Consider the following 56,423-nt stretch of genomic DNA (forward strand, 5'->3'; position numbering starts at 1 on the left):
GGGTCGGGACCACCGGTAATGGTCCCGACCCGCCCACCTCCGATCATCCCCGATCACAGGGAGGCGCCGCCCATGACCACCACCCGCACCGGCCGGGCCCGCACCACGGCCGACGACCCGGAGTTCACCGCCCTGATCGCCACCGTGGAGACCGTGCTTGCCGAGTGGACCGGCCCGGGGCCGGTTCGCCCGCACGGCGTGGCCCACCAGGACCCACGTACCGGGCTGCTGACCTGGCACCTGCGCGGCCTGCCCGCCCAGCTCAACCACCTCCACGCCGCGCTGCGTGCCGCCGAGCCGGCCGAGGTCCGCCTCGCCCGCACCCTGGCCGCGATCGCCGCGCTCGACCCGTCCCGGCACGGCCACACCGGCCCGGACACCCCGGAGATCACCGCCGCCTACGCGCGGCGCAACGCCCTGATCTGGACCGCCCTCGCGCTCGCCCACGAGGCCGGCGTCCCGGCCGGCGTCGGCCATGACCCGACCGACCCCCGCCCGGTCGTGGTCTACATCGAGCTGCCCACCGGCCAGGTGTCCTGGCACCTGCCCGCCCACCCGACCGGCTGGGACGGGCACAGCACCGGCGAGAAGTACCAGCGGGTGGCCGCCTTCGCCGAGGCGATCGGCGCCCCGTCGTGAGCGCGGTCGACACCGACGACTGGGTCGGGCAGTTGGAGCGCGAGCTGAAGGGCTCGCTGCCCGGGATGGTGCTGCTCGCCCTAGACACCACCGACGACGGGGCACTGGCCATCGGTGTGCTGCGGGTGCCGTTCGACGCCCGGGGCGGCTGGCACGGGCCGCGGATGCTGCTGGCCATCCTGGCCGCCGCCGACGCTCGCGGCCTTGACGTGGTGTGCACCCCAACCGACTCGTACGGCGCCGACAGACGCCTCCTGATGCGGGCGCTGAGCCGGGCCGGGTTCGCGCCCGTGCTCGACGACCCGTCCGGGCACACCATGCGCCGCCCGTCACCCTGCCCCCACCTGCGGAAGGACACGAGCTGGTGAGCGAGAACGACGTGGCGGCCAGGCCCGCCGCTGTGCCGACGGCCCGCAAGAAGAAGGAGCCGAAGGCCAAGCCGCCGGTCGACCTTGGCCCGATCCAGGTGCTGCGGCACACCGGCCTGGCCGAGTGGCAGTGGAACGCCGGGACCACGGCCGGGCTGATCCCGGCCCCCGACGTCGGCGCCCGGTGGTCGGTCGCGGTGGCAGACCAGGTCGCCGCGCGACGCGACGAAATCGTGGCGGCCGTGGGCGATGAGGCCCCGATCGGCGGGCGCCGGGCCGCCGAGCGGCTGACCGACCGCACCGGCCTGAGCGTGGAGAAGGAGGACGTGGAGGCCCTGGCCGACGCCGGCGCGCTGCGGGTGGTCGGCTGGTACAAGCAGTGGCCGCTATGGGACTGCCGGGCCCTGGACGCGGTCGACGTCGACCAGCTCGGCGCGGTGGTGGCAGAGCGGCAGGCGTGGATCGCCGCCAGCGTCAGCAAGTGGGACGCGCCCGCCTACCTCGGGTGGCGGCGTGACGAGTTCGAGCGGGTCGCCAAGGAACGCGGCCTGTCCCCGGGTCGACAGGACCGGTACGCCACGGCCGACCTGGACGCGCTCGCCGGCGATGACGACCTGGTCGAGCAGGTGCGCGTCGACCGGCTGCTGATGAGCCACCAGGCCGCGCAGCACCTGGAGATCCGCCCGACCGACTTCAAGTACCTGCTCGCCGCGGACCTGATCGCCCCGCGCCGGCACACCTCGGTGGAGGTCAGCCGCTACCGAGACGTCTCCGTGCCCCTGTACCGGGTGGGTGACCTGGAGGCGCTGCGCGAGCACCCGGGCATCGACTGGGAAGCCGTGCACGCGGTCAAGGCCGGGGAGCCGTCCCCGCTGCGGGAGCTGGCCCGCCGGCCGGTCGACCGGGCCGCCGTGGTCCGCCGGTGGGTGGCCGAGCTGGGCGACCGGCACGGCATCGAGGTCTGGGCCTGGTTCCACCCCGGCGCCGGCCGGTGGGAGGTCGACTGGGAACGCGTCGACGGCGCCCCGAGCGAGCAGGAGGTCCGCGAGGCGATCACCGCGCACCCGCACTTACGTGAGCACCGGCGGGACATCGCGGTGGCCACCGACGCCGGCGCCGCGATCCGCTGGGCCCGCGCCATGCGCGAGCCCAGCGCCGCGGTCATCCTCGACACCGAGACCACCGGCCTGGCCGGCTACCTCGTGGAGGTCGCCGTGATCGACGCCTGCACCGGGGACACGCTGCTGGACACCCTCGTCGCCCCCGGCTGCGAGGTGGAGCCGGCAGCCCGGTGGGTGCACGGCATCACCGACGCCGAGCTGACCGACGCGCCGACCCTGGCCGACGTCCTGCCCCGGCTGCTGGAAGCCACCGCCGGCAAGACGGTGCTGGCCTACAACGCCGAGTTCGACCACGCCACCATCGCCCGGCACGCCGGCCGCGACGGACTCGACCCGGCCCACCTCGACAACTCCGGCACTTGGTCATGCCTGATGGGCCGCCGCTCCGACTGGCAACTCGTACGCCGCTGGCTGCCCCTCGGCGGCGGCCACCGAGCCCTCGGCGACTGCCAGACCGCCTACGAGCTGCTGTGCGCCATGACCGCACCCTCGCGCACCCCGAAGGCCCGCCGATGAGCGGCATCCAGGTCCGGATCGTCGCCGGCGACGTCGACCAGGCCGACGCCGCCGCGCTGGCCATCGGCCGCGTCCTCACCGTCACGCGGGAAAGCCCGCCCCGGCCGCGCCGATCCGGTGACGGCGTCACCGTCTACCTCGACGTTGAACTGCCGCCGGTCGACGTCGACGCCGCGGACCGGGCCGACCCGGCCAACCGGTGCGGCCGGGCCGGCTGCGGCCAGTACGTGCCTCTCGACGATGCGCTGCCGGTGCCGACCGTCGGCGACGGCGGCGTCTGGTACGCCCGCTGGCACCCGGCGTGCCTGCGCGCCGAGCAACGTGATCGGGGGCTGCGCCGGTGATCCACCTCTGCGGTCGAGCCGCACACCGTCGGCGGGCCACCACCCGCCCACGCCAACCGAAGGGAACCCGCCACCCATGAACCCCGCGACCGACAACGGGCGTGCCCGCTACGACGCCACCGACGTGCCGGCCCTGCGCCGAGGGCTGGCTGACTGGTACGGCAGTGGGCAGGGCGTGAACTTCTACCTGCAGGCCATCCAGCTCGGTCGGCAGCCGATCCGGCCGCCGGGCCCGGCGGAAAGGGTCGCGCACCTGCTCGCCGCCGCGGAGACGACCCGGCTGCGCGACGGGGACCTGTGGTACGTCGACGAGGACCTGTGCGCGCTGCTCAACGCCGCGCACCCGTCCATGCCGGCGTTCGCACCCCGCCCGCAGGACCTGCCGTCGAAGGTCGGCTTCGCGGTGTTCGCCGACCCGATCGCCGTCTACGCCGCCCAGGAGGCCCGCGACGATCAGGTCGTTGAGCTGCTGGCCCGAAGCGGCGGGGAGAAGATGCGGCAGGCAAGCGAGCAACTTTACGCCGGTCAGGCCCCGATCGTCGCGGTGTCATGGTCACCGGTGACCAACCCGCACTGGCCGGCCGGCGGGCTGTGGATGTCCTTCTACGCCGCGTCCGGACTGCACGAGCAGGACGTGTTCACCGACCCGAAGGTGCTGGCCCGGGCCCGGGGGTTGCTGCCGCCGCTGACCGTCGACAACGAGGCGTGCCTGGCCTGGCGGCCCGACGGCTACCCCGTCGACGAGTTCCAGCTCCCCGGACCGGACGCGCCGATGACGACGTTGAGCTGGGCACGGCTGGTGTTCGCCGCGTTCCAGCTCGCCGCGCAGGCCAACCTCGCCGAGTCCGAGCAGTTGACCACGGCCCGACCGGAGCGTCGCAGGACCGAACGCGCCGGCCTGCCGCCCCGCGACGTGCGGGTGGCGCGGCTGCGCCGCGCCCTGGGCGCCGACCGAGACTCCGAGGCCGACCGGGGCGGCCGGGAGTGGCGGCACCGGTGGGTCGTGCGCGGGCACTGGCGCAAGCACTGGTACCCCAGCCTCAACGACCACCGGCCGCTGTGGATCGCGCCGTACCTCAAGGGGCCGGCCGATGCGCCCCTCATCGGCGGCGACAAGGTCACCATCATCAACACCCCGCCCGCCCAGCGGGAGGGGCAGTGAGCATCGCCCTGTCCGGCGAGGTGCTGCCCGCCGTCCCGGCCCCCCACGGTGGGGCCCCCACCGTGGGGGGTGTCGCCGGCGACGGCCTGGAGGAGCTGCTGCGGGAGTGGCTGGTCTCCTACGCCTCGCCGCACACCCGGGACGCCTACCAGCGGGACCTGCGGCACTGGCTGACCTTCCTCGCCGTCTCCGGCGTCGACCCGCTCACCGAGGCCCGCCGGGTGCACACCCACGCCTGGCTCCGCGCCCAGGAAGCCACCGGCCGCGCCTCCGCGGCGACCCGGGCCCGCCGCCTCGCCGCCGTGTCGGCGTTCTACTCCTGGCTGATCGCCGAGGACCGCACCGACCGGGCCAACCCCGCCGCCATCAACCCCAAGCAGAAGCCGAAGACCGACCCGATGAGGCCGAGCACTCCCGGGCTGTCCCGCGCCCAGGCCGAGGCGCTGCTCGCCGCCGCCGACGCCGACACCGGCCCCCAGGCCGCCCGCACCGCTGCGATCGTCGCCCTGCTGCTCTATGGCGGGCTGCGCGTGGGAGAGCTCGTCGGCGCCGACGTCGAGCAGCTCGGCTACAACCGCAACCACCGCGTCCTGCGGTTCACCGCCAAGGGCGGCGGCCCGCACCTGGTCGCCCTGCCTGCCCCGGTCACCCGCCGCCTGGACGCCTACCTCGCCGCCCGACCCGACCTGACCGAGGCCCGGATGCCGGTGCTCCCCGGGCAGGCCGGGGCCCGGCCACGCCGGCCCCTGGTGGCCACGGCCAGCGGCGCCCGCGTCGATCGGGGCGCGGTGTGGCGGCTACTGCGCCGCCTCGCTACCACCGCGAAGATCCCGGTGAAGATGAGCCCGCACGTGCTGCGCCACACCTGCGCCACCCTCGCCCGCGACGCCGGCGCCCGCCTGGAAGACGTCCAGGAGCAGCTCGGGCACGCCGACGCCCGCACCACCCGTCGCTACGACCACGGCGGTCAGCGCCTCGACCGGGCGCCGGCCTACACCCTCGCCGCCTACCTCACCGCCGCTGGCGACGAGCATTCCCCAGAATCAGCGGACGAGGGAGCGGCATGACCGCCACGGCGCGCACCCCCGCGTCCGTGGACGCCCACCTGGACAGCGTTTCCCCGGCGGCAAGGCGGTCGCCATCGAGTGACCCGGCACCGGATGGTCGCCCTCGACCTCACTGACGCCAGCGCGCAGGTTCCGCTCAGGCCAGACTGGCTACTCTACTGATGGGTAGCGGTGTGTCAGGGAACGCACCGGTCGCCGCGCTACTGTTACAAACGGGTGTTTGGGCACTTCAAGGGGTCGGGACGGTAGCGCAACAAACTTGGGTTTGAAAGTTAGGGAGGCGAGTTCCCTACTTGCATACCGCTCGTTATGACACACTGCGGAGGCTGCGACACGTCGCAGGAAAATGGAAGAACGCCCCGCCCTCTGGCCGCGAACCTTCGAGCGGAGCGTCCTTCGACCGGTCATGTAGCCCCGTTATGCGGGGCTACATCCCTTTCCAGGCCCGGTAGATGGTCACCGCCTTGACCGTGACCTCCACCAGGAGGCGCACCGCAGTGGCGACCGTCTCCCACTGCCACCGTCGGGTGGAGCGGGGAGCCCTCGGAGCGCACCGGCAGGGCTGCCGGCGAACTCGGGACGATCGGTTCGACATGACGTGCCTTCCCTCTCCCGGGGGTCTCGGAGTCGTACCCGGGATCCCGCACTAGGGGGTGCGACCCGGAGTCCGGCCCGAGGATCTGGGAGTGGACGTCACATCGGAGGCTCACTCTACTGGTCGCCTCCTCCAAAGTGCTGCTTTCCGTCGCGGATGCCCTGTCCGCCATTTCTCAGCCCGGACGTTTTCCCAGCTCAACGCATGAAACGATGTGACTAATGTGACCTGGTGGTCACGCAGGAAATCTTGGCCCTGACTCGCGCACCACTTCTGACTGGGTCCACGCGATCAGCTCTAAAGAGCGAATGCTGGACGGTCTGTGCTGAGCCGGTGACGATGTGGTGATGAGGGAGTCGCGGGCCCAATGGGCGAAGCTGCCGCTGGGCAAGGGCTAAGCAGCCGATGGCCGAGACTGGCTCGCGTGACGCCGAGATCCGGGACCTGCCCGCCGCCGAACGCCCCACCCCGGCCATCACACGTGGACGTGCCGCTGCGGCGCCGTCACCCACCACTCGCCCCCGGTGATCCCTGGAAGGGCGCGCACTAGCCGTGCCGGTAGGCGAGGGCGGTCCGGGCCGGTGATGATGCCGCGGAATCAGGTGTCGGGGAGCTGAGCAAGCACCTCCGGTGGCGCCAGCTCGACAGGAAGAGGACGAGGCTCGGTGTGCTTGGTCGGGTTGCACCGGGTGAACGGCCCGTACTCGGCGGTCAGCGCGGACAGGTGCGGGTCCAGGTGGTCGCGCCACCAGAGGCTCATGCCGGTCTGGGGGTCGCTGACCCGCAGCGTCTCCCAGGCCCGCCAGAGGGCGTACAGGCGGGAGATCGCTTCGGGGTGGGCCCACCACCGGGGGCACCAGTTCAGCCCGGAGTCTGGCCCGGAGGCGAGGCGCCGCTCGACGACGTGGACGAGGTAGTCCCTGACGAACGCCTCCACGTTGCGGTACGCCGGCTCCGCGGCGGCCTGCTCGTCGACGGGAGGCTCGGGGGCGGGCGGCGCTTGGTCGCCAGCGAGCTGGCCGAGCAGCGCACTGAGGTCGGCGACGGCTTCGGCGGCCGGGTCGGTGGCGGGGGTGGTCATGCGACGGGCTCCGGTGGGGCGTCGGGGGTGAGGGTCCAGTCGGTGCGGCCGGTGGGGTCCCAGCGGGCGATCGACGCGCGGATCGCCGCCGCGTAGGGGCCGTCCTGCCAGGGGGCGGTGCGGGCCAGCGCGGGCGGAGCGCCCGAGGCGTAGACGACCATCCGGCCGCGTGGGAGGGCGTGCAGGTCGGACACGTCGAGGATGCGCTGGCGGCGGGTGGCGTGGGAGACCGACCGCTGGCCCCACCCGGACCCGCTGCTGCTGGTCGACCGGGTCGTGACGTCGTGCTCGCCGATGAGCTTGGAGAGTTCTTCGAGCCAGTCGGGGTCGGCGACGCCGCCGCCGTAGGTGCGGACGTTCGCTGCGGACCACAGTTTGCGCATGCCCTCGCGGCCCCACACGTCGACGCCCTGGGGGTAGGACTGGAGGATCGTGATGATCGGCAGGCCGTGTGAGCCGTAGTAGGAGTAGAGGCTGGGGAGCTGCCGTAGCCGGCAGATGTTGGCGGCCTCGTCGAGGATGCTCAGCAGCGGCGGGTCCAGGCGCCGGCCGGCCGAGGCGCGGGCGCGTAGCTCGCCGGCGCGCAGGACCGCGTCGGTGAGCGCGGCGACTAGCGGGGCGGGGGAGCCGGGGCCGCCCTGGGAGAGCAGGTAGAGCACGTCGGTGGACGTCACGAACGCGGCCGGGTCGAATTCGAGTACGCCGCCGCGGGTGGGTGGGGTGACCCAGGCGGTGACGGTGGGCTCGGTGAGGCACATGAGCATCTTCTGGGCGCCGGCGTAGATGCCGCCGCGGGTCTTGTCGGGCATGTTGACCACCCCGGAGACCGCGTCGGCGGGCAGCGGGAAGCCGTGCTCGCGCAGCAGCATCGCCGGTTCGTCGTCTCGGGGGCTGACCGACCAGCGGTACGCGGCGAGGATGTCCCGGCCGGAGCACGCGGCGGCGAGCAGTAGGTTCGCCACGAGTTCCTCGGAGCTGGGGTCGAAGAAGGCGTCGCGGCTGACGCCGGGCTCGCGTTCGGCGGCGGCGAAGTGCTCGCCTAGGCGGCGGGCGTCGGTGATGGTGGCCACGGCGCGCAGCGGGTTCCACCACATGCCCTGTTCGGCGCCGAGGATGTGCTGCGGGTCGAACGCCCAGACGGTGCCCCGCGCGGCGCGGACCTCGCGGGTGGCATCCACGATGTCGCCCTTGACGCTGGTCACCAGTGTCGGGCCGGGCGCGGCCACGACGGCCGGGATCGCGCGGCTGGTGGTCTTGCCGGTGCGCGGGCCCCAGATGTCGACGGCCATGTCCTCCCACGACTGGCGCAGCGGCATCCCGCCGGCGACGGTGTAGGCGATCAGCACGCCGAGCTGATCCGGGCTGGGCCGGTCGACGTCGGCGAGGCTGGGCCGCAGCCGCCGGCCGCTGTCCGCGACGCCTTTGGGCCCGAGGTGGGCGAGATCCTTGCGGGTGGCCATCCGGCGGGCGGCCGAGTCGACCCGGGTGCGGCGTCGGCGGGCCCACCGCCAGGCCGCCGCCGCCGAGGTGCTCAGCAGCACCAGGACGGCGACCTCGATGACCGTGACGACGGTGCATGCGGTGGTCCAGGTGATCTCACCGCGCAGCACGGCGCTGACCACCCGGATCGGCCCGCCGCCGGTGTAGCCGGGCGGGCGGGTGAGCACGACCGGCAGCCACGCGGCGCTGGCCACGGTCAGGACCAGGGCGGCGAGTCCGCCGGCGAGCAGGCCGGAGTCGTCGTGCCCGCCGCGCGGGCCGGCGGGGCGGCTCACGTCATCGTCCAGCGGAAGTCGGTGTTGCCGAGCCGCTTCTCCGTCTCCGTCGGTTCCAGGTGCACGGGGATGCCGGGCCTCGATCCGACCTTGATCAGGAAGTTCCCCCGGCCGACGGTCTCACTGCCCTCGGCGGCCGTCCAGGACGGGGGCGCCGACCAGGACAGCACCTCCCGCCGTTCGGCGTGCGACAGCGGCCGGACCCGGGAGACGGAGTCCAGCTCCTGCTCGCTGCAGGGGCCGATCATCAGCACCGCGGACCGCTCGGCGAAGCCCCGGGCCTTGGCCCGGTCATGAGCGGTGGGCAGCGCTTCCAGGTCGGCCAGGGAGTGGGTGATGAACGCGGTCCCAGTGCCCTTTTGCCGGTTGAGGCGGGTGAGCCCGTCGGCGCGGTCGACCAGGCCGTGCCCGACACGCAGCGCCCGCCACAGCTCGTCCAACACGGTGAAGAACGTGCGCGGCGGTGCGAGGCCGAGGTCGGCCATCAGGTGCGCGGCCTCGACCTGGGCGAAGCCGTAGGACCAGGTGGACAGCAGGGTCGCGGCGGTGCGCAGCTCGTCGGTGTCGTCGATGCTGGAGATGTCCACGCACACGGCCGGAGTGTCGAGGCGGATCGCCGTGGTGGTCTGCCCCTCGAAGGTGTCACCGAGCGGACCGTGCAGCAGCGCCAGCAGGGTGCGACGCAGCCCGTTGGTCTCCTCCCGGAAACGGGGCAGGTCCTGCTCCTCCTGCCACAGGGTGACCGCGCGGACTGCCGGCGGCGCGTCTTGCAAGACGCGCAGCACGTCGGAGAGCACCGGTGGGACGTTGCCCTCGTGCTCGGCGAGGTAGCGCAGCGCGGCGGACAACACGGTGGTCTCGTCCGAGCTGACGGGCCCCCGCCGCACGAGGGTGGCCAGCGCGACCAGCATGTTCAGCCGCCGGTCGGTGACGGCGGAGCGCACCACGGCGCCGGTGCGCTCGTCGACGACATCGAGGACCTGCCGCCAAGGCCCGGCATCCAGCGGGTTGATCCGGTCCAGGCCCGGTCCGACGCGCAGCACCTGCCCGCCGAGGGCCCGGACCAGTTCGGCGTAGTCGGGCTTGAGGTCGCCGAGGATCAGCGGGGTAACGCCCTGGGCGGTGAGCCCGAGAACCATCCGCCGCACGGCGGTGCTTTTGCCCATGCCGGGCTCGCCCTCGATCCACACTGACGGGTTGTTGATCAGCCGGGCCCGGGTATACCAGGAGATCGGGTCGAAGCACACCGCGCTGCCGGTGTAGAGGTGCCGGCCGATCGGTACGCCGATCATCGGCGTCGACGCGCCGGTGCCGAAGGGGAACAGCCCGCACACCTGCACGGTGGTGCCCCGGTACTCCGTCGGCGGCTCGATGTAGGACCAGGCGCCGCCGCCGGGCCCGCTGTGGCCGAGCCGGCCGGGTCGGCGGCCGGCTGGTCGACGTGGCGGCGGCGGGGTCGCGTTGCGGGTGCTGACGGTCATGCCGGCGTCCTCAGAAGGGGATGGTGGCGTGGGCGGGCAGAACCACGCCGGCGGGTAGGCCGGCGGCGAAACCGGCGGCCTGGCAGCCGTACATCGGGCGCAGCACCAGCCGGGCCTCACCGGCACGGGCCCGGATGACGCCGCTGGCCTCGTCGAGCTGCTTCTCGTCGCCGACGGTGGCCGTGACCAGCACAGTGAACCGGGTGACTCCGGCGCCGGTGGCCTCCTCCTCCGCGGCCTGATCAGCGGCGGCCAGGTCGGTGAGGTCCCGGGCGCTGGGCCGGTGTTTCTTGCCGGCGAGGAACCGCGCGTCGCGCTTGTCGGACTCGACCAGCCGGGCTGCTTCGCCAGGCGAGTAGGGCCGGTAGAGCATGGTCACGCGCTTGCGTAGCAGTTGCGGGTCCGGGTCGGTCAGCCGGGCGAACAGCCGCGAATAGACCGTGCCGCGCGGGGCTTCGACCATGCACCAGGTGCGGGAGATCCCGGAGTCGTGCCGGTAGGAGTCCCAGCTCTCCCGGGTGGCGACCGGGCCGGCCTGGGTCCAGTCCGGGGTCAGTCGGGCGTCGCGGGCGAGGTCCAGGGCAGCGGCCGGGTCGTAGGCGGCGCGGACCACACCGGCGAGCCCCCGTGCGGACATCGGCACGATGCCGGCGCCGGTGGCGCCGGTGAGCCCGGCGTGCAGGTGCGGCAGCCGGGCGGCGACCTCTCGACAGACATCCTCGTGGGACATCGACCGTCCGGGTGGGGCGGTGTAGGTCAGCGACACACGGGTGTCCACGGTCGCCGACCCGGCCGGGTAGGACTGCACGACGTCGTCGAGGACCTGTAGCGCCAGAGCCGGCGCGTCGGGCCGAGAGGTAGCCGCCACCTCGGCGGCGAGCCGGGTACCCGGATCCGGGGTGGTCTCGACGGTGACCTGCGCCTGAACCAGTTGGGGCTCGCGGGCCAGGGCCGCGAGCCAGGCCGCCAGGTGTCCGACGCGGGCGTCGATGACGGCCTGGTCGACCAGGTCCATGCCTTCTGGGGCGCACCGCAGGGTGACCGTGTAGTGCCGACTCTGTGGCACCACGACCACGGCGACCCGCCCGGAGCGGCCGGTCTCCACCTCGTACACCTCGGAGCGGGCCAGCACCCCCGGTAGCTGGTGGGCGGCGGCGACCCGGGACGCAACTCCGGAGACGTAGACGTGATGGCGGCGGGAGCGGGCGAGCCACCACGCCACCCGGGCGGTGATCACCTGGAATCCGGTGCGCCCGTTGACCCGCACCGCCAGGGGAGCGAGGACGAGCAGACCGGTGACGGCGGTGACCAGCGCCGCTGGAGGAGAGACCGTCAGCATCGCAGCGGCGAGCACCATCATCAGGAACGCGGCGATCGTGCCGACAGGGCCGAGTCCGAACAGCCCGGCGCCGCGACCGAGCCGCCAGTTGCCGTAGGTGCGCTGCTGTCCGCTACCGCGCTCCCGCACTCCGGTACTCATGAGCCCTCACCGTCTGCCGCTCCGGAGGCCGTACCACCGATCTTGCGCACCACTGCGGGACCGGCCTTGGCCGCTGCGACACCTGCAATGGCTGCGATTCCGACCGGTCCGGCCGCAGCGGCTCCTGCGCCCGCCGCGCCGGCCCCAGCGCCGGCTGCGCCACCGGCTGCGCCGCCTCCGGCTCCGGACCCTGCCGCTCCGGCACCAGCCTTTCCAGCCCCGGCCACGCCACTCGAACCGGCCCCGCTGGCGGTGCCTGCGCCGCCCCCACCAGAAGGACGGGGTGCGGGAGCGGGGGTGGACGGCGTGGATCCCTGCGGGCGTCCTGGGGTGCCGGGGTTGCCCTGTCCACCCGACGGCCCTGGGCTGCCACTGTGGCCGGATCCTCCACTGGTGTTGGACAGGCGCACTGCGCCGGAGGCGAGTTGTCCGACGCCGGACGCGACGGCGACGCCGACACCGCTGGTACTGCCGCCGGAGGACAGGACCGTCACCGCCGGGGCGATGAGCCGCATCAGGGCGGGGAGTGCCACGATGGCCATGCAGAACATCACCAGGCCGGTGAGCAGGTCAGTCAGGGTCTGGCCCTGCCCGAGCCAGAACACCGTGGCGTAGATCGTGGCCGCTGCGGGCTTGTAGAGCACCAGGGCGAGCAGCCAGGTGAGGTAGCGGTTACGCGTCGCGCCGCCCACCGCGGCGGCGGCTGGCAGCAGCCCGGCCAGCAGCACGAGTCCGGCGTTGCGGGCCAGAAGCAGCAGGAGCTGCACCGTCGTGGACAGGAACACCATGAGTGAGATGCCGATCACCACGACGGGCGGCATCCCGGTGATCGTCGCGGCGGGAACGAGTAGCAGCATCCGTTTACCGAGGTCACCGTTGGCGGAGGCGCTGAGGATCCAGTCCGCGTAGGCGTCTCCGATCTCGATGAGCAGTTGGACCGCCGGAACGCCGGCGCCAGCGAGCACGACTAGCATCACCATGTTCTTGGCGAAGGAACCGGCCTCTCGGCCGTTGCGTTCCCACGCCATCTTGATCGCGGCTATCAGCACCGTACCGACGGCGATCGCCGCGACGGCCCAGTAGGTGTATGCGCGCAGGTTCGCCACGACGCCGGAGGTTTGTGACACCTCCGGGGTGGGGATGGACAGCCATCCTGCGACCAGGGTCTTGAGCATTTCCGCGGCGGCCTGCGATGACTGCTCGGCGATCTCGTCGAGGAACCGGCCGGCGGTGCTATCCAGGATCGCGCCGGGGATGCAGGTTGGATCGATGGCGGGTACGCAGGGCACTAGCGCGCCCCCCACTCGACGACGCCGACCAGGTCGGTTGTCTGCCGGTTCACGGAGGTCCACGCGCCGCCGGGCGGGGCGACCATGCGCCAGTCCCCGTCGTGCCAGAGCAGCGTCAGCGACAGCACGTGGTAGCGGGCCGTTCCGGCGGCGGGCGCGCGGAAGACGAGTCCGATCACGGCGGTGTCGGGGGTGTAGGACTGGTAGCTGAAGCCGGCGATCTGGCTGAGTTCGCCGGGCTGCGCCGGGGCGTCGCCGGCGTCGCGTAGCGCCGCCAGGAGTCGGTCGCGGTCGGCGCTGGGCTCGAACTGCTGGGTGATCGTGGGCTCCCAGGAGTCGCGGCCGGCGGAGAAGCCGGCGCGGGTGCTCAATTGGGCGGCGGCGATCAGCGCGCCTTCGGGTGTGTGCGCGTAGCCGGCGGCCGTCGCGCCGGAGACCCGGGCCGGGCCTGCCGACGAGCTGGCCGGTACGGCGACCTGGCCGACCAACTCCCATCGCACTCCGGCCGGTGCGGTGGTTGGTACGGCGGTGGGGAGGGCCTGCGGTGGGGTGCCGCCGTCCGAGGTGGGGGTCGCCGGCGGTGGGGTGCTGGCGATGTCACCACCCTCGCCATCGCGTGAGGTGATGGCGATCAGCACCCCGGCGATGATGATGATCAGCGCGAGTGCGGCAGAGCCGATGAAGGCAGGGCGCGTCCACGGCGGACGCTCGGCGAAGTCTTGGGGTGCAGACGAGCGCGGCATCGCACGTTCCTCCCTAGATCAGCGCGGAGACCACCGCGGACGCGCTGCCGATGAGCAGACAGGCGGCGAACACCCAGCCGAGTTGCGAGACGTTGGTGTCGTCACCGCGGCGGTGCGCCAGGGCCATCTTCCCGGCCGTGTAGAGCAACCCGCCGACGCAGGCGGCGACGGCCAGGTAAGCGATCCACTTCAGGATCGTGAGCACCCTGTTCCCGATAACGCCAGGCGGCGCCTCGCCGGATCCCGGATTGGGCACGGGGCCGCCGCTCGGGTCGGGTGCCGCGTCAATGATGCGATGGAGCTGGTCGACGTAGTCGAGCAGGGTCATCGGTTGTCCTTCGAGGGTGTGTGGACTCTTTGCCAGATCGCGTTACGGAGCGCTTCGACGTCGGGGGACGCGCCGACGTCGCGGGGATCGTCGGCGGCTAGCAGCGCGTCGACCCAGCCGACGCGCCACAGTTGCGGCGCCCACCCACGAAGAAGGTCCAGCCGCTCGGTGGCGATGCGTGGCGGCCGGCGCGGCGAGGCGGCGATGGCGACTACCCCGAGCACGTTGATACGCGACATGCCGGTGCGCCGGCGCCACTGCTCGATCGCGCCGGTGGCAGCCCAGGTGCCGCTGGCGGAGGCCCGGCAGACGAGGACCACGTTGCTGACGGGCATCGTCGGCGCGAGCAGTGGCCACCCTCTGCCGAAGTCGATGCCGAATCCGGCTAGGCGGGTCAAGGTGCTCGCGCCCGCGCCGCCGTGGCAGCCGACCCACCACGCCGGAGGCCAGGTGTCGAGATTCTGCGGAATCATCGCGAAGGGTAGCTCCGGGGTGGGTCCGGGGCGCGTGCGTGCAGTTGCGACCGCCGATGTCTTCACCGGCGCCCCCACCCATACGCGCGGATACTCCCCGTCATCCGATGCCTCCCCCGTGTATCAAGGTCACCGACGAGTACCCGACAGTAGCACTGTGTTTACGAATGGATCTATGGTGTTTGCTCTGCGCAAGAGGACGCGAAAGGCATCACGGGGAGGCGTCGAATGGCACGCAGAGCGCGTGTATCCGCGCGCATCGAGCTGGTTCCTTGGTTGACAGGTGCCGTCGGTGGCCTCGTTCTCGCCGTGATGGTGGTGTCGGGCTGCTCCTCCGCGACGCGGTCGAGCCGTCCGGCACCGTCCGGCAGCGGTCCGATCTACCCGACGTCCGCGGTGGGTGAACCCTCGCCGTTGGCGGCGGAGGAGCGACCTGGCACGGATGAAGACGGCCATGACCGCCCGCCGGTTTCGCCACCCCCGGCAGGACAGGCGGTGTCGGTTGCTGCGGCGTTCGCTGCGGGGTGGGCGCGACCTGGCTTGCCCGCTGAGGCATGGTGGCGAGGCGTATCGGCGACCTGCGACGAGGGGTTCAGCCGTGCGCTACGCAGCGTAGATCCGGGGCGGGTTCCAGCGACGCGGGTGACCGGGCGGCCGGTGGCAACGCGCGCCCCGGCTGGTGGTGTTGCGGTGTATGACGTGGCCACGGACGCGGGGACGTTGACGCTCACCTTGGCGGCTGTCGACGGGCGCTGGGTGGTCACCGGCAACGACTTCATCCGGACGGTGAGTTGATGGCTCGTCGTCCGATCGTTTTGGGCGTGGCGGTGCTGGCGGTCGTCGTGCTGCTGTGCGGTGGCATCGTCGGATTGCCACTGCTGATGTTCGGCCAGGCGGACGCGGAAGCCGCGGCCTGTCAGGTGCCGTCCCTGCCGGGGTCGTCGCCGGTGCCGGGGGCGGGCTCCTGGGGGAGCGTCGAGACCACGAATGCTGCCACCATCGTCGCGGTCGGGCGGCAACGGCAGGTGCCGCCACGTGGCTTCGTCATCGCGTTGGCGACCGCGATGCAGGAGTCCACGTTGCGCAACCTGGCCAACAAGAACGTGGTGGAGTCGCTGAGCCTGCCGCACGAGGGTGTGGGGCACGACCACGACTCGGTCGGGCTTTTTCAGCAGCGCCCCGGCTGGGGCAGCGTGCGTGAGCGGATGACGCCCACCTACGCCGCCGGGAAGTTCTACGAGGCACTCGTTCGGGTCGACGGCTGGGAGCGGATGCGACTGACCGACGCCGCCCAGGCCGTGCAACGATCCGGCCTGCCGGAGGCGTACCAGAAGTGGGAGGACGACGCCGAGCAACTCGCCGCGTTCGTACTCGGCCTGCCCAACATCGACGACATCGGCGGCGGCGCACCGACCGCTCCGTGCGGCGTTGACGACCTTGGCCCGGTGCCGGTCGGTCCGAGTGGCTGGGTGCAACCGATCCGCGCCGGGATCGTCAGCCCGTTCGGGCAGCGGGGAGGCCGGCTACACGCCGGAGTGGACCTATCCAAGGCCGATATCCGTGGCGACGCGGTACGGGCGGCGGCGGGCGGCGTGGTGGAGCAGGTGAAGTGCGACTGGTACACCACATGCGACCGGGACGGGAACACGAGTTCGCGGGGCTGCGGCTGGTACGTCGACATCCGCCACCCGGGCAACGTGGTGACCCGCTACTGCCACATGATCCAGCGTCCCGAGGTATCCATCGGACAGCAGGTCACGGCCGGCGGGGTCATCGGGTTCGTGGGCAGCAGCGGCGGCAGCTCCGGTCCGCACCTGCACTTCGAGGTGCACCTCAACGTCCCGCCGGGAACGTTCCACGCCAATAGCAGCAACGCCGTCGACCCGGTGCCGGTCATGCGCGCCCAGGGCGTCCCACTGGGGACCGGCTCGTGAGCCAGGCGTACACGACGGCGGCCCTCCTGGGCGTGGCGCAGGAGACCGCCGTCGTGACCGCGAGGAGGCCCGCGCTACGGCTGGTCAGCCGCCGTGACGGCGACCTGCTCATCGACGGCAGTGGGCGCAGCCGGTCGTGCGCGACGGCGGCGGGCCGGCCCCGGCTGCGGGGCGTCCAGGCCGAGCCGGGCCAGTTCCTCTTCGGTCCATCCGCCCTGAACAGCGGCCGTGTACCGCTCGCTGTACCGGGCGTTGGCCTCGCGCAGTGCGTCAGCGAGCTGGTCGCGTTCGTGCCGCGCGGTGGCCGCCTCACCGACGAGGTTGGCGCGCTGGCGCAGCAGTTGCAGCGCCGCCTTCTCGGTCTCGCTGCGTACGGCCTTGGCGCTCTGTTCGGCCATGACGTCCTCCCCCGGATGACTGAGTTCTGGTGGCTGTGGACGCCGAGCTTAGCGGCCAAGATCGATCGGCGAGGTACCGCTTTTCCACCCTTCCCCCCGGCCGGTGGGGGCGCCTTTCGCGTCAGCCCAAGACGTCGACCAGGGTCAAGGGTGGGCCGTAGGCCCATCGCGCAGCGACGCATCGCGCCCTTGACGCTGGGGGACGTCCGGCTATCGTCTTCGCCCACCACTGGGTGGGTTTCTGACACGCGCCGCACGGGGCGTTCTTCGCCGAAGCGGGCTCGCGCCGCCGGCACACGACCAGCCTCCGCTGTCGGAGCAAGTTGGAGTAAAAGTCTGACTTTTGGTCAGACGGGCCGCGCTGCGGCCGGCCGATACACGGCGGCCGGCGTCCGCCGGGAAGGTGGTCAACGTGGCTGATCCGGCGCAGGTCGGGGTCGTCCGCTTCGGTGCAAGCCAGCGCCGGCGACGTGCTCACAGCGACGACGATCCGCGCGTGCACCGGGTGACCGTGCGGCTGTCCGAGGCGGAGATGACGGCGGTCGAGGCGAACGCGGCGGCGGCCCGGATGGCCACCTCGGCGTACCTGGCGGAGGTCGGATCGGCGCCGCTCGTACCCGCCCCGGCCGGTCCGGACAACGCTGCGGAGACGGGCCCTCTACTGGTCGAACTGATGGGCGTGCACCGGCAGGTTCGGGGTGCGGCGCACAACCTCAACCAGGCCGTAGCGCGGCTGCATTCCACCGGTGAGCCGGGCGGAGACCTGGCCGCGGCGGCGGCGTACCTGGCGAGAGTGGCGGCGCGCGCCGACGAGCTGGTGACCGCGATCGCCGCCGCGCAGACGGGCCGGCGCTGATGATCCCGAAGGTCACGTACGGGGCTCGGGTGCGCGGGCTCCTGGAGTACCTGTGGGGTCCCGGGAAGGCCGAGGAACACGTCAATCCGCACCTGGTCGCCGGGTACGACGACGTGGCACTACTCGCCCCCGATCGCCGCGAGCGTGAGGGTGGCGGGTGGTCGCTGGAGGAGCTGGCGGCGCGGCTGGATGCGCCGCAGATCGCCGCTGGCGAGCGCGGGGTGCAGCAGTACGTGTGGCAGTGCTCGCTGAGCCTGCCCGCGCAGGAGGGGCAGCTCGACGACGCGACCTGGTCGCGGATCGCGGGCCGGTTCGTGGCCGAGATGGGCTTCACCGGCGACGCGGAGCGGGCCGGGTGCCGGTGGATCGCGGTGCGGCACGGACTGTCGGCCAAGGGCAACGACCACGTGCACCTCGTCGTCACCCTGGCCACAGAGGACGGGGCGCCGGTGTGGCTGCGGCAGGACAAGCGACGCAGCCAGCAGGTCGCCGACCTCCTGGAGGACGAGTTCGGACTCGGCAAGTGGACGCCTGGCCGGAGTGGGGCGACGAAGCGACCGGAGCTGAACCGACCGGAGGTCGACCGGGCCCGGCGCAGCGACCAAGCGCCGGACCGGGAACTGCTGCGTCGCCAGGTCCGTGCCGCCCTGGCCGGGGCCGGCAGCGAAGTCGAGTGGGTCGCACGGATGAAGGGCGCAGGGCTGCTGGTCGTCCCGCGCACTTCGGCGAAGGACCCGAACCAGGTGGTCGGGTACGCCGTCGCACTGCGGCCGACCGGGGCGGGCACGCCGACCTGGTACGCCGGGCGCAGCCTGGACGGAGACCTCAGCCTGCCCCAGGTCCGCACCCGGTGGCCCGAGGCCGAGCGGCCCCCGGTGGGCCAATGGAAGGCAGCGGATTCCACGGAATCGCACCTGCGTGGCGAGGACCGGATGGCGGTGTGGCGATCGTCGGCCGCCGCGCTGGAGGCGATCAGTGGCCGACTGGCCGGGGTAGCGCCCGACTCGCCGCAATGGCCAGCGGTGGCGCGGGCCAGCGCCGAGCTGCTGGCCCGGGTGGCGGCGGCCACCGAACCGTCAGGGCAGGGTCCGATGAGCCGGGCCGCCGATGCTCTGGCTCGGGCGGCGGCGCCACCGCGGCGCGCGCCGGCGCCGCTGGCGTCGTCGGTGGCTCGGGAGTTGGGTCGCGTGGCGGGCGCGCTGCTGGTGGCCGGACACGCCCGCGACGGCGGTGAGGCGGCCGTCCTGCTTGCTGTCGTCGTTCAGGCGGCCCGCCTGGTCGTGGCGCTGGCCGAGCTGCGCGCCGCGCAGCAGCAGGCCCACGCCGCGGGCGCCGCTGCTGTTGCCGCCGCGCACCTGATGCCCCTGCTCCGGTCCGGCGCCCAGCTCGTCGGCCAAGGGCACGGGCCGAACCAGGGAGGGCCGCCGCAGCGGCCGGTCCACACCGTGCCGGGCCCGGTCCGGCCCCGCGTCGACCCGAACGTCGAGCGGGATCCGCAGCTTTGAGGAGGACGAGCTCATGGCCGAGAACGAGATAGCCGAGATCCACCAGCGGGCCACCGCGGCGGTAACCGCCGCGATCCAGGCTGCCGGCCAGCTTGCGCAGGCGGCCATCGAGATCCGCATCGCCCAGCTCCAACGCGCCGCTCGGGCCAGCGAGGAGCAGGCCCGCCGCATCCGCGCCCAGGTACGGGCGGCCCAGCAGGCCGGCGCAACCGTATGGCGGCCGGCGACGCGGCCGTCGTGGTGGCGGCAGGCGTCGGCCGAGGACATCGCGCGGGCCTGGCGGGCCAGCGCCGAGTGGGCGGCCGTCGACCCGCGCGCCCAGGCCGCCCAACGGGTCATCGTGGTGCGGCTCGCCGAGCGCGGCGTCCACGTCGACCCGCAGACCGCCCGGCCGGGAGACGAAGCATGGCTGTCCGACCAGCTCGATCGCGCCGCCGTGGACGACGTCGACCGGCCGGCAGAGGCCCCACCGGCGGGAGCCCGGCATGGTGACGCCGGCGAGCGGCGCCGCACCGCCCAGGAGCGCCAGGAAGCGATGGCGGTGCACGTGCGGGAAGTGTGGTCCGCCGACCGGGCGGAGCGGGTCATCGCCTCGGCGGCGTGGCCGGCGCTGGCCTACAAGCTCGACCAGTTGGAGCGCGCCGGGCACGACGTGCGCAATCTGCTGCGGCAGGTTCCCGGCTTCGTCGACCGGGCCCACACCCCCGCTGCGTACGCGTTCCGGGTGGTCGACGACTACGCCACCGAGCAGGACTCCGGAGCGGCACAGGCCGACGACAAGGTCCGTGACGACGGGGACCGCCCCGGTGTCACCCTTGACGGTGAATGGCGGGAGACGGGCGGCGGCAGGAAGGAAAGCGCTCGCGGCGACCGCCCCCAGGCCGGCCAGACATCTGCCGAGCCCGGTGCTCCCGAGGTGAGCGGGGTGAAGATCGCGGCCCAGGCATTCCCTCACTCGACCGCCGCCGCGGTCACCGACGCCACGTCGGTGGGTCGGCCGACCGAGGCGCCGCCGGTACCACCGCGGTCCCCGTCTGCGGGCATGACCGCCGAGGCTCCGAGCCGGTAGACGACGTGCCGAGTCCGCCACCTCTGCCCCGCCAGCACCAATAGCACCAGCCCGCAGGCGACGTTGCTGGTGACTGCCGCCCTGAACAGGGGGTATCCTGCGGGCATGGCCAACAGCAGCCCCGACACCGGCGCGCGCAGCGAGGACGTCCTCGCCGCTGCCGGCATCGTCGTCACCCCGGAGGGCAAGGCCCGCGCCCGGGAGCGGCTCAGCGAGGCCAAGCGGCGGTGGACGCCGGAGCTGGACGCAGAGCTGCGCGCTCAGCTCGGCCTGCCCGCCCGCGCCGCGTGAACGAACGCCCCGTTCGCATCGTCCTCGACGCCTCCGCCGTCCTCGCGTTCTGCCGCGAGTCGATTCACGTGGGCGAGGTGATCGCCGAAGTCGCCGACGAGGACTGCGTGGTCGGCGTGCCGGTGATGTGCCTCGCGGAAGCGTCCCGCGGGGCGGTCGACACCGACCGGCTCGATCTGCTGGTCAACCACCCGGCCGTCGAGGTGCTCACCGTCGACCCTCTCAGCTGGCGGGCCCTGGCCGTCGTCTACGACACCGTCGGCCGGCTCGACGCCGCGAGCGCGCTCCTCGCCGCAGTCGACAGCGGCGGGTACGTGCTGACCGGGCAGCCGGGCCTGTACGCCGGGCTCGCCGGCGGTGGCCCGATCATCGTGTTCTGACCCGGAGACAACGAAGCGTCCGCACCTGCCCAGGGTGCGGGCGCTTCGCTCTGCGCTGGTCCACGAGGTAGCGATTGGGTGATCACGGAAAATCTATGTGCCCGTTCGCCTCTACCCGCTGACCACACCACAAGGTCAATGACGTTCCTCGAACTTATGGCGTGGTCAGCGGGCACACGGCATTCAAGATCGGCTACGAGACAACCCGCGCGGGAGCCGTCACTCTTGCACCTGGCGCTGCTGATTGGCAGGCCGGAGAGGGGCCTCCCGCCCGCCATCGACCGTAGGAAGTTGGACGGCGGGCGGGGGCCCGTACCGATCGGAGAATGACACATGCTCGGCCTCGATGACCAGCACGGATGGGCGGCTGCCGTCCTGCTGATCGCCCTCCCCACCGCGGTGGTATCGCTTGGCGCCGTCCTGGTGGCGGTCCTGGCACTGGCCGCCCGCCACCCGCGGACTCGCCGCCACTGCATCGACGTCCTCACCCAGCTCACCCGGTTCGTCGGTGCACTGCGAGGTGGGCGGTGAGCGCCGTCTCGCCGGTGCCGCCGGGTCGCCCCAGGGCGACCCGGCCGCCCCGGGTGACCATCAACAACGCGCTGCTCAGCGCCTGCGACGGGCCCGAGGGAAGCACCCCGCTGCACGAGGAGGTCCGGCAGAACCTGGAGCACCTCTGGAAGTACGGCGGCAATCGCGACGGCAGGACCCCGGGGCGTCGCCCTGAGAGGATCTTGATTCGGCCGGACTTCGTGCGGCAGAAGCCCGGCGCCGATCACGAGCCGGCCCTGGGCCGCCTGGTCCCGACCAAGGGGCTGGCGCTTCGGCTGGAGTTGCTGATGCTCTTCGACGCCCAGTGTCGGTACGGTCCCGGGGAGCGGGCCCGCATCGACCGCACGTTCGAGGACGTGGAGGCGAACGCGCCGATCAAGAGCTGGCAGAAGGTGGTGCTCTCCGACACCAGCTCCGACTACCGGGAAGCCGGTGCACTGCGGGGGCGGCAAATCAAGAAAGCGCTGCGGAGGCTCGACGAGCAGCACCTGGTGGACATCGGCCCAGACAAGAGCCGCCCGGGCAGGCGGGACCTCAACCGGATCACGCTGCTATCCGAGGCCAGTACCCCGGTCAGCCGGCCCAAATACACGGTGCCGTCGGAAGGCTTGTACGTCTCGCGTCACTTCTTCACCAGCCTGTGGGTGTTCGCGCTGACCAACACCGAGATCGCCATGTTCCTCGCCCTCTCGGCACGACGCGCAGCCTTCCCGATCGCGCACAACACCGGCAACGGCGTGTTCGTGGTGCAGGAGCACCGCCGTCAGTTCGGGTTCGCGGACAACACCTGGCGCAGCGCCCGTGCGCTGCATCGCTTCGGCCTGGTGGATCGCCGCCTCGATACAGAGCGCGACCCGCTGACCGGCATGATCACAGACTACGGCAGCCGCTGGAAGAAGCACGAGGTGATGCCGACGCGCTTCACCTTCATGGACGACGTGCTGGAGCAGCCGGCCGTGCCCACCATCGACCGGGTCCTGAACAATCCCACACCCGAGGACGAGTGGAGGCAGTGGTTCACCTGAACACCTCCTACCGCGGTAAGGGCGGCTCGTCGGGGGCCATCAGTACACTCCGGGAGAGCCGCCGGCAGGTCGGGCAGCAACCACCGAATGACGACCCGGCACCGCCGCTGCGCCGACGCGAGCACGCCGGGACGTCACTCTGACCGGACACGGATGGCGACCATGGCACTCAGGAGAGGGATGGCCGCGGCCCGGCGTCGATACAGGTCACCGCTCGGGCACATGGGCGTGGTCGTGGTGGGCGACCCGGAGGGGAGTGGCGGGGGCGGGTGAGACGGGCGCTGCCGCCCCGGCGCCGGTAGCAGGTACGAACGCCGTGGCGGCCACCGCAGCCGCGTGGACGGGCCGGGCGCCGATGCCACTCTGCGGCGGCTCTGCTGGCCGGGGGGTGAGCTTGTGCCAGACCAGGTTGGTCAAGCCCTGGCGGAACGCCTGATCGCCGTGGAGGTCGGCGAGGCGGACCACGTCGGCGGGGTCATCGAGCTGGGTGATGGCGGTGGTCATCGCGGCGGCGAACGTCGCGCTGAAGGTGGCCTGGTCGCCGGCGCGCGCGGCGGCCTGGACGGCGTCGACGCGCAGGGCCCGCTGAGTGCAGGCGTCGAGCAGCGCCCGATCCGCCGGCGTGGTGGCCGCGACGATGGCGGCCGGCGCCAGCGGGCTGATCACCTCGGACTGGCCCGCTTGGCTGTCGCGCTGCGTCGACGGGCCAGCGGCCGAGGCTGGCGGGGGCGCGTCGCGGACCGCCTGGTGCACGGCCTGCCCGGCGGCGCTGTAGAGGGCCTGGCGCCAGGCCGGGTCGTCGCACTTGAGCATCACCGCGACGGCCATCTCCGTGTTACCGGGGTCGGCGAGGGCGTGGGTGAGCGCCTTGTCGAACGAGGCGGAGAAGGCGGCCAGGTCGCTGGTACGGGCCGCGTCCTGGACGGCGCCGCCGCCGGCGACGTGCTGCACGCGCCGGTCCAGCCACGTCTGTTCGTCGGGGGTCAGGCTCTCGCGCAGGTCCGGCGGCATCCAGTCGCCGACCGTGACGGGTACGGCGGGCGGGGTGCCCGAGGGTGGTGGGGTGGTGTCGGCCATCAGGTCGATGACCGCGTTGATCGCGCGGAGCCGGCGGCGGGTGTCGAGCAGCTCGTCGCGGCGGGGGAACGGCTGGTCGAGCTGCTCGGTGGCCCGGGCGATCTCTTCGTGCTGGCCGGCGATGCGGGCCTGCACGGTGGCCCGGGTGGCGTCTAGGTCAGTGAGCTGGTTCTCCAGGCGGCGGACGAGACCGGTGGGGTCGCCTTCCACGGCGGAGGTGAGGCCGATGGTGGTGGAGGAGTCGGGTATTCCGTCGAATCGCAGGGCGACGAGCAGGCCGTCGCGGCCGGACCAGAACACGGCGTCGACGCCGAAGCCGCCGAGCTGGGCGACGCCGGCGGCTTCGCGCCGGTCGGTGGAGGCGACGCCCTGCGCGGTGGCGGTCAGGGCATGTTGCAGGGCGCGGCCGGCCTCGGCGCGTTTGGTGAACCGGTGCCCGGCGACGGTCATGGCGAACTTCTCGCCGCGGGTGTCCTGGCGGCGGGCGATGACGTCGTCGAGCACCTCAACGCGGCGGGTGTCCTTGGTGATCCACGCCTTCAGCTCGCCGACCTGGCGGCGCAGCGCTGCCTGGGTGTTGTGGTGGGTCCGGTCGGCGCGTTCGAGGCGGGTGAGGTCCTGGGCGACCTGCTCGCGGTCCATCAGCAGCGGGTTGCCGGTGGCGATGGCCTTGATCTGGTGCGCCTGGAGGGTCTCGTCGCTGACGTCCTCGATCTCGCGCGCGGAGGTGCCGCGCATGATCTGGTCGATGAAGGTGCCCTTGCGGGCCACGGTCTGCCAGGAGAAGGCGTCGAAGCTGCCGGCGACGACGTAGCGGTAGATGCTGACCTCGGGGTTCTGGTTGCCCTGGCGCAGGATGCGTCCCTCGCGCTGCGTGACGTCGGCCGGGCGCCACGGGCAGTCGAGGTGGTGCAGGGCGATCGCGCGGGCCTGGACGTTGGTGCCGACGCCCATCTTGGCGGTCGAGCCGACGAGCACGGCGACGTCGCCGGAGCGGCAGGCGTTGAACAGGCTCGCCTTCTTGGCGTCGGTGTCGGCCTCGTGGATGTAGCGGATCTTCTCCCGGGGCATCCCCCGCTCGACGAGCAGGTCGGCCAGGGCGTCGTAGGCGTTCCAGCGCTCGGGGTTCGGGGTGGACTGGTCGCAGAAGACGATCTGCAGCGCGCCCGGGGTGGGGTGCGGGACGGGGTCGGCCGCGTCGGGGTTGACCAGGTAGACGGTGTCGCGGGTGTCGCGCCAGATCGCCGCGATCCGCTCCGCCGCGGCGTCGATCTTGCCGGGTGCGGTCTGCTGTTCGCCGATGAGCCGCAGGTCCAGGGAGGCGGCGCGGGCCTCGCCGGAGACCTTGAGCATGTTGTCTTCGCTGGGCTCGACCTGCCGGTTGCGGATCCGCTCGACGCGCTCGTCCAGGCCGGAGATGAACTCCTCCAGCTCCGGGGCCGGGTCGAGGGTGACGATGTGCGGGGCGCGTTCGCCGTCGTCGCGCTGCGTCAACTGCGGGGTGGGCAGGGCCAGGTCCTCGGGGGTGCGGACGTCGCCGTAGGTGCGCATCATCAGCGACAGCTCGGGCACGTTGGCGTACTTGGCCAGCCGGGCGCGCATCTGGAAGCCCTGCCCGGTCGGGGACACCTCGATGGCGGTGACGACCTTGGCGAAGGTGGCCGCCCAGGTGTCGAAGTCGGTGGTTCCGGTGGCCTGTAGGAGGTCGGGGCGGAGCTGGCGGGTCACCACGTACAGCTCCCGGACGCTGTTGGCGATCGGGGTGGCGGTGGCCCCGCACACCACCCGCTGGCCGCGCTGGCGGCGCAGGTAGGACAGCTTCATCCGGAAGTCGACCGCGCGGTCGGAGCCGTCGTTGCCGGCGTCGGGGATGGAGCTGGTGATGGTGTCGTTCTTCAGCTCGTGCAGCTCGTCGCGGTAGACGTAGTCGATGCCGGTCTGCTCGAACGTGACGCCCGGGTCGCGGGCCTTGTCGAGCTTCTCCTTGACCCGCTCCTCCTTGCGCAGCAGCGCCTTCTGCAGGCGCTTGACGCTGCTGGAGCGCTTGGCGTCCTCACCGTTGGCGATGGCCTGCTCACCGGCGCGGACGATCTTGTCGCGCAGCTCCGCCAGCTCCTCGTCGAGGAAGCGGCTCTGCTCGTCCGGGGACAGTGACAGCCGCTCGAAGAACGAGGCCGCCATGATGATCGCGTCCCAGTCGCCGGTGGCGCAGCGGGCGACGAACCGGCGGCGCCGGTCGGTGCTCATGTCGTCGCGGCCGGCGGCCAGCAGCCGGGCCCGGGGGTAGATCTGCAGGAACTCGCGGGTGAACTGCTCCAGCATGTGGTTGGGCACCACGATGGCCGGCTTGTTGACCAGGCCGAGGCGGCGCTGCTCCATCGCGGAGATGGCCATCACCGCGGTCTTGCCCGCGCCGACGGCGTGGAACAGCCCGACGGCCGGCTCGGCGACGATGCGGGCGACCGCCTCCACCTGGTGCGGGCGGGGTGTGAAGCCGACCGCGATGCCGGGCAGCGACCGGGTCACCCCGACGTAGCTGCGCGGCACGGTGGCGTTGAACATCTCGTTGTAGGTCGTGGCGACCTGCTCGGCGCGGTCCGGGTCCTCCCACACCCACGCGCCGAAGCGTTCCTCCAGCTCGATCGCCTTGGCCTGCGCGGCGGCGGTGGCCTCCACGTCGAGGGCGCGTTTGCCCTCCTCCACCTCCACGAACACCCGGATCGGGGTCTTGGTCAGCAGCCGCTGCGCGAGGTCCGGCGCGGCCATCCCGGGGGTGCCCCAGGTCGAGCGGGCCAGGACACCGGCGCGGGAGCCGCGGACCCGCCAGTCGGACCCGCCGACGTGCTCCACCCGCAGGCCCGGGTCGCGCAGCGTCTCCTGGAGGAACTGCTGGATGAGGGGGGCGGGCAGGAACGGGGCGCCGAACGCCGCGTCGATCTCCCCCGGCCCGAGGTCGCGGGGGATCACCCGTTGCAGGGCGCGCACGTTGGTCTCGAAGCGCGGGTCCGTCTCGGCGGCGGCCTGGGCGGCGCGCAGCTTCACGCGCACGTTGCCCGACAGGTACTCCGGGGCCTCCACGAGCCGGCCCGTGGACGGGTCGTCGTAGACCAGGTCGCCGAGCGCGGCGCGGGCCTCCGGCTCGCTGACCCCGAGCAGCCGGGCGACCTCGGGCAGCCGCACGTCGCCGTGGGTGTCGACGCAGATGGCCAGGGCGTCGGCCGGGGTGTCCGCGCCGAGCTGCGGCGCCCGGGGCAGGATCACCCGGCGGGCGAAGATGTCGGCCTTCGTCGCGGTCTGGGTGGTGTCGTCGAAGTGCTCCAGGGCGAACACGGTGGCGGCGTGCGGGTCGGTCTGCCGGAAGCGGCCCATCGGCGGGTTGATCCGGGCCATCTTCGGCTCGCCCGTCTCCGGGTCGGTCCGGCCGGTGCGGCGCAGGGTGTAGCGGTTGAGCGGACCGTGGGCGGCCAGGTAGGCGTCGTATCGGTCGTTCAGCTCGGCGCGCAGTGCCGCCGGTGACCCCGGCGCGGGCGGGCCGCCGTGCTCGTCGCCGTCGTCGACGGTGGCGGCCTCCGCCGTCAGCAGCGCGGTCACGGTGTCGCGCAGCCCGAGCAGCGCCCGCAGCTCGTCGGCCTGGCTGGCGGGCACCTCGTGCGGCACCACCTGGCCGTCGGCGACGGTGGTGAAGGTCCCGTCGTCCTGGGCTTCGAGGTGGCCCTCGGCGCGGTCGGTGGGCGCGAGCACCGCCAGCGGCTCGGCCGGCCGGTCGCCGTCGACGCGCGGCGTCATGGTCAGGCCCTCCCGGCGGGCCTCGTCGACGACGTCGCGCAGCACCCGGGCGAGGGCCTCACCGGTGTTGTCGCCCGCGCGGACGATCAACTCGCCGTCGCGGTTCATGCCCCGCCCGAGCGTCATCTCGCCGAGCACCCGCTCCGGCCGGTCGGCGAAGTATTCGTTGACCTGGTCGGCCTGCTCGCCGGCGGTGTCCAGGTCCAGGGGCCGGGTCTGCTCCCAGGCGATCGGCCCGGGCTCGCGGTCCGGCTCGCGCCGGCGCAGGATCAGCAGGTCGGTGATGGCCTGGGTGCCGGCGGTGGCCTGGTGCGCTCCCGACGGCAGGCGCACCGCGGCGACCAGGTCGGCCAGCGCCGCCATCTCCCGCCGGGCGGCGGGGTTCGCCGAGTCCAGGGTGTAGCGGGAGGTGAGCACCGCGACCAGGCCGCCGGGCCGGGTCAGGTGCAGCGACTTGATGATGAAGTGGTTGTGGATGCTGTGCCGGCCGGGGTTGTGCCGCCGGTCGGTCAGCCGCACGTCGGCGTACGGCACGTTGCCCACGGCCAGGTCGAACGCGCCGGACGGGGCCCGGGTGTCGGCGAAGCTCTCGGTCCGGATCTCCGCGTGCGGGTACAGCGCGGCGGCGATGCCGGCCGTCACCGGGTCCAGCTCCACGCCGACCATCCGCGCCTGCGGCGGGGCCAGGCCGATGAAGTTGCCCGACCCGCAGCCCGGTTCAAGGACCGCCCCGCCGTCGAAGCCCAGCTCCCGCACCGCGTCCCAGATCGCGCGCACGTACGCCGCGTCGGTGTAGTGGGCGTTGAGGGTGGTCAGCTCCGCCGCGGCGTACTCCTGCGGCGACAGCAGCTCCCGCAGCTCGGCGCGCTGCTGGGCGAACCGGGCGTAGTCGGGGTGGTTGGTGCGGGACTCGAACACCCCCGGCACCGCGCCCCAGCTCGCCCACCGCGCGAGCACGGCCTGCTCCTGCCTCGTGGCCGGGCGGCCAGCGGCTTGCACCTCCCGCAGGGTCCGCAGGGCGGCCAGGTTCGCACGGAGCTTGGCCATCTCGCCGGCGGGCGCCAGGTCCTGCTGCCCGCCGGGTCGGAACGATTCCGCGGCATCACCGGCGCCGCCGTCGGCGTCCGCCCCGGCGCTCTGGTCCGCAGCGGTATCGCTGGCCTCGTCGGCCGGTACGGCTACCGGGCCGGGGTCTGCGGCTCGTCCTCGTCGTCCTCCTCCTCCGCGACCCGCTGCCACCACGGGTCGTTCGGGTCCTCCACCAGCGGTGTCCACGTCGGGCCCGCCGCCGGCGTCGCCGACCCGGTCGGCGTCTCGTCCGCTGGCTGCTCGGCGTTCGGGTCCATCAGGATCAGCTCGGGGAGGATCTCCTCCTCCGCCATCTGCTTCGCCGCGTTCAGCCGGCCGAGCTTGCCGAGATACCCCTCGCCCGGCTGATCCGGACCGGCCAGCTCCCGCGTCCGCTGCTCGATCTGCTCCGCCGCCTGCTCCCCCAAAGTCGAGAAGAAGCTGCTCGGGTCCTCGATGGTCGCGTACCGCTGGGGCAGGTACGTCCGCCAGTGCTTCTGGGCCTGCGCCCCGTAGTGGTTCATCCGTCTCCTCCGCGTCGGCCGGGCCGTCCTGGTCACCGTCGGCGGGCGGGTCGGCGGTCGCCTGCTCGCCCGCGTCGACCACCGGCGGCGCGTGCGCCGTGGCCGCGCCGTCCAGGACGGCCGGAGCGGGGGCCGGCACGTCGACCACGGGCGTGGCCGGCTGCACCCCGGGGTCAGGCTCCGGATCCAGGTGCCGGGCGACGTACGCCTCCAGGGCGGCGATGTCCACCCCGCTCGCGCCGACCTGGTATCGCAGCAGCGACCGCGCCGAGCGGGCGACGCCGGCGCGGCCCGCGGACGTCTGGTAGGTGCGGGCCGCCCACTCGACCCGGGCGGTGACCACGGCCTCCAGCAGCGGCCGAGCACGGTCCTGCGGCCGGGGGCCGACCGCCCGCAGCGCTCCCGGCGTCGTGGGGTGAGCCTGCACGGCAGGGGCGAGCAGGTGGTAGGCGCGCTCGGCCGCGCGCCGGCCGGCCTCGCCGGCGCCGATGGCCACGGTCACGCCCGCGGCCACGTCGGTCTGCTCGGTGAGCATCGCGACCTGGGCGGGTGTCAGCGTCGGCCCGCACGGTGCGACCACCACCGGGGCGTCCTCGCCGGCCGTCGCGGACCGCGCGATCGCCTCCAGCGCCGTGGCGGCCACCACCACCGGCCGGCCGGTCCGCTCCGGCTGCTCGGCAAGCCCGACCAGCGCGTCGGCCGGCCGGTGGATCGCCGTGGCAGGGCCGTGCAAAACCGCAGGCACCGACTCATCGGCGCCCGGCGGGGCGTACCCGACGAAGCTGACCACGGCGTTCGTCTGGGGATCGCGCACGCCGACCACAACCCGGTCCTGGAAGCGGTCAACCAGCAGTCCGCCCCGGCCGGTCGAGGCCAGCCCGGAGGCCAGAATCTCGGTGTCGGTGAAGCCGGCCCGGCGCAGCTCGTTGACCAGCGCCGTCGGGCGGCCCGGCGCGTACCCGAGCATCCACCGGCCGTCGACCGGCACGCCCTGCCCAGCCAGCCACCGACGCGGCCCCGCGCCGCCCGGCCCGTCGAGCTGCGCCCGGTAGAAGCGGGCCGCCAGGTCCTGCGCGGCAAGTAGCCGGTCCTGCTCGGCGGTGGTCACCCGGGACCGCGTCGGAGGCCGGGGTGCGACCTGGGCGTCCAGGGATGCCGCGCGCAGCGCCAAGGCCGCGGCCCGGTCGCGGGCCGCGTCGACGCGCTCGGCAACCTCAGCCGCGACCTGGTCGTCGCTGCGGTCAGGCATCGTCATGAAGCCCGCTCGTCGTCGGGCTCACCCGAAGCCAACAGCCCTTGCGCGCGCAACCGCTCGAACAGCCGTTGATGGTGCTCCAGCGTGGACGTGAGCTGGTCGATCTGGTCCTGCAAGCCCGCGATCGTGCTGTCCACAGTTCGCGGTGCAGGCTGCGCAGCTTCGTCGGTCATCGTGCCCCCGTAGTGATCGACTCCCCGCCCACGGTAGTCAGCCCCGGCACGCTACGTCGAGATAGATCCGGGCCGCTACCGCCGGCGCTCGCCCGAGGGGTTGATGCCGCGGAATCACACTCAGGGCAGCAAGCTGGGCCAGCAGACGCCGACCGGCTCCCGACCGTCGTGGTCGTGCTTTCCAGTATCGACGCCTCCGGCGGGGCCTCTCTCGGAGATCCGGGAGGGGACCACAGGTGCCAGGTGGGTGAGTGGTCGCCCAGAGGTGGGACCTCCCCGCGCCGGCCGCCCAGAGGGCTACCAGACCGGCTCTGGGGCGACCAGGCCAAGCCGCTTCGCGGTCGGCTTCGCCGAGCCTGGCCACCCCAGAGCCGGCCCGGTCGATCGGAGATCGGCCGACACGAGGAGATCCCACCCCACCCCCGGCACCGCGCGCGGGCAAGCCCGCAACCCCTGACCCAGGACCTACGCCGACCCCTGCGCCGCGTCGTACCGGTCGAGCACGTACTTGACGCTGGTCTTGGCCCACTGCCCCTTCCCCGACGGGGTCGGGACCTGCTCCGCGTTCAACGCCGTGGCGATCGCGGCCAGTGACAGGCCCTCACCCCGCAGCTGCGCCGCCCGGGCGGCCGAGGGCGGCAACGGCGCCGGCGGGCGACCCAACCGCACACCCCGGTCCCGAGCCGCCGCCATCCCCGCCGACACCTCGGGCCTGCGCATCTCCGATTCGCTGCTCATGCCCCTCAGCGTACGGCAAAAAGGTACAGAAAAAGCCCCCGCCAGCAGCTTTTTCTATACCTTTTCCTGTACGATCGAGGAGTAAGGAACGGCCCGGCCGGGTGCAGCAACACCCAGCCGGGCCAGGAAGAACCGCCCTCTGCGAAAGGGAGTTCCATGACCCAGCGTACGACGATCCCGACCCGGGAGATCGACCACGACAACGAGTGCGTCGGCTGCGGCACGCACTTCGCCAACCCGTGCGACCCGCTGTGCCCGTTCGAGACCGGGGAGTTCGGGCCGGCGGTCATTTTGCGGGCCGCCAACCGCCGAGTGCTCGACCACCCGGCCGGGGTCGGCTACGACATCGCCGGCGCGATCTTCGCCGCCGCCGTCGACCTGGTCGGCCGCGACCAGGCGCAGGCCCTCGCCGACGAGTCCCGGCAGGCGCTGGCCGACTTCCTCGTCGGCCAGTGGGGACCGCGGGCCCAGCCGATCCACAACCAGGTGGTCTACCGGCACGGCCTCTTCGCCCACCCCTACGAGATCGCGACCTCGCTGTATGGCGCGGCGGACCAGTATGACGACAACACCCCCACCCCCAACGACTGCTGAGACCCAGCCGGGCCGGCCCACCGTGGCCGGCCCGGCTTCCACAGCCCGACTCAGCACATCGAAGGGATCGAGACCATGACCAGCACCACCCAGACCCGCCCCGCCCAGCTCGCGCCGGTCCGCATCGGCCGGGGCCGCGCTGTCCACCTCGGCAACCTGAGCAGCATCAAGGGCCCGGCCGGCGAGCCCCGTTACGTCTCCAGCTCGTGCGGCGCCGGCACCCGAGGCGACACCGTCGTGGCCGGCGCTGCCATCGCCGAGCCGATCGACTGTCGTACCTGCACGAAGGCCAACTCGATCCGTGTGGCCTGGATCAACGCCAGGGTGATCGCGGCAACCAGCGAGCCGGTGACCCTGCCGCACACCGGCCTGACCGTGCCGCATACCCAGCTCCGAGTCGACGGCCCCACCCAGTCCGGACCCGACCGCGCGGAACAGCACCGGCTGTACCTCGGCGACCGCTTCCTCGGGTGGATCACCACGCACCCGCACCGCCCGCACCGAACGGCCACCTACCGCCCGGTGAACCTCCACTTCTGGGGAAGGGACCTCGACGATTACGCCGCCACGGCCCGGCTGTTCACCGGCGAGGCCGCCACCGTCGCCGACGTGCTGGCCGAGCTGGTCCGCGAGCACATCACCGCGGCGGACGTCGCCGAGCGGGTGACTGCCTTTCGAGCCCCGGTCCGGCTCATGCAGCACACCCTCGACGGCGACGACCAGCCGGTCGGGGCGCCATACCCGATCACCTACGCCAGCGTCACCGCGCCGCTAACCACCGACCCTGCCTGGCACCGCGCCGTCGCTCGCGCCCTGCACCGCGATCGCCCCACCAGCCCTGGCCAGCACTGGCAAATCTGGACCCCCACCGGCTGGACTCGGCTACCCGAAGTGTTCGACCTCGATCAGGACCTCCGCTGACCCGCCCTCTGCGCCCGGTTCGCCGTGGGCCGGGCGCAGAGGGCGCCGGCCCTACCAGCCACCCGCCAAGGGAGACCCATGACCACTAGCCATCGGGCCGACGCCCGCGCCATCCTCGCCACCGCCACTCCGGCCACCCATCGCCCACTGCTGGCCTGGGCCGTCGGGATCACAGCCTGCGGTCACGCCATCAACCCCGTGACCTACTGGCGTACCCGAGACGCCTCACGGATCGCCCCGGAGTACGCCGGGCAGACGCTGCCCGCCGGCCGGATGCTCCGGCTCGCCAAGCCCCGGATCGAGATCACCGATGGAAACCTACACTCGCCGCTACGGCTGACCTGGGTCGACCTATGCGCCGTGCTGGACAGCGGCCGGGTCACCGCCGAACTGATCCGTTACTGCGAACAGGCCGTCATCGCCTGGCGCGACCATCCTGGCGGATTTCGGGGTGCCGGCTGGACCGACGTCGTCGACACCTGCTCCCGGGCTGGAGAGGCCGTTTGGGTAGCGTGCCGGCCGGCTGACCCTGGTGAGCAGCTCGACCTGTTCGCCACCGCCGGCATCGAGGGCTGACCAGCAGTCATCAGGATCTCGGACCGGAGGGCACGCCGCGATCTCGGTTCGGCCGCCGTCTCGTGCCGCGATCACGTCGGCCGCCTCGTCGGTCGTGGCCGGCAAGGCGTCCGGGTCGGCCGGCGAACAACCAGGGGGTGGGCACCATCCGGTGCCCGTCCCCTGCTACCAGCGAAAGATGTCGAATCCCGGATCAGTCTGCAGGTGGTGAAAGTTGATGAGCAGGCCCGTGTGCGTGTAGAAGTTCAGTGCACTGAACAGGGCAAACCCGGCACCGGAGATGCTCCAGGACCAGTAGAGAATGTGCCACGCCAGCCGGGATCGGCCACGCAGCGCGGTACCGAACACCAGGCATCCGAGCGCGGCCAGTCCGTACAGGCCGAGTCCGAATCCGAGGTTCTCGATGGCCGGCAGGTGCCCGATCCGGCCGGTGATCGGCTCGGCCTCCGGTGCTCCTCCTACGGCGTCGAACCGCACGATCGCCGCCGCGCAGAAGACCAGGACGACGCCGATCCAGAAGATGATCCAGGTGGTCGGCACCAGTCCGGCTCGTAGCTGTTGGATGTCGACCTGGTCGTCGTGCCGGACGTGGCGGGCGAGCCACCAGCCGGCGGCGATCACGGCAGCGCCCAGGATCAGTGATGGCTCGAAGAACAGCGTGTCGATCCAGCTCTTTTCCGAGTGCAGGGGGTGCAGCAGGGTGCCGGCCAGCGCCAGGGGGTAGAGGACCAGGGCCAGGCCGGCGAACGCGGCGACCCAGCCGGTGCGGCTGAACGCCGTGCGGTCCATGAACAGCAGCGGGGCCTTGGTGCCGCTGGCCACCGCCCAGAATCGGGGCACCAGCATCAACGCCAGGCCGGCCATCACGCCCACAGTCGTGTTGTACATGATCAGGGTGTCCATGGTGCTCCTGTCTCGCCGGCGAGGCGCCGGGTGCACGCGCCGTCGAACAGGTCATGATCCAGTGTTGAGTCCGACGCGGGAGCGGCCAAACCCCGCGCCGGACCCAACCACCGCCCCCGTGGCCGCGCGGTGCCACTCTGCCGGCCGTGGTGGACGTCTACCAGGACGTTTGCGGCGCACGAAACGTGAATTCGTGTGGTGTGGGTGCGTACCATGCCAGGCGTGGAGGTGTGATCGTGGGCGAGCTGGTGGGTCAGGTGCTGCGGCATTGGCGCGCCCGCCTGACACGCGAGGACATCGGGCTACCGCCCCGGTTGCGCCGCCGCAGTGGTGGTGGTCTGACCCAGGAGGACGTCGCCGAGGCGGTGGGGTACGGCCTGCGCGCCTACGTGGATCTTGAGCACGGTGGTCGTGGCCGTCCCAGCGCCGATCTGTTGGAGCGGGTCGCGGATGTGCTGCGCCTGGAAGCCGACGAACGTCGCATGCTGTGGGTGACGGCGACCGGCATGTCCCGACCGGCGCAGAGCTACGCGACCGATCCCGACGCCGGCCTGACGCAGATGTGCGAGCAGATGGCCTGTCCGGCGTACGTCACTGACGCGGCGTGGCAGGTTCTCGGCGCGAACCGCGCCGTCGCACAGTGGTTCGTCGACTTCGGATCCGTACCTCCCGTCGACCGCAACATCGCCAAATGGATCTTCGGTAACGTGCACGCCCAGCACGTGTTCGTCGACTGGCCGCGCTTCGCAGACGAGTTCGTGGCGCGCTTCCGTGCCCTGTACGCGCTGATGCCCAGCAACCCTGGATTCTCAACGCTGCTCGACGAACTGCTCGCCTACCCCGAGTTCGCCGCCCGGTGGGCTGCGGCCCCGGTGATCAGCGTGGACCCGCCCACCGCACGCCGCTTCTTCCGGGAGCCCGGTGCTGACCTCGACGATCCTGGCGTACCCCTGGACATGGTGATTCTCGCCCCGGTGGCACCAGATGACGGCCGCCGCGTCGTCGCGTTCCAGTATCCGCCCGGCTACACCCCGGAGCTGACGGCCGAGAGTGCACCGGAGCGCTGCCCGGCCTGCGCGCGACTGCGGACATGACTCCCGCTCAGCGGCGTGCCGGTGCCTGGTTGGCCGCCGTCCGCCGTAGCGCCGGTCTGACCCAGGCCGCCGCCGCACGCCGGGCCGGAATCACCAGTCGGGCCTGGCAAGCCGTCGAGGCCGGCCACCGGACGACACCCCTCACCCTCGTCCGGATAGTCGACGTGCTCGACCTCGATGACACCGCAATGCGGCACCTGGACCGGCTGCACCGACCGCCGTATGCCGCACCTGCGCCGCTGGAGCCCGCCCACCTCTCGCTGCTGGTCGCGGGCCTGACCGTCCCCGCATGGGTGGTCGACCCGGCATGGACCGTGCTGTCGGCCAGCCCGATCGCCGCCCCGACCGTGCACAACCTCGCACTCTGGGCCATCCAGATCCGCACCCTGTGGGACGACTGGCCGACCGTCGCCGGCCAGCTGGTGGCCCGGACCCGGTCGGTGACCTCGTGGTACGCCGATCCCGGCCAGACGGTGCGCGACGTCGTCGCGGCGCTGTGCGCGGCCAGCAGTGCAGCGACCGCCGTTTGGTCTGCTGGCCGGGTCGACGACACACCGCATCACGAGGTCGTCGGCCTAGCCGGCACCGCCATCACCGTGCAGTGGGCGTGGCTGGGCGGAGACCCGTCAGCCCGGCTGGTGATGATTACCGACATCGACGGACGATCTCCGGTGCTGTCATCCTGATCCGCATGGATCACCTTCCTGCGACCAGTCTCGTCCTGGTTCACCCCGGCCCTGAGTGGGACTACTCCCAGCCGTTAGCGGCACAGCGCAACGCCGCAGGTCACATGGCATGGATCAGGCGCCAGGTCGAAGCCGGGACAGCTGTGATCGCCGGCCCGATCTGGCGGCACGACCAGCGCCTGACCGGTGATCTCGTCGGCGCCCTGGTCCTCGCGCTACCCCCAGGCCCGGCCGCCGACCTGACCGCGACCGATCCGGCTGTCGCTGGCGGCCAACTCACCATGACCACGCACCCGTACCACCAGGTCAAGCCTCAGTAGGCCCGTCCGTAGTTTCCGGACGAGGCGCCGGCTGGACCGACGTCGTCGACGCCTGCTCCCGCGCTGGACAAGCCGTCTGGGTGGCCTGCCTGCCGGCCGACCCTGGACAACAGCTCGACCTGTTTGCCACCCTCGGCATCTGAGGCAGGCGCGCGCCTTAGCCTGGCTCGCATTCGAGCCGTACGCAGTGCTTACGCGGATTTGCCGCGTTCACCCTTGGCGCGAAGTGACCGAGTCATCTGTGCACTGGATGTCGATAACGGCCACCGTGATGTTGTCCGGGCCTCCATGATCGAGCGCTGTCGCAATCAGGCGTTCTACGGCCTCCGCTGGGCTCGGGGCGCCAGCCAGCGCGGCATGTATCAGCTTCTGGGGGACGTAGGAGCTAAGTCCGTCGGAGCACAACAGAAATCGGTCACCAGGCTGCAAGGTCAACAAGGTGATGTCGGGTGAGCGGCCGTCCAGTCGTCCGTCCAGGAAGCGCGCCAGTCGCTCTGGAAGATTGGGTACGTCGGCCGCGTCCGCGACGAGGTGCCCGTAGACGTGATCTTCAGTGATTTGAGTCGTCTGCCCCCGCTGCGCACCCTGACCATGCAGCCGGTAGGCCCGCGAGTCACCCACGTTGGCCAGCGCGGCAGTCCTGTCGCTGATGAGCATCGCAACCAGGGTTGTGCCCATGCCCGCTAGCTCGGGCTCGGTCTTGGTCCGGCGTCGAAGGGCGTCATTGGCGCCGCTCACCGCTCGCCCGAGGACATCAGCCAGGGAACCTGACTCGACTTCTTGGTCATATTGACGCAGAGCATCGATTGCTGTCGAGCTGGCTACGTCGCCAGCCACATGTCCCCCGAGCCCGTCGGCGACCGCGATCAGGAAGTGCCCGAGGTGGATCGCATCCTCGTTGCGGCGCCGCACGAACCCTACGTGCGAATCGCCTGCTGACTCGATGCGAAGAGGTAGCTTCATGCGTCGCCGCCCGGCTCGCTTCTAGGTGCGTCGTCGACCTCGTCAGCCCATGGGGATTGTGCTGACTCATCTCGGTGCAGGACGTGAATCGTCTCGACTCGGTCGCTGGCAACGATGTACTCGGTTACTTCAACGGGCTTGCCGTCCGCCCCAGATGTGCCCACGCGGACGATCTCCAGGACCGGAAGACTGGTCGGGATCTCCAGGAGGGTTGCCTCATCCTTACTGGGCATCCGAGCTCGGTGGATCTCCATCCAGCTCAGCGGCCAGTGACCAGCTTTTTCCAGGCGGTAGAGCCAGTCGCCAGGGCCGGGTGCCTGCGAAGCCACTCCCGGAATGTCAGCCACCCGAGGGTGGACCCACGAGATGTTGATCTGAAACGGAGGCTCCGATTCTGGACCGGTGACCCGGAAGCGGCGCAGCACTCGCGTGCCCGCCTCGACACCGAGCAACCTGGCGATCCGGGGGTCGGTCAAGGGTTCGACAGTCGCCGCCGGTGTGATGTGGTGCTTCCAGACCTCCTGGCTGGATGCCGAAGGAAACGAGTACCCCGGGGCGGTGGCGTTCCGCTTCACCAGGTTTCCCCGAGGCCGGCGAGGCCGGATCGTGCCGTGGCGAACGATGATCCCTCGACCTTGGACTGCCCAAACGTAGCCCTCGGCTTCTAGTGCTCCGATGGCCCGTCCGATGGTGTCTCGGTTCGCTCCGTACTCGGCGGCGAAGTCGTCGAGCCGAGGCAGCTTGGTGCCAGGCTGCCACTCGTTGGCCTCGATCCGGGCGCGGATCTTGGCTGCGATGTCCAAGTAGCGCGAGTGCACAGCCACCGCGTCTCCTCATCTCGACCAGATTGTCTTGGGACTATCGTTGACACGAGCCTATCCGACAGTCAACATTGTCCCAAGACAAGATGCAAAGGGGCTTGAAGGATCGCACCTATTAAGCCCTAAAGGTGACCGCGGCGGATCGCACCCGCCGCGGTCACGGCCCTAGCGGATCGCACCCGCTGTGACCAATGCCCTGCGGATTTGCACCCACAGGGCGGTCGGCATCTCTACCTGAGGAGGCTCAGATGCCTGCAACGAGAGTACGTGCTGCCCAAGTTCCGTCCGGGCAGCCCCAGCCCGGATCGACGTCCGGCGAGGTATCAGCGCTGGTGGTGCGGGCTCAGGCCGGTGACGCGGAGGCGTTCGGCCTGGTCTACGACCAGTACGTCGACCAAGTTTTCCGGTTCATCTACCGCCGGGTTCTGGACCGGCAGGTGGCCGAGGACCTGACCTCGGAGACGTTCCTACGGGCGCTGCACAACCTGACCAGCTTCCGCCGGCCGGGCGGCGACTTCGGCGCCTGGGTGACCACGATCGCCCGGAACCTGATCATCAACTGGCAGCGTTCGCACCAGCGGCGTGAGCGCCCGGTCGCCGAGCTGCGGGACGCGGCCCCGGTCGACCAGGCGCCGAGCCCCGAGGCCGCCGCGGTAACCACGCTGACCCGAGAGGCCCTGCTCGCCGGGATCGAGCAGCTCAACCCGGCGCAGCAGCAGTGCATCACGCTGCGGTACCTGCGCGAGCTGTCGATCGAGGAAACCGCGCAGGCGCTGGGCAAGACCCCGGCGGCCATCAAGGCGCTCCAGCACAAGGCGCTGCGGGCCCTGCGCGGGCTGCTTCCCGTGACGGCGGTGATGCCGGCATGAGCACCCCGACGATGGAGGTCAACGGCGTCGACCGGGCCGCCCTGGTGCGGGCCGCAACGGGCAACCCGACCGTCCCCGACCTAGGAACGCCGATGGGCATCCGGGTCACCACCGTGCCGTCTGACGCGATGGTCCCGGCCGGCACGGAGGACGTCCTCACCGGCAAGACGCTGGAGCAGTTGCTGGCCCTGGCCCAGGGCAGCGAGGCCGGCCGTACCCGCCAGCTCGCCGAGAAGATCGGCACCCTGGTTACGGAGCTGACCGGCCGGCTGGAGGCCGAGCAGGCCGCCGAGGCCCGGCGCCGGGAGCTGGCCGAGAAGGAGGCCAAGCTCACCGCCGAACTGGCCGCGCTGCGGCAGAAGATGGGAACCGGACCGGAGGCCGCCGCGCACCGCGCCGCGATCCGCCAGTGGGCCCAGGCCAACGGCTACGCCGTACGCGAGCGCGGCCGGATTCCGCGGAATGTCGTCCAGGCGTGGGCGGCGGCCACCGGGTCGGAGGTGACCCGGTGAAGGCGCGGACGATGCTGCTCCCGGCCGTCGCTGCGGCGTCGTTGGCGGGGCACGCGTGGGCCGCCTGGGCGGCGTGGTCGCACCGCTCGCAGTTGGCGCAGGTCCGTCGGGCCGCGATCACGGATCCGCTGACCGGGCTGCTCAACCGGCTCGGGCTGTTCACCGTCCTCGGTGAGCTGGGCGGAGAGTCCTACGACTTGGCGCTCGTGGACCTGGACGGGTTCAAGCAGATCAACGACACCTACGGCCACCACACCGGCGACGAGGTGCTGATCGAGGTCGCGGCCCGTCTGGCCGAGGCGATCGGCGAGGTCGACGGCGCGGCGGTGGCTCGGCTCGGTGGCGACGAGATCGTGCTGGTCTGCCCGTCGCCGGCGCCGATCGCGCACCTGCTCGGCACCGAGGTGGTGCGGTCCTTGGCCGCGCCGATCGAGCTGTCGGGAGACCGGGACCTGGTGGTGCGGGCCAGCGTCGGCGTGGTGTCGGCGATGGTCGGTGACCAGCCGGCGCGGGTGCTGGGCGCGGCGGACCTGGCGCTGTACCGGGCCAAGGCCGCCGGCGGCGACCAGGTCGCCGAGTACGACCGGATCGCCGAGCTGCCGCCGGTGGAGACGCGGCCGGTCGTGCGGCTACGGGAGATGACCGAGGCGGCCCGCGCGCTGGGAGGTGCGGCATGACGGCCCCGACGACGAAGGCGATGGACCTGGCCGCCGCGCTGGCGAAGTACCGCGCGGGCCTGAAGGGCCTGACGGACGCCGGGCTGGAGCGGCGGGCCGCCGAGGTGGCGGCGCTGCCGGGCTGGTACGCCGGCGAGCTGCGGCGGGCGGTCGACGCCGAACGTGAGTCCCGCCGCACGGCGGGCCAGCCGGCGACGCCGGCCCGGTCGCGGGTGCTGCGGGTCGCCGCCAGCGCGGCGGGTGCTGGGGCCCCCGCGGCGGCGCTGACCGGTCGGGCCCTCGCGCAGTACGCCGACCAGGTGCCGCAGGTGCTGCTCTACTCCCCCGCCGTCGCGGTCGGCCTGGTCACCGCCGTCGTCGGCGGGAGCTGGGTATCCCGGTGGGTCGACGACCACCGGCACCCCCTGGCCGAGGACGTTGACGAGGCCGACCTCAACCCGCTCGGTGTGGAGCTGCTGGCCCGGGTGCGGGCGGCGCGGCAGGCGCGCGGGGAGGTGTGCTGATGGCCGGGCTGCTGGTGGTGCGGGTGCACCTGGACTGGACCGGTCCGGGTCACTACGACCGCGATCGGTCGCTGCCCTGCCGGGTCTGCACCACGAACACGAAGATGCGCGACGGCCGGGGCGCGGCGTGCCACCAGTCGTGCGCGGAGGACGAGATCGCCCGCGAGCTGCTCGGCACCGGGCAGGCGCTGATCGCCGACGAGCGGGCCCCGGCATCGGTGCGGGTGGTCCACGGCGTGCTGGCCACGGCGGGAGGTCCGCAGTGACTACGTCCACGCCGACGCAGCCCTCCGGCGACGCGGTCGAGCCGCCGGAGGCGGTCGAGAGCGGACTCGACAAGGTCGAGGACACCGTCAAGCTGGTCGTCCTCGTGGCGATCATGGGTGCCGCTCTGGCCGCGTCGTTCACGCATATGAAGGACTGGACGCTGCACTGGATGCCCGAGGACACCCCGGAGTGGTTCGGGTGGGCCAATGCGGTCATCTCCGAGTTGCTGCCGCTGGTGGCGACGCTGTCGCTGCGCAAGAGGCTGCGGCAGGGCAAGAAGCTGCTGTCCTACGCCCTGTTCGTCCTGCTGGGCGGGGCGTTGCTTTCCCTCGCAGCGCAACTGTCGGCGGTCGGCGCGGACGCCTCGTGGTCGGCGCGTTTCCTGGCCTGCCTGCCGTCGCTGGCGTTCCTGTTCCTGTCCAAGTTGGTGCTCGGGGACCTCGACGGCGGACGTAAGCACGCGGAAATCGAGGCCGAGCGGCAGCACCAGGCCGCCGCCGAGGCCGCCCGCCGGGCGGACGAGGTCCGGGCGGCGCGGGCGGAAACGGCCGCCGCCCGGGCGGCGCAGGCGGAAGCGGACGAGCGGGCGCGGGTGGAAACGGCGCGGGCCGAGGCGGAATCCGCCGCCCGGGTCGCGGCGGAAACCCGGGCCGACGAGGCGGAAAAGGCCGCGCAGGCGCAGGCGGAAAAGCGGGCGGAAATCGAGGCCGCCACCGAGGCGGAAATCGCCGCCCACGCCCACGCCGCCGCGGAGGCCCGCACGGCCGTCGAGGTCGCCGAGCAGCGGGCCGCCGCCGCGATCGAGGCGGCCCGGCTGGCCGAGGGCCGGCTCGCCGAGGCCCGCGACGCCGCGGACCGGGCCGCCGCCGCCCGGGTCCTCGCCGAGCAGAGCGCCACAGAGCAGGTGCGGATCCTCGCCGACGCCGCTGAACAGGCCGAACGCGACTACCAGGACACTCTGGCCGAGGCCCGCCTCGACGCCCGCGCGGCCCACGACCGGGTCGCCGAGCTGGACGAGACGGTACGGGCGCTGCGGGCGCAGCTCGACGAGTCGCAGCGCTTCGCCGAGCGTCAGGCCAATCTGCGGGCCCGCGCGGAACAGGAGGCGCAGGCGATCATCGACGCCCGCGACGGGTTGGTCAACGAACTGGAGCGCACCCGCCGCGCTCTCGCCCGCGCGCAGGAGCGGGCGGAAACCAGCGCCGGTCGGCAGCCGGAAATCGCGCGACCCGCTCCCCGGAAATCTCTGGCCTCGGTTCCGGCGACGCTGCCGGAGAACCTGCCCGAGGTGGACAAGGTCCGACCGGAAACCGTGGCGATCGTGTTGTTCGCCCGAGCGGAAAACCCAGGCGCCAAGCAGACCGAGCTGGCGGAGATCACCGGAATTTCCGACCGCACCATCCGCAAGGTCCTCAACGCCGTGCCGGCGGAAATCGCCGGCCAGGTCCTGGAACTCACCGCCGGCAACCGCGTCGCCTGACGCGCGTCCGCCGACCGGGAGATGAGTCCACGGTGCTCGATCCGCCGCCGACGTCGGGTCGAGTGCCGTGGCCCCACCCCTCGGCAGGAGGAAACGACCCGATGAACCGTCCGATCGACCCGCACCAGCCGCACCTGATGGAGGTGATCCGATGAACGCCCAACCCGCCGAGGATAACTACCGACCGTCACCGGTGCCGCGAGTTCCATTCCGGGGGCAGGCGGAGGTGATTTCCCTGGTTCCGCCGAGGCAGGAGCCCATCCCAACCCCTCCCCTACCGGAACCCGATCGGGACGAACCCGCACAGTTCGCGCCACCGTTTTCCGGCCCCAACTCCGGCACCGGAATAACTCTGCGTGACATCCCGGGGGACTGGGACAGCGTCACCGCGGTCTGGACGGGCTCCCCGGAGCCGCTGTCAGACCTGGTCGGGCAGGCCAGCCGCGCCCGCGACGGCTCCGACGCCCACGCGATCGCGATGGCCTGCTGGGCCGTCCTGGTCCTCATCCCCCGCGGGCTGCTGCACCTGGCCTCGTGGGTCCTGGCCCACCCCCTGCGCACCCTGGCCGCCGCCTCGGTGGCCGCCGTGTTCATCGCAACCCTGTAAAGGAGGCACCTGTCATGACCAGCGCAGCCCTCGTGCTCCTGGGTGTCGTCTACATCGCCCTGGCGGTGTTCTTCCACTTCACCCCCCGCCTGCGGGTCCTCGCGGGCCTGATGGTCGGCGGACTGCTCGCCGGCGCCATCGTCAAGCAGATCAACAAGTGGCTCGCCGCCGGCATCGGCAAGATTTCCGGGCCGATCGGCGACTGGATCGGTCAGGACACCAAGCAGGTCGCCGTGGCCATTCCCAGCGCGCTGGCACTCGCGCTCGGGATCGTCGTGGTGGTGTTCCTGCGCGGCAAGGGCGGCAAGGCCGGCGGCACCGGTAAGGGCGCCGCCGGCGGTAAGGGCGCCGCTGGCGGTGGCGGCGGTGGTGGGGGCTTCAAGAAGCACCTGCCGCACGTCGCGTTGGCCTGCGCGCTGCTGCTGCCGATGGTTCTCGGTGGTCTCGGCGAGACGATCCGGGACGTGGTCCAGTGATCTTCTTCGACATCCTGGTCTACCTGGCGGTGGCGAAGATCGCCGTGCTGCTGTTCGAGGACGCCGCCTACGCCGCGCGGGGCAAGCAGTCCCCCCGCCGGCAGGCCCGCGCCCGCCAGCAGGCCGCCCAGAAGGCCGAGGGGTCGGCCGGGGCGAGCGCCCCGGCCGGCCCGGGCCGGGCCGGTGGCGCCGTGGCCGCCGCGGACGGCTACCTCGCCGGCCTGATCGAGGACGCCACCGAGCGGGCCCGTGCCCGCCGCCGCCGGGCAATGGCCCGCAAGAGCGGCGCCCAGGCCGTCGACGGGGTCGTGGTCGACGTCGACGACGACGGCCGCTGGTACGCCGACTGCGACGTGTGCGGCTGGGCCAGCCGCCCGTACCGGATCGAGGCCAACGCCCAGGGCGCCGGCCGGGAGCACACACGCACCGTCCACCCCGAGCAGTACACCGGGCCCGAGCCCACCCCCTCCGCTGATTCCGCCGAATCGGCGGCGGCTGCCGCCGGCGACCGCGCCAGCTCCGACGAAGAGCCGCGCCGGCCGGCGCTGCGGGTAATCCCCGGCGGCGCCCAGGACGCCGCCGACCCGGCCCCCGCAGCTACCGCCGGCGAACCGGTCAGCGGGGACCGTGGGGAGCCGGCGCCCGGCGTGGTCCACACCGACCAGCACCCCTACTGCCTGACGCCGTGCGGCCCCACCTGCACGGCACCCCGCCCTCGGCCGCGGTTCGGGTGGCGGTGCCGGGTGTGCGGCCAGCACGACGAGTCCTTCACCTCGATGCAGGACGCCGAGGCGGCGGGCGCCAAGCACACCTGCCCCCCGAAGCCGCCGGTGTCGCAGCCCTCGGCCGCTACGGCCGCCGGGCCGGATCCGGTCGGCCCGCCGACTCAGGCCGACGTGGAGCGGATCCGCAACGACTTGTACGGCCGCTGCGCGTACCGCGAGGTCAGCGAGGGCCTGCCCGACCAGTGGTGCGACAACCCGGGCGGCGGCCCGCAGGGCCCGTTCTGCGACGAGCACAAGAGCACCGGCGCCGACGCCGGGGATGAGCAGCACCACCCGGCCGCCGACCCGGCGGCCGGCACGTCCAGCAGCACCGAGCAACTGAGGGAGTTGACCGTGAACCTGGAAGCCACTGGTCCGGAGGAGATCCGCGCGGCGTTCACCCAGGCGGCCGAGTCCGCCGGGGAGCAGGCGGAGCAGATCGGCGGGATCGCCGGCGTGTTGACCGAGGCCGCCGATCGCTACGAGGGCCTGGACATGGCCGCCTCGACCGTCGGGCACCTGCGCGGCGCCGCCGAGCAGTTCGCCGCCGCGCACGTGGCGCTGGGCAGCGCCCAGGAGGAGCTGCAGGCCGCCCTGGGCGACTTCAACAGCAAGGACGGCCAGGTCGCCGAGGCTGTCGCCGACGCCGGCGGCAACGTCGCCAGCAAGGAAGTTCTGGTCGGCTAGCCATGAGTGCTCCCCAGATGACCTACCAGCAGGCGCGCGAGGCGGCTAGCCGTGTGTGGGACGACGTGTACTCCCTGCGGATGCACGAGTCCGGGGCGTGGTTGGTGCGGCTGTACGCGGCCGACGGCCCGGTAGAGGTGCTGCCCGACGGCGACAGCGGGATCGCCCCGGCGAACGCCTGGACCGACGACCCGATCTACGGGCCGCAGCACGTCATCCCGGCTGGCCTGGAAACCCGATGCCGCCGGCCCTACTGCCACGGGACGGCGAAGCCGATCGCTGGGACCGACCACTTCGATGCGGACGGCACTGCCACGATCGACACCCGCTGCGACGCCTGCGGGCTTCAGTCAACCGCCATGTGGCAGTGGCAGATCGCGGGTCCCCCGGTCGAAGACGTCGAGATCATCCGCGAGGGCTTCGTGTACGAGCGGTGCCCCATGTGCGGTGGGGACTTCGACGACCACGACATCGTCACCGACCCACTGGGCCACGCCCTGGCCATGTGCCGCTCGGAACTGACCGACGACACCGCTGTCCCGGCCAGCACCACCCCCACCCCTACCCCCAGCACCGCCAACAGCAAGGAGTTGACCGTGAACCTGGAAGCCACTGGTCCGGAGGAGATCCGCGCGGCGTTCACTCAGGCCGCCGAGGCCGCCGGGGAGAACGCCGAGATGACCAACGGGATCGCCGGGGTGATGACCGAGGCCGCCGATCGCTACGAGGGCCTGGACATGGCCGCCTCGACCGTCGGGCACCTGCGCGACGCCGCCGAGCAGTTCGCCGCCGCCGGGGCGGCGCTCAACAACGCCCAGGAGGAGCTGCAGGCCGCTCTGGCCGACTTCAACAGCAAGGACGGCCAGGTCGCCGAGGCCGTCGCCGACGCCGGCGGCAACGTCGCCAGCAAGGAAGTCCTGGTCGGCTGACCGGTCCCCGGGCCCCGGGGCGCGCGCCGCCCCGGGGCACACCCCCATCCCTCGAATCCCCGCCAGCACTGCAAGAGGAGACCAGCGATGTCGACCCGGACCGCCTCCGAGATCCGCGCGGACCGCACGGCCGCGCTCGGCCGCGCCCTGACCGCCCTGCTCGCCGTCACCGCCTACGCCCTGGCGTGGATCGTGAAGCGCTCCTGGCGGCGGCTGCTGCCGGTGTACTGGGTCGCCGCCGAGCTGGCCCTCGCCTGGGTGGCCGGGCCCCTCGGGTTGTCGTGGCAGAGCGTCGGGATCGTCGCCCTGGCCATCGCCGCCACGGCCGCCGGCTGGCGGGCCCGCTCCCGCACGGTGCGGGCGTGGCGGGCCGCGATCGCCGTGGTGCTCGGCGGGTACGCGGTGGCGACCGTTGCCGCGGGCGGCGCGGACGCGATGGCTGTGTACCCCACCCTCACGATCGCTGTGCCGGCCCTGCTCGGGGTGGTGCTGGGCTGGCCGTGGTGGCACCACCTGCGCCACCTCACCGCGGCGCCGCAGCCCGCGCCGGTGCTGGTCGCCGAACCGGCCGTCGAGGTGGTCGACCCGCTGACCGCGCACTGGCAGCGCCGCTGGGACAGCGAGGTGCTCGCCGCGAAGGTGTGCGAGGGCACCACCCTCATCCAGGCGACCGAGCCACGCCCGGGTGTCACCGAGGCCCTGGTGCGCCTGACCCCCGGCACGAAGCCCGGGCCGCTGTTCAAGAGCGGCCCGGACGTGGAGGTCGCCCTGGACCTCAACGAGGGCGCGATCGGCTGGCGTTCCACCGGCAAGCGGGCGTGGGTGCGAGTGGTGCTGGTCGAGCGGTCCTACATCGCCGACGGCGTGCCCTGGACCGGCCCCACCTACAACGCCGGCCGCTTCGAGATCGCCTGGTTCGCCGACGGCTCCCCCGGCAACTGGATCGTGTCCCGCCCGAACTACGGCGTGCTCGGCGGCCTGGTCGTCGGCTCCACCGGCGCCGGGAAGTCCCGCGCCCTCGGTGCGCTGATCGCGAACCTGCTCGACGGCGGTGTCCAGGTCGCCGTCGGTGACCCGCAGAACGGCCAGTCGCTGCCGGCGTGGAAGGACGCCGTGGACTACTACCCCGGCATCGAGAAGACCACGCTGCTGACCCGCCGGGTGCACGCCGAGATCATGCGCCGCTCCCAACTGCTCGCCGGCGCCGGCGTCGAGGCCTTCGACGAGAACGACCCCCGCGTCAAGGCCCTCGGCCTGCGTCCCTTCGTCGTGATCGTCGACGAGTGCCAGCTCGTGCTGATCCCGAACACCCCGATCGTGGCCTTGGCCGAGCAGGCCGCCGAGACGATGCGTAAGACCGGTGTCGGCCTGGTCTTCGCCACCCAGCTCCCGCAGATGAAGTCCCTCGGCGGGTCGGTGCGGCTGCGTGACGCCCTGGTCGCCGGCAACGCGCTGATCCTGCGCCTGTCCAACCGGGGCTCGGGCACGACGATCCTTCCCGACGACTTCGTCGGTGACCCGTTCGCCCTGCAGCCGGAGATCGACGGCAAGACCACCGCCGGCATGGGCTACCTGCGCAGCAGCGCCCGCGTCGGCATGCTCTGCCGCGTCCCGCACCTCGACGAGGCCGCCGCTGCGGCAGCCGCCCCGCGCGTGCCGGTGCGCTGGAACGTGCCCGAGATCGACCCGAACACTCCGATCGTGCTGCCCGGGCACCGCTCCCCCGCCGCGAAGGCTGCCGCGGGCACCGGTGGTGGCAGCGCGGTGGACAAGCTGCGCGCCGCGTTCGGCGCCGGCCGCCGCTCCACCACGGTGGTGGAGCAGATACCGCCGCAGACCGCCGCCGAGTGGGTCCTCGCGTGCCTGCGCCGCGGCCCCGCCTCCGCGCAGGCGCTGCTCGACCGCCCGGACTGCCCGGTCAACCAGTCGCAGCTCTACGCCCTGCTCGGTCGGCTCAAGGACGCCGGCCGGATCACCCCGCCCGCCCAGCGCGGCGGCCCGTTCACCATCTCGGCCTGACCGCCGCCGTGACAGCCGACCACTGGGTCGGCTCTCGCGGCGGCTGCCAAGCCCACCCGAGCCCCTGCCGCGCACCACCCGGTCCGGACAAGGAGACCCCCGATGGCCAGCACCGCCCGACGCCGCACCAGCAAGAAGCAGGACCAGGTCGACCACGGCGCCGAGTTCGCCCGCCGCGCCGGCCTGGCCGCCCGCGCCGCCTGGCACGGCACCGCCGCCGCTGCCGGCCGGGCCGCCCGCAAGCTGCCCAGCCCGCACCGCACCGACGTCGACCTGCCCGGCCACGACACCGCCGGCCTCGCCCTGCTGATCACCGGCGTCGTCACCGCCGCCGCCGTGTGGACCCACCCCGCCGGCCTGCCCGGCCAACTCCTGGACGTCCCCGCTGGCGTCGCCGAAGGGCTGCTCGGGCACCTCGCCGTCGCCGTCCCGGCCCCGCTGATCTGGCTCGCCGTGCAGGCGATGCGCCACCCCGCCGGCACGCACACCGTGCGGATCCTCGCCCAGGCCGCCGGCACCCTGCTCACCGCCGCCGGACTGACCGGCCTGCTGGACCTGGCCGCCGCCGACGCGGGCGGCCTGCTCGGCCGCGCCACCGGCAGCCTCGGCGCAGTGCTCAGCGCGTGGGGCGCGACCCCGGTCCTGGTCGGACTGGTCGCCGCCGGGTTCACCGCCGCCACCGGCATCACCCCGGTCGCCATGGTCACGACCCTCGCCGCCGCCCGCCGCCGCCCGGCCACGCCCTGCGATGAGAAGGACTTCGACGGGTTCGACGACGTCGCCCAGGACGACGAACTCGACGCACCGGCCGCCCCGCGCCCGAACACCGCGGCGGCCCACCCGGCCCCGGCGGCCGATTCCGCGGAATCCGCGCCCCGCCCGCCGCTCCCGCCCCGCCAGCCCACCGGCCCGGCCGCCGAGGCCGCGCCAGCGGCCACCGCGACGCCGGTGACGGCGGGCGGCTACCCGCTGCCACCGCTGGCCCTCCTGGCCGCCGGCGACCCGCCGCAGCGACGTACTTCGGCCACCGCCACCGTCAAGCAGGCTCTGCAGGGCGTCCTGGATGACTTCAAGGTCAACGCGAAGGTGTCCGGCGCGCACCGGGGGCCGACCGTCACCCGCTACGAGATCACCATCGGCCCCGGGGTGAAGGTGGAGAAGGTCATCGGCCTGGCGAAGAACTTCGCCTACGTCGTCGGCCAGCCCGAGGTGCGACTGCTGTCCCCGATCCCGGGCAAGAGCGCCGTCGGTGTGGAGGTCCCCAACCCGGACCGGGAGGTCGTTACCCTCGGCGACGTCATCCGCTCCCGCGCCGCCCGTGACGGGCACCGCCTGCTGGTCGGCCTGGGCAAGGACATCGACGGCAAAGCGATCACCGCGAACCTCGCGACCATGCCGCACCTGCTCCTGGGTGGCGCCACCGGATCCGGGAAATCGGGCTGCCTCAACACCCTGCTGGTGTCCCTGCTGACCCGGGCGACGCCGGCCGAGGTGCGGCTGCTGCTGATCGACCCCAAGCGCGTCGAGTTGACCGCCTACGCCGGCATCCCGCACCTGGTCACCCCGATCGTCACCAACGCGCGTAAGGCCGCCGACGCCCTGGAGTGGGTGGTGCGGGAGATGGACATGCGCTACGACGACATGGCCGCCCACGGCGTGCGGCACATCGACGAGTACAACCGCCAGGTCCGCGCCGGGAAGATCAGCGCCCCGGCCGGCAGCGAGCGGGTGCGGGAGCCGTACCCGTACCTGGTGGTCGTGGTCGACGAGCTGGCCGACCTGATGATGGTCGCCCCGCGCGACGTCGAAGAGTCCGTCGTGCGGATCACCCAACTCGCCCGCGCCGCCGGCATCCACCTTGTCCTGGCCACCCAGCGCCCCTCGGTCGACGTGGTCACCGGGCTGATCAAGGCCAACGTGCCGTCCCGGCTCGCGTTCGCCACCAGCTCCCTGACCGACTCCCGCGTCATCCTCGACCAGCCCGGCGCCGAGAAGCTGCTCGGCAAGGGCGACGGGCTGTTCCTGCCCATGGGCGCCTCCACCCCGGTCCGGATCCAGGGCGCCTGGGTGTCCGACGCCGAGGTCACCGCCGTCGTCGACCACTGGCGCGGCCAGGCCGCCACCGGCGGGCAGCCCACCCCGCCGGCCGCCGACATGGCGCCGGCCACGAAGGCCCCGAACGGCCCGGCCGTGGACACCGCGGTGGTCGACGGGCTCGACGACGACGAGCGGGCCCTGCTGCGCGAGGCCGCCGAACTCGTCGTGACCTCACAGTTCGGCTCGACCTCGATGCTGCAACGCAAGCTGCGCATCGGCTTCGCCAAGGCCGGCCGCCTGATGGACCAATTGGACCAGATGCGCGTGGTCGGCCCCTCCGAAGGCTCCAAGGCCCGCGGAGTCCTGGTGCGCCCCGACGAACTGCCCGACCTGCTCGCCACCCTTGCCGGCGAGCAGCCCACCGACACCACGGACAGCGCCGGCGCGACGGTGCTGCCGTTCCGCAGCGGCACCCGCCGCTGAACCCCCGAGCCGATTCCACGAGACGAAGGAGACCCCCCCCATGCACAACCCCACCTCCGGCGAGCACGACCTCGACCTCGCCCCCACCGACCACATCCGCGCCACCGAGGCCGGCACCGGCCGCTGGCGGGCGCTGACCGACTGGTGGCGCCACAACCGCGCCACCGGGTTCCTGCGCGACAACTGGCTGCTCGCCGTCGCCGCCCTGACCGCCCTCGCGGTGCTCGCCGTGCTGCTGTGGGGGATCTGGACGTTCGTCACCGCGATCATCGGCGCGATCGACGCCGGCCTCGGCGCGGCCGGCACGTGGGTCACCGGCGGGCCGATCACCCACAGCATCTCCGACCCGATGCGCGCCTACCTCGACGCCCACGCCGCCGGCCTGCCCGCCACCGGCCGCGACCTGTGGGTCACCTGGCTTGTCGCGGCCGGCGTGCTCTACCTCGCCGCGCTGGCCGGCTCCACCTACGCCCGCATCGGCTGGGCCGCGATCGGCGCGCTCACCGCAGCCGCCATCTACCTCGGCGCACCGGCCGGCACAGGCCCGGCCGCGACCGGACTGACCGCCGCGGTGTGGCTGGCCCTGTCCCTGCCCGCCTACGCCGCCACCAGCCGGGTGTCCCTCGGCGACGCCCTGGACAGCCTCACCGACCGGCGGGCCCGCCGCGCGACCACCGACACCACCTACTGACCCGCACACAAGGCGGGCGGCCCCCATGCCTTCCGAGCCGGGGCCGCCCGCCACTCCCCCAATCCGCATCAGACGAAGGAGCAACACCCATGGTGCCCGACCCGGGTGACCCGACCTACCTCGGCGTGGCCTACGCCAGCGACTGCGACCCGCACGGCCAGCGCCACTTCGAGATTCCCACCGCCGGCGCGCACGCGGTACTGGTGGAGATCTCCCCCAGCCTCGTCGACAACTACACCCGCTGCACCGGCTGCGGCCACACCGACCGCGACCTGTCCGCGCTGGAGATCCTCGCCCGCGCCGGCGCGCACGCCGCCGCCTGCGGGCGGGGCACCGCCACCGCCGCCCTGGACGCCGAGATCGCCACCGTCCGCGCCGAGCTGGCCCGCATCGACCCGAAGGCCGGCGGCTACCTGCAGATGGCCGGGGTACTGCTCGGCGCCGGCCTGGCCGTGCTCGGCGGCGCCGGTGCCGGCGGCCACCTCTCCCCCGCCGCCCTGGCCGCCGGAGCGGTGACCGCCGTGGTGGTCCTCGCCGCCGTGGTCCTGCTCCTGCTGGCCTCCCGGCCCCGCCTCGGCGGGGACTTCGGGTTCGTTGCCTACGCCGACGCCGACACCCCCACCGACGTCCTGGCCCGCGTCGCTGGCGGCGACGCCGAGCACTTCGCGCAGATGACCCCGCTCAGCCGCGCCCGCGAGCTGTGGTGGCTCTCCCGCGCCACCCGCGCGAAGTACGCCGCGATCGCCCGCGCGGTACCGCTGCTGCTCGCCGGCTACGCCGGCGCCGCCGTCACCGCCGCCGCGGCGATCTGGGGCCGGTGAACGCGATGACGACCACCACCACGATCGTCGTGCAGGACCGCGTCGACGCCTACGACCTGTTCGCCGCCGCCCGCACCGTGCTCGGCCTGCCGCTGGACGGCCGCTGGCACCTGGTCGACTACGGCCGGATCCACATGCTGCAAACCCTGCCCGACCAGGGCATGCCCGCCCTCGCCTCCGTGCACTTCCCCGTCAACGGCCAGGCCCACCCCGGCGAGCCGGACGCCGGCATTCCCGGCGGCTACGCCCTACTCGCCTTCACCACCGACGGCGGTGGTGACCCCGCTATCCGGCGCTGGCACCGCGACCTCGCCAGCCGCACCGGTGCCTGGCTCACCAGCCGCCGGCTGCGCTGGACCGTCTCCCACGCCGACGGGCCCTTCACCACCGGCTACGCCCCGCACACGCCAGCGGTGCCCCGATGACCGCCCGCCTGTTCGCCACGTACGTCGCCGGCACCACCGACGAGTACCGCCTCGACGTCGTCACCGACCCCGAGCCCGACAACCCGCAGGCTGTCACCTACTTCACCGCCGCCGACGTTGACGCCGCCTGCCGCCAGGCGCAGAAGCTGCTCGCCGCCGTCGACGGCCCCGAGGACCGCTACGGCGAGCTGTACGTCCACGACGGCGACGGCGCGGCCGTGTACTGCGACACCGTCCACCTGCCCGGGTGATCACCTCACGCGCCCCGTACGGGCGGCCCGACTCGTCGGGCCGCCCATCGTGGTGCCCACGGTCGAAAAACGTTGCCCGGAAAGGCTGTCCAGCTAGTGCCGGTATGTACGCATTTCGGGCAGATGTCTACTCAGGACAGTCAGTTTGTGGGCGTGTTGGGACCCCCGTGACGGTCTGCTTCACCGTAAGATCCACGGGTTACGTTCAGACTTTGATCTTGAGGGAGCGCCCGCGCTCAACCCCTAACTGCAGACAGCAAGAGAGCCCCAAACCCCTGTTTCGTTTGGCCGCGAGGACGGGGTCTGAGGCTCCAACAAGCTCGGAGGACACCATAGCATCCACCTCCGGGCTGGGTGCATCTTTGTCTCTCGACACTTTTTCTGCGTGTCGCGCTGCCTTTGCGCGCCCAGTCCCGCCCTTCCACATCGCCGCAATTACCGCAGGTGCCCTTTGCCCGGCGGTGCCGCGATGATCGCCACCCCTCGCTCGACCATCCTGTCGCCAGATCGGGTCACCGCGCTCGGGTACTGCCCGGACTGCTACGCCACCGGCACCATCTCGCTCGTCGTGGTGGGCCAGTCCCGCTGCCACACCCACCTGGTCGACCAGCGGCTGCTGGTGGAGTTCACCGGCACCGGGCAGGCCCGTTTGGCCGCGACCCCCGGCGCCCGCCGCCGGCCGGTTTACCCGACCGGCCTGCAGACGCCCTGCGTGTCGTGCGCGTCGGCCGGCCGGGACAAGCAGGGGCTCCCCCGCGACGGCGAGGGCTCCGAGGCGCTGTGCTGGTCGTGCTGGCGCAGCCGCACCGATCGGCAGGCCGTGCGGCAGCGCCAGCGTCTGGTGGCCGAGCTGCGCGAGCGCCTGGACGTCGGCGAGCCCGCCGGGTGCGCGGCGTGCGGCGAGCCCGATCCCGTGCCGACGTGCTGGCTGTGCGGGTACTCCTGGCTCGCGCAGGCCCGCGCCGACCACGAGCACGCGATGGCCCTAGAGGCCGCCGCGACCGCCGCCCGGTTCGCGCAGCTCGCCGAGGTGACCGAGGCCCGCGCGCGCGTCGACGCGCTCACCGCCTGGACGACCCGGCTGGTCGAGACGGTGACCGCGTTCCAGGCCGGCGAGAGCTGGGGAAGGCCGGTGTGGCTGCTGGCCGACGCGCTCGCGCGCGACACGGCCGCCCGGGTCAGCCGTCGAGGCCGGCGCTCCGCCCTGGGCCGGGTCTGCGCCGTCATGGCCGTCAACGCCGACCGCCGCTCCGGCCGCCGCGCGATGCCCGGCCGCGCCGAGACCGCCGAGCTGGCCGGCTGCGACTCCACCCGCCCGGTCACCGACGCCTGGCGCCGCGCCGAGGCCCTGGGCTGGTGCACCCGCACCGAGCAGGGACGCCGGCTCACCTACGCCGAGCGGTGCGCCACCGGCCGCGCCCAGGCCCGCGCCGCCTTCGACATCACTCCGCTGCACCGCGGACCGCTGCACCACAGCAACCCGGCCGCCCGGGACGCCTACCTGGCCGACGCCCTTGACATCCTGGCCGGCCTGCTGGAGCACGCCCGCGGCCTGCTCGCCGCCGCCCAGGAGCGCGTCGACGCCCTGGAAGCCCGGACCGGCGGCTGGATCGACTACCGCGAGCAGGTCCGCCGCAGGCAGATGCGCCAAGCCGTCGCCGGCGTCCGCGATCAGGCCCGCCACCAGGCCACCAATTTCCGCACCCCCCACATGGTGTCTTCAGGTATGAGTGTTTACTCCTGCTTGTCTCGGGGTCTGCTGATCTCGCCGTCAATCGCGTCCGCTCCGTCGGGGAACCGGCAGAGCCGGAGGAAGGACGGCGCTTCGCGCTCATCAACGAGAAGCAGAGTCGATCGCGGCCCGGCCAGGTCACACCCTGTACAGCATCCTAGGCCGGCTCAGAGGCCCGGTGGCGCGTCACGACGGGCCCGGCCACGTCCTGAGTGGTCGGGATGGGCGTACGACCTGGCCCGGGCCATTCAGGGCCGGTGGGTGTGGCTGCGCCGCGCTCCTCTGCCCCGGGTCGCGGCCACGCTGGGCGCCGCACTCGGTCCGGACTGGACGGCCGAGGCGCTCGACGCCTGGGTCCGACGGGCCCGGACCCGCCCGCTGCTGGCCGAGCCCGACAACCCCACGGCCTACCTGCGCGCTCTGCTCGATGAGGCGATGACCGGACCGGCCGAGCCGCCGTACCCGACCCGTCGGCACGCCGAACACCGCCGGGCCCTGGTCGTCGAGCAGGCGGAGGAGCAGCAGGAGCGTCACAGGGCCGCCCGTGAGGCTCAGCGCCATGATCGGGGCTCGGTGGCACCCGGACGGCGGAGCGCGGCGGCAGACGCCGCCCTGGCCTCGGTTCGTGCCCGTACGCCGGGGCACCTTCGGCGGGCCGATCGCGCCGCCCTGCTCGACGCCGCGCCGCTCGCCGACTGCGACTGGCCTGCCGTCGCCCAGCCGGGCGCCGGACTCCCCCGCGGTCTCGACGAGTCCTAACGGACACGCCCGCGGCCACCGGGGGTCAGGGTCGACCCTGACCCCCGGTGGCCGCGGGTCACGCCTTCGGTCGGCGTCCGCGCGGTCGGTCGGCGGGGAGGTGGGCGTCCAGGGCCGCCACCACCACCTCGGACCGGGTGATGCGACCGCCCAGGGAGCGAGGGCCAGCGCCGAGCTGCTGCTGCACCCACCCGACCAGGGTGTCGATGACCTGGAGTTCACCGGCCAGGGGCCGGATCGGCAACTGCACCCGGCGGACCTTGGCCGCCGCCGTACGCCGCTGGGTGGAGGTGCGCCATGGGAACGGCTCGCTGGCGTCGGTGGCCGCCGGTCGGCGCGCGTCGGCGACTAAGCGAGGCAGCTCGGCCAGGTGGGCGCGCAGCGCGTCGAGGACGAGCTCGGTGTTGCTGCTGGAGGTGCGCCGTGCCCGCTCGAACCGGGCCATGAGCGGTGCCGGGACGCTGAGGACCGTCGGGCTGACCGCCAGCGCGGCGGGATCGTCCAGGTCCACCGACAGATCTGGCATCTCGGCGGCCGGTGCGCGGCCCGTCGACGTCTTCTCCGCCGCTGGCGCGGACGCTGTCCGTGCCGGAGCGGCGGGCGCGGCCTCGGTACGGCCAGCGACGGCCGCCGGCGGTTCCTCGGCGGCTGCGGGCGCAGACTCAGCGCGGGTGGCAGGGGTCGGGCTCGCTGATTCCGTGTCATCAGGCACGCGGGGGCTGGTCGCCGGCGTCGTCAGCGCGGACACCGCCGAGGTGCGGTCAGCGCTGACCAGCCCTGCCAGGGACGACCCACGGCCGAAGCCGCGGAGCTTCGGCGCCGGCGGGGTGTAGGCGTCGGTGTTCTCTTGCTCGCTCACGTTCACCGCCCCAACTGGCTGAACCGGGTGAAGACCTCGCTGGCGAGGTCTTCGTACTCCTGGGCGACCTTCCCGGCCTCGCTGCTGGGCACCGGCCGGCCCTTGGCGGTGCCGGCGCGAACCTCCCACCACTTCGGGCCCTCGACCTGCTCCAGTTCGTGCACGAGCTGGCCACGGTCACGGCAGGCCTTGGCGACCGACGGCATGTAGCGGATGACGGAGTTGAACACCAGGGCGTCGGTGCCGGCGGCGCGCAGGTCCTCCTCCAGCTCGCGCCGTACCTCCCGACGCTGTCCCACCTCGTCGCCCTTGCGGTTGACGCGGTACTGGAACCCGAACATGGCCACGCCGAGCAGCTCCAACTGCTCGTTGATCGTCAGCGCCCGACTGAACCGCTCCGCGACGCCGGACAGACCCTGTCGGCTGGCCTGGTCGAAGCTCACCGGCACCAGCGCGGCCCGGCTGGCGACCAGGACCAGGTCCTGAAGGTTGATCTCACGTGGCGGGCAGTCGATGAGGATCCAGTCGTACTCATCGGCGACCGTCGCCAGGACCTCCGCCAGGGCAAGGCGGGCCTGGTGGGCGTGGCCCCGCGCCGTCTTGC

The 56,423-nt window shown here is 72.8% G+C and carries 54 protein-coding genes (1 of these 54 running past the window's edge); 37 read left to right on the forward strand and 17 right to left on the reverse strand.

Annotation, left to right across the window (positions count from 1 at the left end; genetic code table 11):
* Positions 1-72: 72 nt before the first annotated feature.
* From AB0H28_RS26685 to AB0H28_RS26710, 6 genes are all read left to right on the forward strand, one after another.
* Positions 73-639: a hypothetical protein gene (locus AB0H28_RS26685; protein WP_358045683.1), complete on the forward strand. Its 567-nt coding sequence runs from the start codon at positions 73-75 to the stop codon at positions 637-639.
* Positions 636-1,007 (forward strand): hypothetical protein, encoded by a 372-nt coding sequence (locus AB0H28_RS26690; RefSeq protein WP_358045686.1) that lies wholly within the window; start codon positions 636-638, stop codon positions 1,005-1,007. The genes AB0H28_RS26685 and AB0H28_RS26690 overlap by 4 nt, the downstream gene beginning before the upstream one ends.
* Positions 1,004-2,644: an exonuclease domain-containing protein gene (locus AB0H28_RS26695; protein WP_358045689.1), complete on the forward strand. Its 1,641-nt coding sequence runs from the start codon at positions 1,004-1,006 to the stop codon at positions 2,642-2,644. The genes AB0H28_RS26690 and AB0H28_RS26695 overlap by 4 nt, the downstream gene beginning before the upstream one ends.
* Complete coding sequence (locus AB0H28_RS26700; protein WP_358045692.1) at positions 2,641-2,988, forward strand: hypothetical protein; 348 nt, start codon at positions 2,641-2,643, stop codon at positions 2,986-2,988. The genes AB0H28_RS26695 and AB0H28_RS26700 overlap by 4 nt, the downstream gene beginning before the upstream one ends.
* A 76-nt stretch (positions 2,989-3,064) precedes the next feature.
* Positions 3,065-4,150, forward strand: a complete 1,086-nt coding sequence (locus AB0H28_RS26705; protein WP_358045695.1) for a hypothetical protein — start codon at positions 3,065-3,067, stop codon at positions 4,148-4,150.
* The gene (locus AB0H28_RS26710; protein ID WP_358045698.1) at positions 4,147-5,217 is read left to right on the forward strand and encodes a tyrosine-type recombinase/integrase; all 1,071 of its coding nucleotides are present in this window, start codon (positions 4,147-4,149) and stop codon (positions 5,215-5,217) included. Before AB0H28_RS26705 ends, AB0H28_RS26710 begins: the two co-directional genes overlap by 4 nt.
* Before the next feature lie 1,193 nt (positions 5,218-6,410).
* Here the strand turns inward: AB0H28_RS26710 and AB0H28_RS26715 are convergent.
* Genes AB0H28_RS26715 through AB0H28_RS26750 form a run of 8 tightly spaced genes read right to left on the reverse strand, consistent with a single transcriptional unit; the run spans position 6,411 to position 14,462 of the window.
* Positions 6,411-6,893, reverse strand: coding sequence for a DUF4913 domain-containing protein (locus AB0H28_RS26715; protein WP_358045700.1), 483 nt, complete (start codon positions 6,891-6,893; stop codon positions 6,411-6,413).
* Positions 6,890-8,668: a TraM recognition domain-containing protein gene (locus AB0H28_RS26720; protein ID WP_358045703.1), complete on the reverse strand. Its 1,779-nt coding sequence runs from the start codon at positions 8,666-8,668 to the stop codon at positions 6,890-6,892. Before AB0H28_RS26720 ends, AB0H28_RS26715 begins: the two co-directional genes overlap by 4 nt.
* Positions 8,665-10,149 (reverse strand): ATP/GTP-binding protein, encoded by a 1,485-nt coding sequence (locus AB0H28_RS26725; RefSeq protein ID WP_358045705.1) that lies wholly within the window; start codon positions 10,147-10,149, stop codon positions 8,665-8,667. The genes AB0H28_RS26720 and AB0H28_RS26725 overlap by 4 nt, the downstream gene beginning before the upstream one ends.
* A gap of 10 nt (positions 10,150-10,159) precedes the next feature.
* The gene (locus AB0H28_RS26730; protein WP_358045708.1) at positions 10,160-11,629 is read right to left on the reverse strand and encodes an SCO6880 family protein; all 1,470 of its coding nucleotides are present in this window, start codon (positions 11,627-11,629) and stop codon (positions 10,160-10,162) included.
* Positions 11,626-12,918 (reverse strand): hypothetical protein, encoded by a 1,293-nt coding sequence (locus AB0H28_RS26735; RefSeq protein WP_358045711.1) that lies wholly within the window; start codon positions 12,916-12,918, stop codon positions 11,626-11,628. Before AB0H28_RS26735 ends, AB0H28_RS26730 begins: the two co-directional genes overlap by 4 nt.
* On the reverse strand, positions 12,918-13,661 hold the full coding sequence (locus tag AB0H28_RS26740) for a hypothetical protein (RefSeq protein ID WP_358045714.1): 744 nt from the start codon (positions 13,659-13,661) through the stop codon (positions 12,918-12,920). The genes AB0H28_RS26735 and AB0H28_RS26740 overlap by 1 nt, the downstream gene beginning before the upstream one ends.
* A gap of 13 nt (positions 13,662-13,674) precedes the next feature.
* Entirely contained in the window at positions 13,675-13,989 is a 315-nt protein-coding gene (locus AB0H28_RS26745; RefSeq protein ID WP_358045717.1) for a hypothetical protein, read from the reverse strand.
* Positions 13,986-14,462 (reverse strand): hypothetical protein, encoded by a 477-nt coding sequence (locus AB0H28_RS26750; RefSeq protein WP_358045720.1) that lies wholly within the window; start codon positions 14,460-14,462, stop codon positions 13,986-13,988. Before AB0H28_RS26750 ends, AB0H28_RS26745 begins: the two co-directional genes overlap by 4 nt.
* Before the next feature lie 794 nt (positions 14,463-15,256).
* On the opposite strand from AB0H28_RS26750, the gene AB0H28_RS26755 reads away from it, so the two are divergent.
* Complete coding sequence (locus AB0H28_RS26755) at positions 15,257-16,396, forward strand: M23 family metallopeptidase (RefSeq protein ID WP_358045723.1); 1,140 nt, start codon at positions 15,257-15,259, stop codon at positions 16,394-16,396.
* 74 nt (positions 16,397-16,470) lie between these two features.
* On the opposite strand, the gene AB0H28_RS26760 is transcribed toward AB0H28_RS26755, so the two are convergent.
* Positions 16,471-16,794 (reverse strand): hypothetical protein, encoded by a 324-nt coding sequence (locus AB0H28_RS26760; protein ID WP_358045725.1) that lies wholly within the window; start codon positions 16,792-16,794, stop codon positions 16,471-16,473.
* 412 nt (positions 16,795-17,206) lie between these two features.
* Between AB0H28_RS26760 and AB0H28_RS26765 the strand changes: the two genes are divergently transcribed.
* The 7 genes from AB0H28_RS26765 (at position 17,207) to AB0H28_RS26795 (ending at position 22,472) form a co-directional block, all read left to right on the forward strand.
* Positions 17,207-17,650: a hypothetical protein gene (locus tag AB0H28_RS26765; RefSeq protein WP_358045728.1), complete on the forward strand. Its 444-nt coding sequence runs from the start codon at positions 17,207-17,209 to the stop codon at positions 17,648-17,650.
* On the forward strand, positions 17,650-19,155 hold the full coding sequence (locus AB0H28_RS26770) for a relaxase (protein ID WP_358045731.1): 1,506 nt from the start codon (positions 17,650-17,652) through the stop codon (positions 19,153-19,155). The genes AB0H28_RS26765 and AB0H28_RS26770 overlap by 1 nt, the downstream gene beginning before the upstream one ends.
* Positions 19,156-19,168: 13 nt before the next feature.
* Positions 19,169-20,224, forward strand: coding sequence for a hypothetical protein (locus AB0H28_RS26775; RefSeq protein WP_358045734.1), 1,056 nt, complete (start codon positions 19,169-19,171; stop codon positions 20,222-20,224).
* A gap of 105 nt (positions 20,225-20,329) precedes the next feature.
* On the forward strand, positions 20,330-20,515 hold the full coding sequence (locus tag AB0H28_RS26780; protein WP_355068801.1) for a hypothetical protein: 186 nt from the start codon (positions 20,330-20,332) through the stop codon (positions 20,513-20,515).
* Positions 20,512-20,895 carry a hypothetical protein gene (locus AB0H28_RS26785; RefSeq protein ID WP_358045737.1) on the forward strand — a complete coding sequence of 128 codons (384 nt, stop codon included), beginning with the start codon at positions 20,512-20,514 and terminating at the stop codon, positions 20,893-20,895. Before AB0H28_RS26780 ends, AB0H28_RS26785 begins: the two co-directional genes overlap by 4 nt.
* A 333-nt stretch (positions 20,896-21,228) precedes the next feature.
* Positions 21,229-21,426 carry a hypothetical protein gene (locus AB0H28_RS26790; protein ID WP_358045740.1) on the forward strand — a complete coding sequence of 66 codons (198 nt, stop codon included), beginning with the start codon at positions 21,229-21,231 and terminating at the stop codon, positions 21,424-21,426.
* Positions 21,423-22,472: a hypothetical protein gene (locus AB0H28_RS26795; protein ID WP_358045743.1), complete on the forward strand. Its 1,050-nt coding sequence runs from the start codon at positions 21,423-21,425 to the stop codon at positions 22,470-22,472. Before AB0H28_RS26790 ends, AB0H28_RS26795 begins: the two co-directional genes overlap by 4 nt.
* Before the next feature lie 207 nt (positions 22,473-22,679).
* Here AB0H28_RS26795 and AB0H28_RS26800 read toward each other — a convergent pair whose 3' ends face one another.
* The 3 genes from AB0H28_RS26800 to AB0H28_RS26810 form a co-directional block, all read right to left on the reverse strand.
* On the reverse strand, positions 22,680-30,182 hold the full coding sequence (locus tag AB0H28_RS26800) for a helicase (protein ID WP_358045746.1): 7,503 nt from the start codon (positions 30,180-30,182) through the stop codon (positions 22,680-22,682).
* Positions 30,179-30,355: a hypothetical protein gene (locus tag AB0H28_RS26805; protein WP_358045749.1), complete on the reverse strand. Its 177-nt coding sequence runs from the start codon at positions 30,353-30,355 to the stop codon at positions 30,179-30,181. Before AB0H28_RS26805 ends, AB0H28_RS26800 begins: the two co-directional genes overlap by 4 nt.
* A 465-nt stretch (positions 30,356-30,820) precedes the next feature.
* Entirely contained in the window at positions 30,821-31,093 is a 273-nt protein-coding gene (locus AB0H28_RS26810) for a recombinase family protein (RefSeq protein WP_358045752.1), read from the reverse strand.
* A 156-nt stretch (positions 31,094-31,249) separates the two neighbouring features.
* Between AB0H28_RS26810 and AB0H28_RS26815 the strand changes: the two genes are divergently transcribed.
* The 3 genes from AB0H28_RS26815 (at position 31,250) to AB0H28_RS26825 (ending at position 33,184) form a co-directional block, all read left to right on the forward strand.
* Positions 31,250-31,687 (forward strand): hypothetical protein, encoded by a 438-nt coding sequence (locus AB0H28_RS26815; protein ID WP_358045755.1) that lies wholly within the window; start codon positions 31,250-31,252, stop codon positions 31,685-31,687.
* A 75-nt stretch (positions 31,688-31,762) separates the two neighbouring features.
* Positions 31,763-32,608, forward strand: coding sequence for a hypothetical protein (locus AB0H28_RS26820; RefSeq protein ID WP_358045758.1), 846 nt, complete (start codon positions 31,763-31,765; stop codon positions 32,606-32,608).
* Between the two features lie 78 nt (positions 32,609-32,686).
* Positions 32,687-33,184: a hypothetical protein gene (locus AB0H28_RS26825; RefSeq protein WP_358045761.1), complete on the forward strand. Its 498-nt coding sequence runs from the start codon at positions 32,687-32,689 to the stop codon at positions 33,182-33,184.
* Between the two features lie 165 nt (positions 33,185-33,349).
* Here the strand turns inward: AB0H28_RS26825 and AB0H28_RS26830 are convergent, their stop codons facing one another.
* Positions 33,350-34,087 carry a hypothetical protein gene (locus tag AB0H28_RS26830; RefSeq protein ID WP_358045764.1) on the reverse strand — a complete coding sequence of 246 codons (738 nt, stop codon included), beginning with the start codon at positions 34,085-34,087 and terminating at the stop codon, positions 33,350-33,352.
* Positions 34,088-34,323: 236 nt separating this feature from the next.
* On the opposite strand from AB0H28_RS26830, the gene AB0H28_RS26835 reads away from it, so the two are divergent.
* From AB0H28_RS26835 to AB0H28_RS26845, 3 genes are read left to right on the forward strand one after another with little or no spacing between them, the layout of a single operon-like run.
* The gene (locus AB0H28_RS26835) at positions 34,324-35,181 is read left to right on the forward strand and encodes a helix-turn-helix domain-containing protein (RefSeq protein ID WP_358045768.1); all 858 of its coding nucleotides are present in this window, start codon (positions 34,324-34,326) and stop codon (positions 35,179-35,181) included.
* Positions 35,178-35,867 carry a helix-turn-helix transcriptional regulator gene (locus tag AB0H28_RS26840; RefSeq protein WP_358045771.1) on the forward strand — a complete coding sequence of 230 codons (690 nt, stop codon included), beginning with the start codon at positions 35,178-35,180 and terminating at the stop codon, positions 35,865-35,867. The genes AB0H28_RS26835 and AB0H28_RS26840 overlap by 4 nt, the downstream gene beginning before the upstream one ends.
* A 5-nt stretch (positions 35,868-35,872) precedes the next feature.
* The gene (locus AB0H28_RS26845; protein WP_358045773.1) at positions 35,873-36,187 is read left to right on the forward strand and encodes a hypothetical protein; all 315 of its coding nucleotides are present in this window, start codon (positions 35,873-35,875) and stop codon (positions 36,185-36,187) included.
* Between the two features lie 210 nt (positions 36,188-36,397).
* Here the strand turns inward: AB0H28_RS26845 and AB0H28_RS26850 are convergent, their stop codons facing one another.
* Positions 36,398-37,150 (reverse strand): protein phosphatase 2C domain-containing protein, encoded by a 753-nt coding sequence (locus AB0H28_RS26850; RefSeq protein ID WP_358045776.1) that lies wholly within the window; start codon positions 37,148-37,150, stop codon positions 36,398-36,400.
* The gene (locus tag AB0H28_RS26855; RefSeq protein WP_358045779.1) at positions 37,147-37,974 is read right to left on the reverse strand and encodes a GntR family transcriptional regulator; all 828 of its coding nucleotides are present in this window, start codon (positions 37,972-37,974) and stop codon (positions 37,147-37,149) included. The genes AB0H28_RS26850 and AB0H28_RS26855 overlap by 4 nt, the downstream gene beginning before the upstream one ends.
* A 245-nt stretch (positions 37,975-38,219) precedes the next feature.
* Here AB0H28_RS26855 and AB0H28_RS26860 point away from each other — a divergent pair, with 245 nt between their 5' ends.
* The 17 genes from AB0H28_RS26860 to AB0H28_RS26940 all read left to right on the forward strand — a co-directional run bounded on the left by AB0H28_RS26860 (position 38,220) and on the right by AB0H28_RS26940 (position 54,960).
* Positions 38,220-38,840: a sigma-70 family RNA polymerase sigma factor gene (locus tag AB0H28_RS26860; RefSeq protein WP_358045782.1), complete on the forward strand. Its 621-nt coding sequence runs from the start codon at positions 38,220-38,222 to the stop codon at positions 38,838-38,840.
* The gene (locus AB0H28_RS26865; RefSeq protein ID WP_358045785.1) at positions 38,837-39,352 is read left to right on the forward strand and encodes a histone-like nucleoid-structuring protein Lsr2; all 516 of its coding nucleotides are present in this window, start codon (positions 38,837-38,839) and stop codon (positions 39,350-39,352) included. The genes AB0H28_RS26860 and AB0H28_RS26865 overlap by 4 nt, the downstream gene beginning before the upstream one ends.
* Positions 39,349-40,029 carry a GGDEF domain-containing protein gene (locus tag AB0H28_RS26870; RefSeq protein ID WP_358045788.1) on the forward strand — a complete coding sequence of 227 codons (681 nt, stop codon included), beginning with the start codon at positions 39,349-39,351 and terminating at the stop codon, positions 40,027-40,029. The genes AB0H28_RS26865 and AB0H28_RS26870 overlap by 4 nt, the downstream gene beginning before the upstream one ends.
* On the forward strand, positions 40,026-40,532 hold the full coding sequence (locus AB0H28_RS26875) for a hypothetical protein (protein WP_358045791.1): 507 nt from the start codon (positions 40,026-40,028) through the stop codon (positions 40,530-40,532). The genes AB0H28_RS26870 and AB0H28_RS26875 overlap by 4 nt, the downstream gene beginning before the upstream one ends.
* Positions 40,532-40,798 (forward strand): hypothetical protein, encoded by a 267-nt coding sequence (locus AB0H28_RS26880; RefSeq protein ID WP_358045793.1) that lies wholly within the window; start codon positions 40,532-40,534, stop codon positions 40,796-40,798. The genes AB0H28_RS26875 and AB0H28_RS26880 overlap by 1 nt, the downstream gene beginning before the upstream one ends.
* Positions 40,795-42,279 carry a hypothetical protein gene (locus tag AB0H28_RS26885; RefSeq protein ID WP_358045796.1) on the forward strand — a complete coding sequence of 495 codons (1,485 nt, stop codon included), beginning with the start codon at positions 40,795-40,797 and terminating at the stop codon, positions 42,277-42,279. Before AB0H28_RS26880 ends, AB0H28_RS26885 begins: the two co-directional genes overlap by 4 nt.
* A gap of 151 nt (positions 42,280-42,430) precedes the next feature.
* Complete coding sequence (locus AB0H28_RS26890) at positions 42,431-42,886, forward strand: hypothetical protein (protein ID WP_358045799.1); 456 nt, start codon at positions 42,431-42,433, stop codon at positions 42,884-42,886.
* 14 nt (positions 42,887-42,900) lie between these two features.
* The gene (locus AB0H28_RS26895; RefSeq protein ID WP_358045802.1) at positions 42,901-43,362 is read left to right on the forward strand and encodes a hypothetical protein; all 462 of its coding nucleotides are present in this window, start codon (positions 42,901-42,903) and stop codon (positions 43,360-43,362) included.
* Positions 43,359-44,813: a hypothetical protein gene (locus tag AB0H28_RS26900; RefSeq protein ID WP_358045804.1), complete on the forward strand. Its 1,455-nt coding sequence runs from the start codon at positions 43,359-43,361 to the stop codon at positions 44,811-44,813. The genes AB0H28_RS26895 and AB0H28_RS26900 overlap by 4 nt, the downstream gene beginning before the upstream one ends.
* 53 nt (positions 44,814-44,866) lie before the next feature.
* A complete protein-coding gene (locus tag AB0H28_RS26905; protein ID WP_358045807.1) occupies positions 44,867-45,742 on the forward strand; it encodes a hypothetical protein in 876 nt (291 codons plus the stop codon).
* An 87-nt stretch (positions 45,743-45,829) separates the two neighbouring features.
* Positions 45,830-47,761: an ATP-binding protein gene (locus AB0H28_RS26910; protein ID WP_358045810.1), complete on the forward strand. Its 1,932-nt coding sequence runs from the start codon at positions 45,830-45,832 to the stop codon at positions 47,759-47,761.
* A gap of 102 nt (positions 47,762-47,863) precedes the next feature.
* Positions 47,864-50,281 carry a DNA translocase FtsK gene (locus AB0H28_RS26915; RefSeq protein WP_358045813.1) on the forward strand — a complete coding sequence of 806 codons (2,418 nt, stop codon included), beginning with the start codon at positions 47,864-47,866 and terminating at the stop codon, positions 50,279-50,281.
* Positions 50,282-50,321: 40 nt separating this feature from the next.
* Entirely contained in the window at positions 50,322-50,972 is a 651-nt protein-coding gene (locus AB0H28_RS26920) for a hypothetical protein (RefSeq protein WP_358045816.1), read from the forward strand.
* An 89-nt stretch (positions 50,973-51,061) separates the two neighbouring features.
* Positions 51,062-51,793, forward strand: coding sequence for a Pycsar system effector family protein (locus AB0H28_RS26925; protein ID WP_358045819.1), 732 nt, complete (start codon positions 51,062-51,064; stop codon positions 51,791-51,793).
* A 5-nt stretch (positions 51,794-51,798) separates the two neighbouring features.
* Complete coding sequence (locus AB0H28_RS26930) at positions 51,799-52,218, forward strand: hypothetical protein (protein WP_358045822.1); 420 nt, start codon at positions 51,799-51,801, stop codon at positions 52,216-52,218.
* Entirely contained in the window at positions 52,215-52,469 is a 255-nt protein-coding gene (locus AB0H28_RS26935) for a hypothetical protein (RefSeq protein ID WP_358045825.1), read from the forward strand. Before AB0H28_RS26930 ends, AB0H28_RS26935 begins: the two co-directional genes overlap by 4 nt.
* Positions 52,470-52,938: 469 nt before the next feature.
* Entirely contained in the window at positions 52,939-54,960 is a 2,022-nt protein-coding gene (locus AB0H28_RS26940) for a hypothetical protein (protein WP_358045828.1), read from the forward strand.
* 58 nt (positions 54,961-55,018) lie between these two features.
* On the opposite strand, the gene AB0H28_RS26945 is transcribed toward AB0H28_RS26940, so the two are convergent.
* Together AB0H28_RS26945 and AB0H28_RS26950 are read right to left on the reverse strand one after the other, a co-directional pair.
* Positions 55,019-55,486 carry a hypothetical protein gene (locus AB0H28_RS26945; protein ID WP_358045831.1) on the reverse strand — a complete coding sequence of 156 codons (468 nt, stop codon included), beginning with the start codon at positions 55,484-55,486 and terminating at the stop codon, positions 55,019-55,021.
* Between the two features lie 335 nt (positions 55,487-55,821).
* Positions 55,822-56,423, reverse strand: partial view of a ParA family protein gene (locus tag AB0H28_RS26950; protein WP_358045835.1) — the 3' portion only. Its footprint extends 436 nt past the window's final position; the window shows 602 of its 1,038 coding nt (coding positions 437-1,038); the start codon falls outside the window, past its right edge; the stop codon is at positions 55,822-55,824.

It is taken from the genome of Micromonospora sp. NPDC050980 (assembly GCF_040653835.1).
Taxonomy (GTDB): Bacteria; Actinomycetota; Actinomycetes; order Mycobacteriales; family Micromonosporaceae; genus Micromonospora.

Coding starts and splice junctions, on each gene's coding strand:
- AB0H28_RS26750 (WP_358045720.1), bottom strand. CDS start 14,462: ATGATTCCGCAGAATCTCGACACCTGGCCTCCGGCGTGGTGGGTCGGC.
- AB0H28_RS26775 (WP_358045734.1), top strand. CDS start 19,169: ATGGCCGAGAACGAGATAGCCGAGATCCACCAGCGGGCCACCGCGGCG.
- AB0H28_RS26705 (WP_358045695.1), top strand. CDS start 3,065: ATGAACCCCGCGACCGACAACGGGCGTGCCCGCTACGACGCCACCGAC.
- AB0H28_RS26805 (WP_358045749.1), bottom strand. CDS start 30,355: ATGACCGACGAAGCTGCGCAGCCTGCACCGCGAACTGTGGACAGCACG.
- AB0H28_RS26760 (WP_358045725.1), bottom strand. CDS start 16,794: ATGGCCGAACAGAGCGCCAAGGCCGTACGCAGCGAGACCGAGAAGGCG.
- AB0H28_RS26910 (WP_358045810.1), top strand. CDS start 45,830: ATGTCGACCCGGACCGCCTCCGAGATCCGCGCGGACCGCACGGCCGCG.
- AB0H28_RS26780 (WP_355068801.1), top strand. CDS start 20,330: ATGGCCAACAGCAGCCCCGACACCGGCGCGCGCAGCGAGGACGTCCTC.
- AB0H28_RS26825 (WP_358045761.1), top strand. CDS start 32,687: ATGACCACTAGCCATCGGGCCGACGCCCGCGCCATCCTCGCCACCGCC.
- AB0H28_RS26840 (WP_358045771.1), top strand. CDS start 35,178: ATGACTCCCGCTCAGCGGCGTGCCGGTGCCTGGTTGGCCGCCGTCCGC.
- AB0H28_RS26860 (WP_358045782.1), top strand. CDS start 38,220: ATGCCTGCAACGAGAGTACGTGCTGCCCAAGTTCCGTCCGGGCAGCCC.
- AB0H28_RS26915 (WP_358045813.1), top strand. CDS start 47,864: ATGGCCAGCACCGCCCGACGCCGCACCAGCAAGAAGCAGGACCAGGTC.
- AB0H28_RS26770 (WP_358045731.1), top strand. CDS start 17,650: ATGATCCCGAAGGTCACGTACGGGGCTCGGGTGCGCGGGCTCCTGGAG.
- AB0H28_RS26755 (WP_358045723.1), top strand. CDS start 15,257: ATGGCTCGTCGTCCGATCGTTTTGGGCGTGGCGGTGCTGGCGGTCGTC.
- AB0H28_RS26715 (WP_358045700.1), bottom strand. CDS start 6,893: ATGACCACCCCCGCCACCGACCCGGCCGCCGAAGCCGTCGCCGACCTC.
- AB0H28_RS26930 (WP_358045822.1), top strand. CDS start 51,799: ATGACGACCACCACCACGATCGTCGTGCAGGACCGCGTCGACGCCTAC.
- AB0H28_RS26940 (WP_358045828.1), top strand. CDS start 52,939: ATGATCGCCACCCCTCGCTCGACCATCCTGTCGCCAGATCGGGTCACC.
- AB0H28_RS26790 (WP_358045740.1), top strand. CDS start 21,229: ATGCTCGGCCTCGATGACCAGCACGGATGGGCGGCTGCCGTCCTGCTG.
- AB0H28_RS26800 (WP_358045746.1), bottom strand. CDS start 30,182: ATGACGATGCCTGACCGCAGCGACGACCAGGTCGCGGCTGAGGTTGCC.
- AB0H28_RS26895 (WP_358045802.1), top strand. CDS start 42,901: ATGACCAGCGCAGCCCTCGTGCTCCTGGGTGTCGTCTACATCGCCCTG.
- AB0H28_RS26700 (WP_358045692.1), top strand. CDS start 2,641: ATGAGCGGCATCCAGGTCCGGATCGTCGCCGGCGACGTCGACCAGGCC.
- AB0H28_RS26685 (WP_358045683.1), top strand. CDS start 73: ATGACCACCACCCGCACCGGCCGGGCCCGCACCACGGCCGACGACCCG.
- AB0H28_RS26845 (WP_358045773.1), top strand. CDS start 35,873: ATGGATCACCTTCCTGCGACCAGTCTCGTCCTGGTTCACCCCGGCCCT.
- AB0H28_RS26925 (WP_358045819.1), top strand. CDS start 51,062: ATGGTGCCCGACCCGGGTGACCCGACCTACCTCGGCGTGGCCTACGCC.
- AB0H28_RS26725 (WP_358045705.1), bottom strand. CDS start 10,149: ATGACCGTCAGCACCCGCAACGCGACCCCGCCGCCGCCACGTCGACCA.
- AB0H28_RS26890 (WP_358045799.1), top strand. CDS start 42,431: ATGAACGCCCAACCCGCCGAGGATAACTACCGACCGTCACCGGTGCCG.
- AB0H28_RS26850 (WP_358045776.1), bottom strand. CDS start 37,150: ATGAAGCTACCTCTTCGCATCGAGTCAGCAGGCGATTCGCACGTAGGG.
- AB0H28_RS26865 (WP_358045785.1), top strand. CDS start 38,837: ATGAGCACCCCGACGATGGAGGTCAACGGCGTCGACCGGGCCGCCCTG.
- AB0H28_RS26830 (WP_358045764.1), bottom strand. CDS start 34,087: ATGGACACCCTGATCATGTACAACACGACTGTGGGCGTGATGGCCGGC.
- AB0H28_RS26935 (WP_358045825.1), top strand. CDS start 52,215: ATGACCGCCCGCCTGTTCGCCACGTACGTCGCCGGCACCACCGACGAG.
- AB0H28_RS26810 (WP_358045752.1), bottom strand. CDS start 31,093: ATGAGCAGCGAATCGGAGATGCGCAGGCCCGAGGTGTCGGCGGGGATG.
- AB0H28_RS26820 (WP_358045758.1), top strand. CDS start 31,763: ATGACCAGCACCACCCAGACCCGCCCCGCCCAGCTCGCGCCGGTCCGC.
- AB0H28_RS26740 (WP_358045714.1), bottom strand. CDS start 13,661: ATGCCGCGCTCGTCTGCACCCCAAGACTTCGCCGAGCGTCCGCCGTGG.
- AB0H28_RS26920 (WP_358045816.1), top strand. CDS start 50,322: ATGCACAACCCCACCTCCGGCGAGCACGACCTCGACCTCGCCCCCACC.
- AB0H28_RS26880 (WP_358045793.1), top strand. CDS start 40,532: ATGGCCGGGCTGCTGGTGGTGCGGGTGCACCTGGACTGGACCGGTCCG.
- AB0H28_RS26875 (WP_358045791.1), top strand. CDS start 40,026: ATGACGGCCCCGACGACGAAGGCGATGGACCTGGCCGCCGCGCTGGCG.
- AB0H28_RS26745 (WP_358045717.1), bottom strand. CDS start 13,989: ATGACCCTGCTCGACTACGTCGACCAGCTCCATCGCATCATTGACGCG.
- AB0H28_RS26730 (WP_358045708.1), bottom strand. CDS start 11,629: ATGAGTACCGGAGTGCGGGAGCGCGGTAGCGGACAGCAGCGCACCTAC.
- AB0H28_RS26945 (WP_358045831.1), bottom strand. CDS start 55,486: ATGCCAGATCTGTCGGTGGACCTGGACGATCCCGCCGCGCTGGCGGTC.
- AB0H28_RS26815 (WP_358045755.1), top strand. CDS start 31,250: ATGACCCAGCGTACGACGATCCCGACCCGGGAGATCGACCACGACAAC.